This is a genomic window from Streptomyces sp. MB09-01, from assembly GCF_033794505.1.
Taxonomy (GTDB): domain Bacteria; phylum Actinomycetota; class Actinomycetes; order Streptomycetales; family Streptomycetaceae; genus Streptomyces.
This window is the reverse complement of sequence record NZ_JARAYQ010000015.1, coordinates 1-57,671: the sequence shown is the minus strand read 5'-3', so window position 1 is coordinate 57,671 and position 57,671 is coordinate 1. Positions and strand designations below refer to the sequence as shown.

The following is a 57,671-nucleotide window of genomic DNA, read 5'->3' as shown; positions in this document are numbered from 1 at the left end:
CAGGTGGCGGACGGCCCGGGCCCGGCCGTGATCCACCGGCTGTCCCTGGTCGCGCCGGCGCTAGTCGCGGCGGCGGGCGATCTGCACGTTCTCGAGCACGCCGAGCGCGTCGGGCACCAGGATGGCGGCGGAGTAGTAGGCGGTGACCAGGTAGGAGATGATCGACTTCTCGTCGATGCCCATGAAACGCACCGACAGCCCGGGCTCGTACTCCTCCGGCAGACCGGTCTGGCGCAGACCGATGACGCCCTGGTTGTCCTCGCCGGTTCGCATGACCAGGACCGAGCTGGTGTTCTCCTTGCTGATGGGGATCTTGTTGCAGGGCAGGATCGGGACCCCGCGCCAGGCCGGGACCTGCTGCCCGCCCACGTCGACGTGGTCCGGGTAGAGGCCGCGGGAGTTGAACTCGCGTCCGATCGCCGCGATCGTCCTGGGGTGGGCGAGGAAGAACTTGGAGCCACGGCGGCGGCAGAGCAGCTCGTCGAGGTCGTCCGGGGTGGGCGGGCCGGAGTGGGTCTGGATCCGCTGCTTGAATGCGGCGTTGTGGAGCAGGCCGAACTCCCGGTTGTTGACCAGCTCGTGCTCCTGGCGCTCGCGCAGCGCCTCGATGGTGAGCCTGAGCTGCTCCTCGGTCTGGTTGTGCGGCCCGTTGTAGAGGTCGGCGACCCTCGTGTGGATCCGCAGGACGGTCTGCGCGATGGAGAGCTCGTACTCGCGGGGCTTGAGCTCGTAGTCGACGAAGGCGCCGGGCAGTTCGGCCTCGCCCGTGTGGCCGGCCGACATGGCGATCTCGGCCTCGCCGTGCTTGTTCTGCCGCTGGTGGGGAAGCGAGCTGAACCGCTGGACGTGGGCCTGGAGACTCGGCGCCGCGGACAGCACGGCGGCGAACTCGGCGCGGGACAGGGTGAGCAGGGTGCCGGGCGTCTCGGCGGTGGCGGTGTAGTCCCAGGCGGCGTCGGCGTCCAGCAGGGCGTTCTCGCCGAACTGCTCGCCGTCGGCGAGTACGGCGACGGCGACCGCGCCACCGTACTTCCCGACGGAGGTCTGGCTGATCCGGCCGTGGGCGATCAGGTGGATCTGGTCGGCGGGGGTGCCGCGTTCGACCAGCACCTCGCCCGCCTGGAAGTCGCGCTGGACGCAACGGCCGGCGAGCGCGGCCAGCACCTCCTCGTCCTCGAAGCCGCGCAGCAGGGCGAGTTCGCCGAGCTCGCGGGGGATCACCCGGACGTCGCCGCCGTCCTGGATGAACTCGATGCGCCCGTCGCCGACTGTGTAGCTGAGCCGGCGGTTCACCCGGTAGGTGCCGCCCTTGGTCTCCACCCAGGGGAGCATGCGCAGCAGCCACCGGGAGGTGATCTCCTGCATCTGCGGGGCGGACTTGGTCGTGCTGGCAAGGTTGCGGGCGGCGGCCGTACTCAGGCTGGACTGCTGGGTGGGTTCCAGCTGCGTTTGCGGGCTCGTGTCAACAGTCATCGGTCGAGCTCTCCTTCGTAAGGGCGGTGTTCGGCATGGGTGCACGTCACCGGTGAAAGAGGAAAAAGAGGGTGAATATTCGGGAATCCGTCCAGATCCCGGGGAACAGTAACGGGGCGTGCCGCCGACGGGCCCTGACACTCCGTCCTCATTACCTCGATGCAGTGATCTCGAGCCGCTGTACGTTTGCCCAGGCGACCGGCAGTATTCGGCCTGGTCCGCACCGCCGTCGCCGTCCGGGCCGACGGCCTCCCGGGCATGACGTGGTCTCCGGGCGCGGTCCGCGCCCCCACCGGGGGCGAATCCGGCCACCGTGCCGTCACGCCGCATGACGAGGCCCGCCGCGCCCGTGGGGGCGCGGCGGGCCATCACACCGGCGAACTACTTTCCGCTCTCGCGTCCGTCCACGTACGTGGCCACCACCTCGATGTCGCCGATGCGCGCGACGTCGACGCGCCGCGGGTCGTCGCCGAGCACGACCAGGTCGGCCCGCTTGCCCGGGGTGAGACTGCCCGCACTGTCCTCCCAGTGGCAGGCGTGGGCGCCGGCGACGGTGTAGGCGTGCAGGGCCTCGTCGACGGTGATGCCCTCGTCCGGGCCGATCAGCCGGCCGGACCCGGAGGCCCGCTCGACCATGAACTGGATGGCGCGCAGCGGGGAGCCGTCCGTCACGGGCCGGTCGGAGCTGCCGACCAGGGTGATGCCGTGGTCCAGGAATCCCCTGCCCCGGTACAGCCAGGGCGCCCGCTCCGCGCCCATGATCGCCGCGTAGTCGTCGCCGAAGTGGCGGAGGAAGCCGGGCTGGACGACAGCGCTGACGCCCAGCCGCGCGATGCGCGGGAGCTGGTCGGGGCGGATCAGGCCGGCGTGCTCGATGCGGTGCCGGGCGCCGGGGCGGGGCCGCAGCCGCTGGGCCCGTTCCAGGGCGTCCAGGGCCACGTCGGCCGCGCGGTCGCCGATGGCGTGCACGGCGAGCTGCCAGCCAGCGAGGTGGCCGTCCACGATCGACTGGGCGAGGACCTCGGGGTCGTCCTGCAACTGGCCCGCGTGGTCGAGCCCTTCGTACGGGGCGCTGAGGGCGGCGGTACGGGCCATCATGCCGCCGTCGGTGAAGATCTTCAGGGCGCCCACCGAGAGCCAGTCGTCGCCGAACCCGGTGCGCAGGCCGAGGTCGATGGCTTTGGGGATGCCGTCGGCCTCGTGCGCGCCGACCGGCCGCAGCAGGTCGGCGGAGACCATCAGCTGGACCCGGAGCGGCAGCAGGCCCTTCTCCCGGGCGAGTTGGTAGGCGCCCAGCTCGACCGGGGTGTGGCCGAAGAGGGCGCCGCCGATGCCCGCCTCGGCGCAGGCGGTGATGCCCTCGGCCAGGCAGGTGCGGGCGGCGCGTCCGATGGACTCGGCCACCTCCTCCTGGGAGTACGGCAGTCGCAGGGCGCGGGCGGCGCCCATCGCGCCCTCGGCGAGGAAGCCGTTCTCGTGCGGGACGTCCGCGGCGAGCAGTTCCAGGACGGCGGTGTTGACGAGGCAGCCGTGCCCGGAGTCGTGCAGCAGGTACAGCTTGTGCCCCTGGCTGACCGTGTCCAGTTCGGCGGCCGTCAGGTGGCGTCCCAGCACCCGCTGGTCGTAGCCGACGATGCTCACCCAGGATCCGGGCGCGTTCTTCCGGGCGACGGCTTCCGCCACGACGGCGAGCGCCTCGTCGATCCGCGTGCAGCCCGCGATGCTCGGGGTGTTCTGCGTGAAGCCGGTCCAGGGCAGGTGCACGTGCGCGTCGATGAACCCCGGGAGCACGGTGGCGCCCTGAAGGTCGATCACCTCGCGTGCCGGCAGGGAGGCCACGACGTCGTCCAGGCCGACGATCCGACCGTGCCAGATGCCCAGTTCGCGGGCGACCGGATGGTCCGGGTCCATGGTGAGGAAGCGGGCGTTGATCAGCTTGGTGCACAGCATGGGCGGTGTCGTCCCCCTGTCGGTGTCGTCCGGAGCAGGTCAGGCGTCCATCGACCGGGCGAGGGAACGGGGGCGCAGGTCGGTCCAGTTGGCCTCGATGTACTCCAGGCACGCCCCTCGGGTGCTCTCGTCGAAGACGATCGTCCACCCGCCGGGCACCTCGGCGAAGGACGGCCACAGCGAGTGCTGTCCCTCGTGGTTCACCAGCACGAGGAAGCGGCCCTCGGCGTCGTCGAAGGGGTTGGTGCTCACGGTCGGTACCTCCCGGGAACGTCATGATTAGGTTAGGCTCGCCTAATTCGGAAGAGCTTAGTCTTTCCCCTTGCCGCTCACAAGGAGATCCGCATGCGCCTGACCGATCCCGTCTCCGGCCGCGGCGCCGGCACGGACGGCTCCTTCGCCGCGTACGGACTGCCCGGTGAACCGGGCACCGAGGCGTTCTGGGCGGCCGTCGGCGCACCCGCGTCCGTCCGTGCCCACGACGGGAGTTGGGTGACCCTGTTCCTGTGGCGCGGCGCTCCGGCGCGCATCGGGTTCGAGAGCTGGTCGGAGCCGGTGCCCCTGCGCCGGTGGACCGGCTCGGACTGCTGGTACGCCGAGGTCCCGATGCCCGCGCGGCTGCGCGTGACCTACCAGTTCCTCGTCGACGGCACGGCGCACGCCGACCCGTTCAACCCGGCCGGTGCGGGCGGCGACCGGTCCATCGCCGCGACCCCCGACGCTCCCGCCCAGCCGCACTGGCCCCTCGTCGACCCCGGCGGTGACGACGTACTGCCCCTCCCGCGCACCCGGGTCCGGTGGGCCGGCGGACGGCTCGGCGGGCGGCGCACCGTGCGGGTCCACGCGGCGGGCGGTGGCGGTCCGGTGGTCCTGCTGCTCGACGGGGACGACTGGCTGTACCTGCACCCGGCCGTGACCGCCTTCGACTCGGCCGTCGCCGGTGGCGAGATGCCCCCCGTGACCCTCGTCTTCCTGCCGGTCCGGGACCGGGAGGCCGAGTTCGGGTGCCGGCCCCAGCTGTGGGAGGGGATCCGGGACGAGCTGCTGCCGCTGGTGGCGGAGACCGGCCTGCATGCGGACCTGGGCCGTCTGGTGGTCGCCGGGCAGAGCCTCGGCGGGCTGAGCGCGCTGTACGCGGCGCTGGAGTTCCCGGAACTGGTGTCCCGGGTCGCCTGCCAGTCTCCGTCGTTCTGGTGGACGCCCGGCGCCCCGGATCCGGCGGACCCCTTGGGCGGCCCGGTCGGCGGGGCCCTCGCCGACCGCCTGCGGGAGCGCCCCGACCTGTCCGGTCTGCGGATCGCCTTCGACGTGGGGGAACACGAAACGCGGATGCTGCCCCACTGCGAGCTGGTCGAGACCCTGACCGAACGGGCCGGTGCGACCGTACGGGTGTCCCGCTCGGCGTCCGGCCACGACCGGGCGGGCTGGCGCCACGCCCTGCTCAGGGATGTCGCCTGGGCGCTCGGCTAGACGGCCCGGTACGTCAGCGGGTCACCGCCAGGCAGTACTCCTCGTCGGTGGCCAGGAGGTTGCGGTGGGTGCCCTCGGCGGTGATGACCCCTTCGTCCAGGACGAGGACACGGTCGGCGGCGTCCAGGAGGGCCGGGCTGCCGGTGATCACGACGGTGGTGCGGCCCCGGCGCAGCTCCGCGATGTTGCGCGCGATGAGCTGTTCCGTGACCGCGTCGACGGCCGTCGTCGGGTCGTGCAGGACGAGGATGTCGCTGTCGGCGGCGAGGGCGCGGGCCAGGGACAGCCGCTGCCGCTGTCCGCCGGAGAGGTTCGCCCCGCGGTCGCGGACCCCGTAGTCGAGCCCTTCGCGGTGCAGGGTGACGACGTCGGTGAGCATGGAGGCCTCGACCGCCTCGGCGAGCGTGCGGCTGGTGCCCGACGGGTCGATGTTCGTGCGGAGGGTGCCCGCGAAGATCTCCCCCTCGTACGGGTTCACGAGCATGTGCTCGCGGACCGCTTCGACCGACAGGCCGGCGATGTCCTCCCCGCTGACCCGCACCACTCCCTCGTACGCGTCCGGCGGGATCCTGACGGCCAGGATGGCGGCGAGGTCGGCCGCGGAGCGCGGCTGGTAGACGGCGATCGCCACGAACTCGCCGGCCGGAACCTGGAACTTCAGCTCGCGCAGGGACCCGTACCGGACGCAGTCGATCTCCAGGCCCCCGCCCGCGGCCGGGCGCTCCGGACCCGGGGCCGTCACCGGTGGCGCGGCCAGCACCAGCGCCATCCGCTCGGCCGAAGCGCGGGCCATCATCACGTACTTGGGCATGTCCGAGAACATCTTGAGCGGTTCCATGATGAATTGGGCCAGCCCGACGGCCATGACGAGTTCGCCGATGGTGATCCGGCCGTCGAAGGCCAGCCAGCCCGCCGTCAGGGTCACGGAGACGGCGAGGACGGCGTTCAGGGCCATGGCGGTGCCCGCGTACGCGCCGTTGGCCAGGGCCACGGTGACCGCCTGCTGCTTCGCCTCCGTGCTGACCTTCCGGTAGGAGCGGAACGCGGCGTGGTTGCCGCCGAACCCGTGCAGCGGGCGCAGGCCGGTGATCAGGTCGGCGACCTTCGCGCCCGCCCGCGCGACCCGGGCCTGCTGCTCGCGGGTGCTGGAGCCGATCCGTTTGGACATCACGCTGAGGATCGACAGGATCGCGACGGTTCCCACGATCACCAGCAGGCCGAGCCGCAGGTCGGCGAGCCCCAGTGCGACCGCCGCGACCAGCACCGCGACCAGCGAGCTGATCAGCAGCGGCACCACCTCGATGATGTCGGCGGTCTGGTCGGCGTCCTCGGTGGCGATGGTCAGCACCTCGCCCGACTTGAGGTCGACGTCCCTGGCCACCGGCTGGAGTCCGCAGTCCGCGACGCGCACCCGCCAGCGGTGCGCCTCGGTCGTGTTGGCCTTCTGCAGGATGCGCATGCCGAACCGCCACGACAGCGACACGGTCGTGATGATCACGGCGAGCGCGGCGATGGACGCGGCGAGCGCGCCGAGGCTGCGTTCCCCCCGCATCGTGTGCTCGACGATCAGGCCGAGCGCGATGGGGAAGGCCGTCTCACCGGCCTGGTAGAGGCCCATGAGGACGGTGCCCCAGGCCATGGAGCCGACGTTGCGGCGCAGTGCGGTACGGAGGATGTCGGACCCCGCACGGGGCCGCTGCGTGTCAGGAGTCTTCATCGAGGTGGCGGGCAATCGCTTCCGGGGTGCGCAGGGTGAACAGATCACGGATCGTGATCACAGGACCGTACTCGCGGCGGAGCAGCCCGATCAGCCGCACCGCCAGCATGGAGTGTCCTCCGAGGGACACGAAGTCGCTCACCGCGCTCACCTCGTCATCGTCCAGGTCCAGTGCCTCTGCGAAGAACTCGCACACGGCGGTCTCGGTCTCGGTCTCGGGACCGCGCTCCCCCGCCGTCGTCAGCGCGCCGAGCGGCTTGGCCTCGGGCAACGCCTTGGTGTCGGCCTTCCCGTTCACCGTCAGCGGGATGCGGTCGACCTGGGCGTAGTGGGTCGGGCGCAGGAAGTCCGGCAGGGCGGAGCCCACTTGCGCGGCAACCGCCGCCAACTCGGCCCCGTCCAGCACGAGGTAGGCGGCCAGCCGGTACGCGCCGTCGACCTGCGGGTCGGGTTGGGCGACCGCGGCCACGAACCGGACCGCCGGGTGCGCGGCGAACGCGGCCTCGACCTCGCCCAGTTCGACACGGTGCCCACGGATCTTGACCTGCTGGTCCGTGCGGCCGAGGTACGTCAGGTTCCCGTCGGGCCGCCGCAGCACGAGGTCTCCGGTGCGGTACATCCGCTCGCCCGGCGCGCCGAACGGGCAGGCGACGAACCGGTCCGCGGTCTGGCCGGGCCGGCCGAGGTAGCCGCGGGCGATGCCGATGCCCGCGACGTACAGCTCGCCGGGGACTCCGTCCGGCAGCGGGCGCAGCCACGGGTCCAGTACGTACACGTCGGTGTTGTCGATCGGCACGCCCACCACCGGGTCCTGGCATTCGAAGGTGCCGACGCCGAGGGTGTTGATGGTGTACTCGGTGGGTCCGTACAGGTTGTAGCCGGCCGTCCCCCCGGTCTCGGCGAGCCGCTGCCACAGCGTCGGGGTGACGGCCTCGCCGCCCAGCAGCACCAGGGCCGGCCGCCGCGCCGGATTGTCGAGCAGGCCCTCGGCCACCAGCTGCTGCGCGTAGGTCGGGGTCACGTTGATGACGTCGATCCCGTGCTCGAGGCAGTACTCGACGAGCCGGGGGGCGTCGCGGCGCAGTTCCTCGTCGCAGACGTGCACCTCGTGGCCGTCGGCGAGCCACAGCAGTTCCTCCCACGACATGTCGAAGGCGAAGGACACGGTGTGCGCGATGCGGAAGACCCGGTGGCCGTGTTCGGCCAGCACCGGCTCGAAGATCCGGCGCTGGTGGTTGATCAGCATGTTGGTCAGCCCGGCGTACTCGGTCACCACGCCCTTGGGGCGCCCGGTGGATCCGGAGGTGTAGATCGTGTACGCGGGGTGCCGCAGGCGGTCGGGGTCGTCCGGGCCGAACGTCACGAACGGTTCGGCCTCGGGGAGGGGCCGGTCCAGTTCGATCAGGTCGCCGGTCAGCCGGGGGGACACGGCGCTCACGGTGAGGATCACGTCGGGGCGGGCGTCCTCGACGATCGCCGCGATCCGTTCGTCCGGGTGGTCCAGCTCCAGCGGCACGTACGCGGCGCCGGTGCGCAGCACGGCGAACAGCGCCACGATCGAGTCGAGGGAGCGCGGGACGGCGAGGGCCACGGTCTTCTCGGGGCCGATGCCGCGCCGGGCGAGCACGCCCGCCAGGGCGCGGCTGCGGTCCCGGAGGCCGGCGAAGGTCATGGTCCGGCCGTGGGCGACGAGGGCGACCCGCTGCGGGTCGCGGTCCGCCGCCCGGTCGAAGCGGTCGACCACGGTGTCGAGGCCGATGTCCGTGCGGCCTGCCGGCCGGGGGCGCGGTTCCAGGCCCGGCAGCGCGCCCACGGGCCCGGTGGACCGGGCCAGGTCGTCCAGGACGCGCAGGTAGTCGTCGAGGAGCCGGCGGGCGGCCTCCGTGTCGTGGTCGCGGTACTCCAGTTTGACCGTGAGCCGGTCGCCGGGCGTGACGACCCAGGTGAACGGGTAGTGCGTGGAGTCGTCGGCGCGCACGGCGGTGATGCCGTGCCGGGTGTTCATCTCGGCGAACGCGTCCATGTCCAGGAAGTTCTGGAGCACGAACAGGTTGTCGAACAGGGCGTCGTGGCCGCTGGCGCGCTGGATCTCGCCGAGCCCGAGGTGCTCGTGCTCCATCGCCGCGACCCTTGCCGCCTGTACGGCCGACAGGTAGCCCCCGGCCGTGTCGCCGGGCCGTGCCCGCGTCCACATGGGCACGGTGTTGAGGAGTACGCCGACGATGCCGGACAGGCCCTCGCCCTCGCGGCCGGAGACGGTCACGCCGAACACGGCGTCGCTGCGGCCCGTGCGTGCGCCCAGGAGGAGACCGAACGCGCCGGTCAGCACCGAGTTCAGCGTGACGCCGTGCGCCCTGGCCGCTTCCCGCAGCAGTTCCGACCGGTCGGCGGGGAGCGTGTGCACGAGGGTGCGCGGCAGGTCGTCCACGAGGGCCGGGGCCGGTCCGGCGAGGAGCGTCGGGCCCGGGAGGCCCGTCAGGTGCTCGGCCCAGAACCGCTCCGATGCGGCCGGGTCCTTGACGTCGAGCGCCCGGGCGTAGTCCTCGAAGCTCGGCGTCGCCGGGGCCGGGACGGTCAACTCGCCCGCGACGGCGGCCTCGTAGGCGGCGAAGAGGTCCCGCAGCACGATCTCGCGGGACCAGCCGTCCCACAGCAGCAGGTGGTAGCTCAGCAGCAGGCCGTCGCGGTCGTCGGGCAGCCGCACCACGGTCAGCCGGATCAACGGCGGCTCACCCGGGTCGAATCCGGTGTCGCGGTCCCGGGCGAGCAGGGCGTCGACTTCCGCTTCCGTCGAGAGGGTGAGCGTACGGACGCCGACCCGTCGGCCCGCGGCGAGGACCTGTACGGCGTTCCCGTCGTCGTCGGTGGCGAAGCCGGCGCCCACCACCGGGTGCCTCGCGATCACCCACGCCATCGCCTCGGCCAGCGCGTCGGTGTCCAGCCGCCGGTCGAAGGTGAACCAGCTCTGCGCGACGTAGTGTCCGGCCGGTCCGGCCAGCTGGGCCTGGAAGAACAGGCCCCGCTGGAGCGGGGTGACCGGCGCCGTGCGCTCGGCGGCCGTGGAGGCGTCCGCGACGCGTTCCAGGGCCCGCCGCCAGTGCCCGGTGATCTCGTCGGGCACGCCGTCGGCGAGGGTGAAGACCGCGTGCAGGCTGCCGGTGGCCGCGTCGCTCCACGCGTTGACCTCTACGGCGTACGGACTGCCCTGGTCGCCGCCGATCAGGTGCGGAGCCTGGGACTCGCCGCCCCGGCCGAGGTAGTTGAACAGCACCTGCGGGCGGGCGTCCAGCAGCGGAGCCGTCTGCGGGTTGAGGTACCTGAGCTGGCCGTAGGCGACGTGCGCCCGCTCGTCCGGCTGCCGTTCGGCCACCTCGCGGGCGGCCGCCACGGGGTCGGTGTGCGCGGTGAGGCGCACGGGCGCGATGGAGGTGAACCAGCCGACCGTACGGGTGTAGTCGTGGTGGGCCAGCACGGGGACCCGGCCGTGCCGCTCGAGGTCGATGGCGAGATCGGCGGGCGAGGGCTGTACGTGGGTCAGTGCGGTGCGCAGCGCGCCGCACAGCAGCTCGGTGAGCCCGACGCCGAGGGCGGCGGGTGCGGTACGCGTCACGAGGTCGCTGACGTCGGGCGGGAGCACGACCGTGGTCTCGCGCAGCCCCTCGACGGCGGGCAGCAGCGGGGGCGCCTGGAGGGTGGTGATCCAGTGCCCGAGGCCGTCGGTCACGTGGGCCGACCCGTGCGCCAGTGCCTGCGCGTACTCGGCGTAGGAGGTGGTGGGCGGCGCCGGGGCCGTGCCGCGCAGGGCGGCGGCCAGGTCGTCCAGCAGGACCAGCCAGGACACCGAGTCGACGGCCAGGTGGTGCACGGTGACCACCAGGGTCCGGCTCGCCTCCAGCCAGGTGAACGCGATGACGTCCCCGGCCTCGGGATCGAGCCGTCCGGCGGCTTCGTTCGCGGCGGTCGTCGCATCGGTGGCGTCGGTGGCGTCCACGCGTGCGACGGTGACCGTGCGGGCGGGTTCGGTGTGCAGGGCCCACACCCCGTGCTCGGTGCGCAGCCGCAGCCGCAGGGCCGGGTGGGCCGCCACGACGGCGTTCGCGGCGCGCTCGGCGTCGGCGAAGCCGGTGCCCTCGGCGGCCACGAACGTCCTGGCCTGGGCGAACCGGGCGAGGGAGCCGCCCAGTTCCCGCTGGCGCAGGATGATCGGGGTGGGTGTCAGGGGGCCGTCCTCGCGGGCGGCGGGGGCGAGTGCGGGCGCCGTGTCCTGCGGGGTGGTCGTCGCCAGGTGTTCGGCGAGGGCGCGCGGGGTTTTGAGCAGGAACACGTCCCGGGGCGCGAGGGTGAGCCCGAGCGCCCGGGCCCGGTTGACCACGGTGATGGCCAGGATGCTGTCGCCCCCGGCGCGGAAGAAGTCGGTGTCGCCGTCCACGGCGACGCCGGGCAGGGTGTCGGTGAAGATGCCGGCCAGCGCGGTGAGCGCGGAGCCGGTCGCGGCCACCGGGGTGTCGTGGTGTGCGGCCCGCTCGGCGAGGGCCTTGCGGTCCAGTTTGCCGTTGACCGTCAGCGGCAGGGCGTCGACGGGGAGGACCAGGCCTGGCACCATGTGCGCGGGCAGCTTCGCGGACAGCAGGCGGGTGAGGGCGGTGGGGTCCTCGGGGACCCGGCCCACGACGTGCGCGACGAGGTGGTCGCCGCTGTCCGCGACGGTCACGGCCACGTCGACCACGCCGTCGAGCTCCCTGATCGCGGATTCCACCTCGCCGAGCTCGATGCGGAAGCCCTTGAGCTGCACCTGGTCGTCGGCGCGGCCGGTGAACTCCAGCTCGCCGTCGAGGGTGCGGCGGGCGAGGTCGCCCGTGTGGTACATGCGGGAGCCGCCGCCCGCGAACGGGTCGGCCACGAACCGGCCCGCGGTGAGCCCGGGCCGGCCCAGGTAGCCGAGCGACACCTGGTCGCCGGCCACGTAGATGGCTCCCACCCGGCCGGGCGGCACGGGCCGGAGCCGGTCGTCGAGCAGGTAGGTGACCAGGCCGGGAATCGGGGCGCCGATCGGGCTGGCGTCGTCGCCCTGGTCGAAGTCCCCTTCGGTCAGCACCCGGTGGGTGACGTGGACGGTGGTCTCGGTGATGCCGTACATGTTGACGAGCTCGGGCGAAACGGCGCCGTGCCGCTCGACCCAGCCGCGCAGCCGGCCGAGGTCCAGGGCCTCTCCTCCGAAGACGACCCGGCGCAGTGCGGGGAGCGGCTCGCCGGCCTGCCGGTCGGCCTCGATGAACTGGTAGAAGGCCGAGGGGGTCTGGTTGAGCACGGTCACTCCGCGCTCGCGCACCAGCCGGTGGAAGTCGACCGGGGAGCGGGTCAGCCCGTACTCGGGCACCAGCAGTTCGGCGCCGTGCGTGAGCGCACCCCACAGCTCCCAGACCGCGAAGTCGAAGGAGTACGAGTGGAACTGGACCCACACGTCGTGCGGGCCGAAATCCATGTCGGGCCGGGTGTTCGCGAGCAGGGTCACCACGCTGGAGTGCGGGACGACGACGCCCTTGGGCCGGCCGGTCGATCCGGACGTGTAGATCACGTACGCGGGATCGTGCCAGTGCGCCGCGGCCCCCGCCGGCGGCGGGGCGGTGTCCCGCGGAGCCTCGTCCCCCTGTACGAGGACGCGGGCGGGCACGCCGGCCCGGTCCAGCAACCGTGTGAAGCGGTCCCGCTGTTCACGGTCCACGAGCACGACCTGCGGAGCGGCGTCGGCGAGGACGTACTCCAGCCGTTCGTCCGGGTACGCGAGGTCGAGCGGCACGTACGCGCCGCCCGCGGTGACGATGGCGACCAGGGCGACGACCTGCTCCAGGGAGCGGGGCACGGCGACGGCGACCCGTTCGCCCGGCCGGACACCGGCCGCGCGCAGGACCGAGGCCAGCTCGTCCTTGGCCCGGGCCAGTTCCCCGTAGGTCAGTGAGCGGCCGACGCCGTCGAGGGCGCACTGGGTGACGGCGGTGGCGGCCGGGTGGCGCTGCGCGGCCGCGTCGAAGAGCTCGCCCAGGGTCGTCGGGCCGATCGGCGCGGGCCGCCGGGCGTCCTCGCGGGCCAGGTCGTCGACCAGGGCGTCCGGCCGGGTGAGCAGAGCGGTGAGGGTGCGGGTGAAGGTGTGCAGGATCGCCTGCGCGCCCGCTTCCCGCAGCAGAGCGCCGTCGTAGATGAGGTTGAAGCGCGGACGGCCGTCGCGTGCGCGTTCCACCACCAGCGTCAACGGGTAGTGCGGGGCGCCTTCGTTCACGATGCCGGTGACGACGAGCGTGTCGTCCGGTCCTCGCAGGCCCGCGACGTCGGTCGCGACGTCGAAGACCACCAGGGTGTCGAAGAGCGGTCCGGCGCCGGCCTGGCGGCCTATGCGTGCCAGCGAGACGTGCTGGTGCGGCAGCACCGCGCTCTGGTGTTCCCGTACCGAGGCGAGCAGATCGCGCGCCGTGGTGCCCGCGGCCCACCGGGCGCGTACCGGGATCGTGTTGATGAACAGACCCACCATGTCGGCGATGCCGGGGACGTCCGCGTCGCGCCCGGAGACCGTGGAGCCGAACACGACGTCCCTGCCGTGCAGGACGCCGCCGAGCGTCACCGCCCAGGCGGTGTGCACGGCCACGCTCAGCGGGACACCGGCCGACCGGGCGGCCTCGTCGATGTCGTCCCGCGGCTCCACGGCCGTGTCGGCGAACCGGTCGGACGGCGTGTGCCCCTCGGCGACCAGCGAAGGGCCGGACAGCTCGGCGAGCTGTTCGCGCCACACCCGGTCGCTCTCGTCCTCGTCGCGCTCGGCGAGCCAGCGCACGTAGTCGGCGAAGCCGCCGAGCGGGTACACGGTGCCCGGTGCGTGGTACTCGGCGAGCAGCGCGCGGAGCATCGGCGGCACCGACCAGCCGTCCGCGATGATGTGGTGCACGGTCTGCACCAGGACGTCGCGGCCGGAGCCCGCGCGGATGAGCGTGTACCGCATGAGCGGGCCGGTGGCCAGGTCGAACCCCGCGCGACGGTCCCGCTCGGCGTGGTCTCGGATCTCCTCGTCGGTGATGCCGGGGCGGTCCAGTGTGGTGAACGGGGCCTCCGCTCCACTTTCCAGTACGGAGACCACGCGGCCGTCGGCGAGGGCCGTGAACCGGGCGGCGAGGTTGGGGAAGAGCGAGAGCAGCCTGGTGGCCGCCGCCGCGAGCCGGCCGGGGTCCACCTCCCCGTCCAGTCTCAGCAGCTGCTGCTCCACGTAGTTGCCCGCGGAGTCGTCGTCGAAGACCGAGTGGAAGTACAGGCCCTCCTGCAGCGGGGTCAACGGCAGGACGTCCCGCAGTGCGGGGCCGTCCAGGTCGTCGACGTCGGCCTGGGTGAGCGCCACCAGGCCGAAGTCACTGGGAGAGTGGCCGCCGTGGTCGAGGGCGGCCAGCCCGGCCAGGGCCTCCCGGAAGTACCCGCCGATGGTCGCGATGTCCTCGTCGGTGAACATCCCCTCGGGCCAGGAGATGGTGGTGGTCAGCTCGTACGCGCCGGCCGTCGAGGCCGGTTCGGCGATGGCGTTGAACTCCAGGGCGCGCGGAAGTCGCATCCGCGGGTCGCGCCGTTCCCCCAACTGATCGGTGCTGCCGCAGAGTTCCCAGTCTCCGGGTGCTCCCGCCTCGAAGCGGCCCAGATAGTTGAACAGGACCTGGGGCGCGGGCGCGTCGGACCCGGTGCCGCCGCTCAGGTAGCGCAGGACGCCGTAGGAGAGGCCGTTGCCCGGAACCCGGGCGAGGTCTTCCTTCACCGCCTTGAGGGCGGCGGCCAGGTACGCGGGCGCGGTGAGGTCGGCCGCCGGTCCGGGGTCCACGGTCACAGGGAAGAGGGTGGTGAACCAGCCCACCGTCCGGGAGAGTTCGGGGTCGAACCCGGCCGTGTCCGCCAAGAGGTGCCCTTCGCGGCCGTGGCCCTCCAGTTCGATGTGCGCGAACGTCTGGTCCTGCCCGAGGTCGCGGCGCCACCGGGCGAGGGTGACGGCGAGGGCGGTCAGCAGTATGTCGTTCACGCCCGCGTGGAACTTGGCGGGAACCTCGCCGAGCAGCGCGGCCGTGACCTCGGCGCCGACCGAGACGGTGGTCGCCCGCTCCCGCTCGACGGTGTCGGTCGCGGCCGGCGCGCGCCGGCCCACCGGGGCGTCCGCCCCCGGCAGGGGTCGCTGGTAGTGGGCGCGGTCCTCGTCGAAGGCCGCGCGCTCCAGCAATTGCGTCCAGCGCCGGAACGACGTTCCCACCGCCGGCAGTTCGACCGGTGCGCCCGAGGCGAACCGCTGCCATGCCGTGGCGAGGTCCTCCCGCAGGATCCGCCAGGACACGCCGTCGATCACCACGTGGTGGACGACCACGACCAGCTGCCGTGCCGTGCGGCGCCACACGGCGCGCAGCATCACCCCGTTGTCCGGGTCCAGTCCGGCGGTGGCGAGCTTGACGCACGCGTCGAGCGGCAGGTCGCCGCCCTCCTGCCACTCCGGTGCGGTCCCGTCGGCCTCCGGGATGTCGAAACTCCAGCGGTCGCCGCGCACCAGCCGGGCGCGCAGCATGTCGTGCCGTGCGACCACGGCGGCGAGGATCTCGTCGAGGGCCTCGGCGGTCAGGTCCGCCGGCGTGTTCAGCACCACCGACTGGACGAAGCCGTCGATGGCGTCCGTGGTCTCGCCGAGCCACCGCACGACGGGCGATCCCGCGACGGAACCGGTCGCGACGTCGCCGTGGTCCACGGCGGCCGCGCCCTCGCGGCTCGCCACGGCTGCGAGCGCGCCGATGACGCTGTTGGTGAAGATCTGCCGCGGTGTGACGTGGAGGCCCACGGTGCGCAGGGAGCTCAGCAGCGAGATGGCCAGGAGGCTGTCTCCGCCGAGCTGGAAGAAGTCCTGGTCGACGCCGACCTCGTCCAGGCGCAGCAGCGCCGCGACGGCCGCGCACACCAGGCGTTCCTTCTCGGTGGCGGGTGCGACGAACGAGCCCGTGCCCAGCTCGGGTTCCGGCAGTGCGCCGCGGTCGAGCTTGCCGTTCGCGGTGAGCGGGAATTCCTTCATCACTACGATGTGGGCGGGCACCATGTAGTCCACCATGTGCCCGGCGGCCCACGCCTTGACCTCGTCCGCCCGCAGGTCCTCGCTCCCGGCGGCCGGGATCACGTACCCCACGAGGTAGGTGCCGCCGGCCGTGTTCTTCTTCGCGAGGACGCAGGTGTGCCGTAGGGCGGGGTGTTCCGCGAGGCCCGCCTCGACTTCCTCGATCTCCAGGCGCATGCCGCGGATCTTGACCTGGTTGTCGGCCCGGCCGAGGAAGTCCAGCGACCCGTCCGGGGCGAACCGTGCGAGGTCGCCGGTCCGGTACAGCCGGGACCCGTCCCCGGCGAAGGGGTTGGCGACGAAGCGGGAGGCGGTCAGGCCGGGCGCGCCCACGTATCCGCGCCCCAGGAGGAACCCACCGACGTACAGCTCGCCGCCGACCCCGACCGGCACCGGGCGCAGTTCTTCGTCCAGGACGTACAGCTGGGTGTTGGGGTTGGCCTTGCCGATCGATGTCGACAGGCGTTCCGCCGCGCCCCGGTAAATGACGTGCGAGACGCCGATCGTCGTCTCGGCCGGGCCGTAGCCGTGGTACATGGGTATGTCGAGCCGGGTGCGGAACCGTTCGTACAGCTCCGGGGTCAGCACCTCGCCGCCGCACCACACGTGCCGCAGGCTGTCCAGCCGCCCGGAGTCCCCCGCGATCTCCAGCAGCACGTCCAGCATGGACGACACCAGGTAGGTGAAGGTGACGCGCTGCTCGGCGATCACGCCGAGCAGGTGGTGCGGGTCGCGTTCGCCACCGGGGCGCAGGACCACCAGCCGGCCGCCGGACACCAGGGGCAGGAAGATCTCGTTGATGGAGATGTCGAAGGACAGCGGCGCCTTGAACAGCGACGCGTCGTCGTGGCCGAAGCGCAGGATCTCGTCGACCTGCCACAGCAGGCGCTCGCTGATCGCTTCGTGCCGGATCATCGCACCCTTGGGGCGGCCCGTGGAACCGGACGTGAAGATCACGTAGGCGAGCGCGTCGCCGGGGGCGGTGATCCCGGTCCCGCCTCCCGGATAGGAGCCGTACCGCCAGTCTCCGAGGTCGACGACCACGGTCGGTGGTTCACCCGGGTCGTGCTCGCCCGGGCCGCCCAGCTGCAGGACGACGCGGGCGTCGTCGATGACGACGGCCCGGCGCGCGGCCGGCCACTGCGGGTCGAGCGGGACGAAGGCGGCCCCCGCCTGGAGTACGCCGAGCAGTCCGATCACCATGTCGGCGGAGCGGCTCAGGGAGATGCCGACGACCTGTTCGGCGGTGATGCCGCGTTCGATCAGATGGTGGGCCAACTGGCTCGATAAATCAGCTGCTTGACGGTACGTCAGCGAGCGGTGCTCGTCGACGACGGCGACGGCGTCGGGCCTGGTCCGGGCCTGCTCGCGGAACATCTCCACGATGGTCGGGCGGACCCGGTCCGCCCCGGTGTCATTCCATTCGGCCAGGCGCGCGAGCCGCGCCGCGACGCTGGACGGGCCGATGCTGCCGAGGGGCCGGTCCGGGAAGTCGGCCAGGTCGTCCAGCGCGAGCTGGGCGTCGGCCGGCAGGACGTCTTCGGGGACGGCGATGCTCCGGCCGTCCTCGCCGACCTCCCAACCGGGCGTCCCGGAGCCGTCGTTGCCGGCCCACCCGAGGACGTCGGCGAACAGGGTGCCGGAGGTGAGCTCCATGCCGTACGGACTCCGGCCCGTCGCCCAGTACGACAGCCCGATGGCGCACGCGTGGGCGATGGTCCTGTCGGAGTAGTCGCCTGTTCGTCGGCGCACGCCGGCCAGGCGCGTGGGAGAAAGCCGCACGAGACGAGCGGTCGGTTCCGTCATCGAAGACTCAACGCCCCTTCACAGTCTGTCAGTGGCCCACCCGGATCAGGGTGGGCTAGCTACCCTCGCGCCAGGCCCGCCACAGGCGCGCGTACCGGCCGCCCAGAGCCACCAGCTCGTTGTGCGTGCCGTGCTCCACGACGCGCCCCGCGTCCAGCACGGCGATCCGGTCCGCCGCCATCGCCTGCGTCAGCCGGTGCGCCACGAACAGCGTGGTCCGGCCCGCGCACGCGGCGAGCACCGCCCGTTCCAGCTCGGCCGCGCCCTCGCTGCCCGCTTCCGCCGTCGACTCGTCGAGCACCACCACCGGGGACCGCGCCAGTACCAGCCGGGCCAGGGCGATCTGGGCGACCTTGGTGACGTCCAGGCGCTCGCCGCCCTCGCCGACCGGGGTGGCCGTGCCGCCCGGCAGCGCCTCGACCCACCCGTCGGCGCCGACCGTGCGCAGGGCGTCCATCAGCTCGGCGTCGGTGGCTTCCGGCGCGGCGAGCCGCAGGTCGTCGGCGAGCGGGCCGGAGAACACGTGCGTCTCCTGCGTCAGGATGCTCACCAGGGCCCGCGCCCCGGCCTCGTCCAGACCGGCGAGGTCGGTCGGCCCGATGCGCACCGACCCCGCCTGCGGGGTCCCGATGCCCGCGATCAGCGCGGCCAGGGTGGACTTGCCCGCGCCCGTCGCCCCCACCAGCGCGAGCGAACCCCCGGCCGGGATCGTCAGGTTGACGTCCCGCAGGACCGGCTCCTCGGTGTCGGGGTAGCGGAACGTGAGCCCCTCCACCGTCACCGCGTAGGGCACGTCGGCCGCCGGTGCGACGCCCGGGGCGCCGACCAGCCGGTCCTCCGCGTCCTCCCCCAGCACGCCGACCAGCCGGGTCAGGCTCGCGCCCGACTTCTGCGCCTCGTCGAAGGTGAACATGATGGAGCCCAGCGGGGTGAACAGCCGGTGGAACAGCAGCGGTGCCGCCGACACCTCGCCCAGGGTGGCGGCATCGGCCTCCAGCAGGGCGTACCCCACCACGAGGATCAGGACCAGTCCGATGAACTCGGCGCGGTTCTCCCGGCCGACGAACCGGCCGAAGAGCCGGAACACCTCGATGCCGAGTTCGCGCACCCGCCACGACTCGTCGGTGACCTTCTCCCGGACGGCCCCCTCCAGGCGGTACGCCCGGACCGTGTCGATCCCGTTGAGCCCGCTGATCAACGCCTGCGCGCGGTCGGCCTGGACCGCCCGCTGCTTGCGGTAGAGCGGCGCGGAGCGGGGCAGGTACCAGCGCAGGGCGAGCCCGTACGCGGGCAGCGCGCCGGCGCCGGCCAGGCCGAGCCGCCAGTCCAGGCCGAACATGCCGAGCGTGGCGATGACGACGAGCACGCCCGCCGAGAACACCGTGGGGACGGCCGTGCGGATGCCCCTGGAGAGCACGGCGACGTCGTCACCGACCCTGGACAGCACGTCTCCCCGGCCGACCTGCTCGATGCGTGCGCTCGGCATCCCCAGCACCGCCCGTACGGCGCCTTCCCGAAGCCGCGCGAGGAGGTCCGCGCCCAGCCGCCCGACCAGGTAGGTCGACAGGGCCGTGGCCGCCGCACCGAGCAGCGCGGCGACCACCATCAGTACCCCCGTCGTGACCAGGATGGAGCGCGATGCGCCCGCGACCACCCCGTCCACGACCCGGCCGAGCAGGAGCAGGGGGAGTACTTGGAGCGCCGCCCCGGCCACCGTGGTGAGCACGGTGGCGGCCGTCAGCCAGGGCACTTCGCGGCAGTGCGCCGTGACCCAGCGGGTGGCCTCGCGTCCGGTCGTCGTGCGCAGGGTCGACGGGGCGACGCGCGTATCAGTGGTGCTCACACCTGGCCGACCGACTTGACGAGTTCGTCGATCGCGTACGGCAGGGACAGCAGGGTGCCCTGGGACATGGCCGCGCCGACCGCCGGGCCCTCGCTGTCCAGCAGGTACGACACCTTGCCGTTCTTGACCGCGGCCAGGTTGGCGAACAGCTCGAACTTCTTGAGCGCCTCCGTGTCGGCCTTGTCGTTGATGACGAAGATGCGGTCGACGTCGATCAGGTCCATGCGCTCGGGGGACAGCGTGGTGTAGAACTTGCCGTCAGCGATCTTGTCGATCTCGGTCTGGTACGTGAAGCCGGTGCCCGTCACCAGGCGCCCGCGGACGTCGCTGGAGGTGAAGGGGGCCGCCGAGTCCTTGTACCAGGACAGCGCGACGGCGGTCTGGTTCGCGAACTCGGGGTGGGCCTTCTTGGCCGCGTCGAGCTTGTCCTGGATGCCCTTCACCAGTTCGGTGCCCTTGGCCTCCTGGCCCAGCGCCTTGGCGATGTGGACGGCATTGTCCTGCCAGGGGGCGCTGAACGGCTCCTTCTCGGCCTTGGTGCGGCCCACGGTCGGGGCGATCTTGGAGAGCTTGTCGTAGGCGGCCTGGTCGATCTCGGAGTAGACCGCGATGATCAGGTCCGGCCGTAGGGCGGCGATCTTCTCGTAGTTCGGTCCGGTGTCGCCGTTGTTCATGACGACCTCGGGGCGGGTGTCGCCCCACTTGTCCTTGACCCAGGGCCACTGGGTGTTGATGTCCGGGCTGGTGCCCGGCGGGTTCGGGTACTGGTCGACCATGCCGACCGGCTTGATGCCGAACGCCAGGATGGCCTGGTCGTCGGTGTAGCCCACGGAGACGACCCGCCGAGGCGTCTTGGCGACCTTCGTGGACCCGAACGCGTGCTCCACGGTGACCGGGAAAGTGCCGGCCGCGGCAGCCGGGGCGCCGTCGCCCTTCGTGTCGGACCGGTCCTTCGCGTCGGAACCGCATCCGGCCAGGAGGCCGACGCCGAGGGCCGCGGCGGACAGTACCGCCGTCAGCCGCCCCCAGGAATTCGTACGAGTCGTTCGATGGAGAAGCATCCGCAATCCCTTGCTTTCGGGCCGTCCACTGCACCCCCGCCCGAGGGCAGGCAAACCGTATCGCGCTCAAGTGAGGCTAGCCTAGCCTTACTTGAACCGGATTTTTGTCCAATCTAGTCGCGCCGCCCGAGCCGGACGTGGGTGCGGCCGATCGGCACGATCAGCGGCCGGTCACCCACCGGATCGTCGATCACCTCGGCCCGCAGCCCGAACGCCTCGTGCAGCAGTTCGGCGGTGATCACGTCCCGCGGGTGCCCCTGCGCCAGGATCGACCCGGCCTTCATCACGATGAGGTTGTCGCTGTAGCGCGTGGCCAGGTTGAGGTCGTGCAGCACCATGACCACGGTGCAGCCCGACTCGTGCAGGTCGTCCACGAGGTCGAGCACGTCGATCGCGTGCGCCAGGTCCAGGAAGGTGGTCGGCTCGTCCAGGAGGAGCAGGTCGGTGCCCTGGGCCAGCGTCATCGAGATCCAGACGCGCTGGCGCTGTCCCCCGGACAGCGCGTCGACCGGGCGGTCGGCCAGGTCGGACACCCCGGTCATGGCCAGCGCCCGCTCCACGACGGCGGCGTCGTCCGAGGACCACTGGCGCAGCCAGCTCTGGTGCGGATGGCGCCCCCTGGCGACCAGATCGGCCACCGTGAGCCCGTCCGGCGCGACCGGCGCCTGCGGCAGCAGGCCGAGCTTCTTCGCCACGTCCCGGGTCCTGAGCGTGGCGATGTCCTCGCCGTCCAGTACGACCGACCCCTTCGTCGGCTTGAGCAGCCGCGAGAGGGTCCGCAGCAGGGTCGACTTCCCGCAGCCGTTGGAGCCGATGATCGTGGAGATCACCCCGGGCGGGATCGCCACGTGGAGGTCGTCGATGACGCTCCGGCCGCCGTACCCGACCGTGACCCCCCTGGCCGCCAGCCGTGAGGTCTCCTCACTTCCGGACTGGATCCCGGCGATGTGCGATACGGCCACGAGTCCCCCTGAACTAGACGTGCCTGCATACGAGTCGGTCAACGGAGGTTCGCCCGCACCAGGAGGTGGACCAGGAAGGGGCCGCCGATCGCGGCGGTGACCACGCCCACCGGGAGGGTGATCGGCAGCGCCGTACGGGCGACCAGGTCCGCGCCGGTCAGCAACAGGGCCCCCACGATGCCGGAGGCCACCATCGGCGGCGTCGGACACCTCAGCAGACGCATCGCCACCTGCGGCGCGACCAGCGCGACGAACGGAACCGGGCCGGCCGCGCTCACCGCCACGCCGGCGAGCAGGACCGCGCACAGCAGCAGGACCGCCCGGACGGCCGAGTACCGCACGCCCAGGCCCGCGGCCACCTCGTCGCCCAGGTGCATCGGTTTGAACTGGAACGCGGCGCACGCCACGACGACCATCAGCGCGAGCGTGCACCAGATCGCCACCCGGATGTCGTCCCACGACCGGTTGTCCAGCGAGCCGATCAGCCACGCCTGGGCCCGGGCCACGTCCCTGATGTCGGCCCGGACCAGCAGCCAGGTCGTGACGGCCTCCATCACGGCGCTGACCGAGATGCCGATGAGGATGAGCCGGAAGCCGTCGATCCCGCGCCGCCACGCCAGGAAGTACACGAGGAGCCCCGTGCCGAGACCGCCCGCGAGCGCCGCCCCCGACAGGCCGACGGAGCTGACGACCGCCGCGGCGGTCCCGCCCGACACCGTCACCAGGAACACCGCGACCGCGCCGGCGCCCCCGGTGATTCCCAGGATGTCGGGGCTGGCCAGCGGATTGCGCGCGACGGACTGGGTGATCGCCCCGGACACCCCCAGCGCGATGCCCACGACGCACCCGGCCAGGGCCCGTGGCATCCGCAAGTCCATGATCACGAACTCGTCCACCTGCTCGCCGCGGCCGAGGATCGTGGCGATCACCTGGGGCAGGCCGATGGGGAACTCCCCGACGCCGATGGACAGGCAGAACACCAGGAACGTCGCCGCCGCCAGCAACAGGGTGGCGAGCACCATCCACGGCCGCCACACGAACGAGACCCGGCCGAGCCGGACGCCCGGCGCCACCGGCGCCTTCACTGCTTCCACGACTCTTACGACTTCCACGTCGGCCCCGTTCACGCGCTCTTGAACTTTCCGCGCCACACCAGCACCGCGAAGAAGGGGGCGCCCAGGAGCGCCACCACGACACCGGCGTCCAACTCGCCCGGCCGCACCAGCAGTCGCCCCGCGATGTCGCAGACCAGGAGGACGACGGCGCCGAGCAGACCCGCGTAGGGCACCAGCCAGCGGTAGTCCGGCCCGGTCAGGTACCTGGCCACGTGGGCCACCATGAGACCGAGGAAGGCGATGGGTCCGCACGCCGCCGTCGCCGCTCCCGCCAGCAGGGTGATGGCGATGATGCCGACGGTCCGGCTCAGCGCGATGTTCACGCCCAGCCCGCGCGCCACGTCGTCGCCCAGGTTGAGCAGGTTCACGGCCGGCAGCGTGGTCAGGGCCAGCACCAGCCCGACGGCGATGAACGCCGTCACCGGCCAGATGACGTCGAATCCGACCCCGGCCACGGAGCCCGCGTTCCAGAAGCGCAGAGCGTTCAGCGAGGCCTTGTCCGACAGCGCGACCGCCGTGGTCATCGCCGCCAGGAACACGGTGATCCCCTGCCCGGCCAGGGCGAGCGTCAGGGGGTTGCCGGCCCCCCGGCCGATGCTCGCCAGTCCGAACACGACCACACCGGCGACCGCCGCCCCCAGGAAGGCGAACCAGACGTACTGGAACGGGTCGGCGAACCCGAACGCGGCGATCACCGTCACCACCGCGAACGAGGCGCCCGCGTTCACCCCGAGCAGGCCCGCGTCGGCGATCGGGTTGCGCGTGTACCCCTGGATCAACGCCCCGCCGACGCCGAGGGCCACGCCCGCCACGACCGCCAGGACCGTCCTGGGCACGCGTACGGTCTGCACGATGAGCCTGATCTCGGTGAGCCGCCGGTCCGGATCCGGCTCCGCCGTCAGCCCGTACCACACGTCGGCCGGACCGAGCGCGCGGGCGCCGACGGCCAAAGACACCACCACGGCGGTCAGGAGGATCAACAGGAGGGCCAAGGACCCCACAACCCGGCGTCGGCGGGCCTCCGTTGCGCCCCTGGGCGCGGGGCGCTGCACTGTAGTCGTGCCCATGTCGCTGTACGTTATCCCTTCGCTCCACCGGCGAAACGTCGCCGGTGGCACGGGCCACCAGGCGGCAGTGCACGGACCGCACAGGTCCGCGCCTAGCGGGCTGTGCTGCCCGTTCCGTCGGCCACGGTCCGCACCTCGTCGGCATCGGACTTGAGGCCCCGGTCGAGGAGCGAGTCGAGGATCTCACCGACCCTGATGCTGGTGTTGGACAGCAGGGACGACGTGATGCCGTGCGTGTGCTCCGTACCGCCCTGCACGTAGATGCCGCAGCGCAGTCCCGGGTCGGTCGCGATGCGGTAGTCGCGCTCGACGCGGACGCGGTCCTCGTCGTCGCGCAGGCAGTGGTCGGCGACCTCGCCGAGGAGGCCGAGCGGGTCGGCGGGACGGTAGCCGGTGGCGAAGACCACGACGTCCGCGTCGAGGAGCGTCTCCTCGCCGGTGACCAAGGACTGCACGGTGGCGTGGACCCTGGCCGGCGTCTCCGTGACGCCCGTCAGCCGCGAGACGTTGAGGAAGCGCAGGCGCTCGGTGCCGAGGACCTTCTCCTGGTACATCTGCCGGTACAGCTCGTCGATCAGGTCGATGTCCACCACGGAGTAGTTCGTGTTGCGGTGGTAGTCCATCAGCTTGCGCTTGACGTTCTCGGGCGCGGTGAAGAACTCGCCGACCGCCTCCGGGTCGAAGATCCGGTTGGCGAAGCCGCTGTCGTCGGCGGGGCTGTAGCCGTACCGGGAGAAGACGGCGCAGACCTCGGCCTGCGGGAAGCGGCGGTGCAGGTAGGCGACGTTCTCGGCGGCGCTCTGCCCCGCGCCCACGACGACGAACCGGGAGGGGTCGGCGCCCTTCAGGGCGTCGACCTTCGTCAGGAGATCGGAGTTGTGCCAGATGCGGTCGGTGCGTTCCACGCCCTCCGGCATCAGGGGACGCAGGCCGGTGCCGATGACGAGGTTGCGGGCCCGGTGGAGCGCGAGCCCCTCCCCCGACCGGACCGTCACGTCCAGGTGGTCCACCACTCCTTCGCGGACGACCGGCGTGACCCCCACGACCTCGTGACCGTAGGAGACCATGTCGTCGACCTTGGCCGCGGACCACTCCAGGTAGTCGTGGAACTCCACCCGCAGCGGGAAGAGGTTCTTGTGGTTGATGAAGTCGATCAGCCGCCCCCTGCTCTTGAGGTAACACAGGAAGCTGAACTCGCTGGCCGGGTTCCGGAGCGTCACCAGGTCCTTCAGGAAGGACACCTGCATGGTGGCGTCGTCGATGAGCATGCCCCGGTGCCAGCCGAAGCGCGGCTGCTGCTCGAAGAAGTGAGTGGTGATCACTTCCTCCCTGCCGACGCGTGCGTTGTGCTCGCCGACCGCGATCGCCATGGCCACGTTGGACGGGCCGAAGCCGATTCCTATGAGGTCGTGGATCAGCGGGGGGTCGCCAGGACGAGCCTGTGCCATGTCACTCCCATCGTGCGAGGGCAGCCGCCGTGCCGGGCGGGCAAGGCGGTCGGTCGGGCATCGGGAAGGCGGGAAAACCGGGCATGCCGACGGAGACGCGACCGAAACTTAGGTAAGGCTAAGCTGATCACCACGGAGCTGTCGATAGGCAGATCGCACGGATGTGAGCGGAGTGATCGTCAACTCCCGGAAAAGCAGGCGCCGTTGTCAACTTAGGCAAGCCTTGCTTTACTCAACCTCAATCAGTCCCTGTCCTGAGGAGGAACCCATGCGGGTCGTCATGTTCGGTTACCAGACCTGGGGGCACCGCACCCTGCAAGCCCTCCTGGACTCCGAGCACGACGTGGTGCTGGTGGTGACGCACCCGAAGAGCGAGCACGCCTACGAGAAGATCTGGAGCGACTCCGTCGCCGACCTCGCCGAAGAGCACGGCGTCCCGGTCCTGCTCCGCAACCGTCCGGACGACGACGAGCTGTTCCAGCGCCTCAAGGAGGCCGACCCGGACGTCATCGTCGCCAACAACTGGCGGACGTGGCTGCCCCCGCGGGTCTTCGGGCTCCCCCGCCACGGCACGCTGAACGTGCACGACTCGCTGCTGCCGAAGTACGCCGGCTTCTCGCCCCTCATCTGGGCGCTGATCAACGGCGAGACCGAAGTGGGCGTCACCGCGCACATGATGAACGACGAACTCGACGCCGGGGACATCGTGCGGCAGGAATCGGTACCGGTGGGGCCGACGGACACCGCCACCGACCTCTTCCACCGGACCGTCGACCTCATCGCCCCGGTCACCGTCGGCGCCCTCGACCTCATCGCCTCCGGGCGGACGGAGTTCACCCGGCAGGACCGGTCCCGGGCGAGCTTCTTCCACAAGCGGTCCCTCGAGGACAGCCGCATCGACTGGTCCTGGCCCGCGGAGGACCTGGACCGGCTGGTCCGGGCCCAGTCCGAGCCGTACCCGAGCGCCTTCACCTTCCACAAGGGCAAGCGCCTCGAGGTCCTGTCCGCCTGCGTGTCCGAGGGCCGGTACGGCGGCACGCCCGGCCGGATCTTCTACCGCGAGGGCGAGGGCGTGGTGATCGTCGCGGGCGCCGACGCCCGGACCGGCCGCAACCACGGGCTGGCCATCACGCGCGTACGGACCGAGGACGGCCGCGAGTTGCCCGCGGCCGAGTACTTCACCTCGATGGGCGGATATCTGACCGGGCGGGCCTGACCCGTCGGTCCCGACCGGGCGCCGGTGACCGGTCGGCCGAGTTCGGGAGGCCCTTCAGGAGAGCCCGTTCACAGCGACGTGCGGGGTGCCGGAAGGGTGAGCCGGGTGCCGGGGTCGGCGGCCGGGAGGGCGATGGGGTTGGCGCCGTCGTGATCGCGCGTGACGTCCGCGAGCGGGCGGGTGTGTTCGGCCGCCCGGGCCATCCACTGCCAGATCCGGAACGGGGTGCCGGGAGTCGCCGGCGCGGACTCGGGGCCGCTGATCCACGTCGTGAGCGTGAACCGGTGGTCTTCGAACCGGCCGCTGGGGCAGGTGGACGGCACCACCTCGTGGAAGGCGCTGGCCGGGAAGAACACGATGGTGTCGTGCTCGGGTTCGATGGTGCGGTAGGTCTCCCCCGGCTGCGGTCCGCTCTCGTGGAACTGGGTGTCGTACAAGCGGAGTTGGCCGCCGTCGAATCCACGGGGCCTGCGGTGGAGGTAGTACACGGCCGAGACGGCCGTGCTGACGTCGCGGACCCGAGAGGCGTCGGTGTGGATGCCGTAGTGCCCTCCTTCCCCGTGCGCCGTCAGGACCGTCAGGGTCTGCGCGAGCGCGGCCTGGTGGCCGAGGACCTCCTGGACCAGGGGCAGGCAGTCGGCGAGGTGCCGGCTGAAGACGGAGCTGGTCACGGGGAGGACGAGGGAGCTGCGACCTTTGTGGGAGACCTGGCCCGACAGGGGGTCCAGGACCGTTCCCGCGTTGAATTCGGGCTGCCGGGAGATCGCGTACGCCAGCAGGCCGGCGGCGCGTTCCTCGCCGAGGAAGTTCTCGAAGCGGCAGACCGGGGCCGGTATGACGGGGGTCGTGGACCACCGGTCGGAGGGAGGCAAGTCCCGGGTGCTGATTTCTGTCTGGGTGGCCGGTTCCTTCGCGTATCCACTCATGGCCCGGAACCGTAAGCGGAGCGGCCCGCACCGTCGAAGGAGCACAGGGGGGCGCACAGGAGTACACCGTTCCCGCCCGATGTGCTCGCCCTCGGGGTCCGCCCGAGTGGAGGGCGGTGCGCGCAGCCGGGATGACGGAAGGGGCGAGCGGCGTCCTGGGCACCGACCGGTACCCGCCGTTCGGCCTCGGACCCGAACCCGGCTACCCGGCCCGGCTGGACATCGCCTACCCCGAGCGCCTCTCACGGGGCCTGGTCCTGGTGAAGTGGTGGCTGCTCGCCATCCCGCACTACCTCGTGATCGGCTTCTTCACGGGTGCGCACGGCGGCTGGTGGAGCGCAGGCCTGATCGGCCTGGTGATCGGGCTCAGGCGGGTGCCGTAGCCGCCGGGATGTCGACGCGGGCGGCCCTGCGGGCCGGCCAGAGCGAGGCGGCCAGCGCGCCCGCCAGGGCGACGAGCACGCCGAGGGCGAGCCGGCCCCAGGGAAGGACCAGGGCGTAGCCCGCGACGCTTTCCTGGAGGGTGCGGCCGAGCGCCCAGCCCAGGAAGACGCCCAGGATCGTGCCGAGCGTCGCGCCGAGCCCGCCGAGGACCAGGGCCTCGAGGCGGATCATCCGGCTCACACCGGCGCGGTCCACACCGAGGGCGCGCAAGGTGCCGATCTCCTTGCGGCGTTCGAGGACGGACATCGCGAGGGTGTTGGCGATGCCCAGCGCGGCGATCGCCAGGGCCATGCTCAGCAGGGCGTAGAAGACGTTGAGCTGGTCGCCGATGGACCCGCTGTCCTGGGCCCGGATGCCCGCCTGGTCGAGGACGGCCAGGGCGGGGTTGTCGCCGAGGGCGCGGGCGACGTCGGCGCGTGCGGTCCGGCCGGGTCCGCCGGCCGTGCCGACGAGGATTCCCGCGGTGTGCGGGGTGGAGTCGTAGCGGGCGACGAGGGAGTCGGGGGCGGTGATGCTGGGCAGCAGGTTGCTCTGCTCGTCCGCCCGGTAGACGGCGCCGATGGTGACGCTGCCCCGCGCGTCGTCCTCACGCTGCAGGGGCAGGGTCTGACCGACGCGCCAGCCGGCCTGCCTCGCCTTGAACTCGGCCACGGCGATCTGGCCGTCGGCGAGGCGGTCGAGGGAGCCCTCGACCACGTCGTAGCGCAGCAGCCGGCCGATGGTGGTGGGGTCGACGCCGGTCAGCACGGAGGGGGTTCCTGCCAGCCGGTATGCGGTGGACTGGTTGAGCGGGCTGACCGCGGCGCCGGGCACCTTCCTCAGAGCCGCAGCGGTGTCGGGGGTCATCCGCATGCCGCCCTCGGCGGGCTTCACCAGGTAGTCGGCGGTGAAGTCGTGGGTGGTCGCCCGGTCGAGGTACTGGGCGGCGGAGGCCCCGAGGACGGACAGCCCCGAGGCGAGGGTGAGGGCGATGGCGAGCGCGGCCGCCGTGGCGCCCGTACGGCGCGGGTCGCGCACGGTGTTGCGGGCGGCGAGGCTGCCGTACACCGGGTGGAGGCGGGTCAGCAGCGGCCGGACCAGGGCGACGAACGGCCGGGCCAGCAGCGGGATCAGGACGATCGTCCCGGTCAGGGTGAGGGCCGCGCCGAGGCCGATGACGGTCCGGGAGTCCCGGCCCGTGGTGAGGGCCCCGTACACGGCCGCGGCGATACCGGTGACCAGCAGCGCGGCGCCGAAACCGGTGCGCAGGGAGCCGGTGCGCGCGGGCGCCGCGGGCTCGGCCGCGCTGAGCGCGGCGACCGGCGGGATGGCCATGGCCCGGCGGATCGGCAGCCAGGCGGCGACCGTGGGCAGGGCGGTGCCGACCAGCAGGGACGTGACCACGGTGCCCGGGGTGAGCACCAGCGGGCCGGCCGGGGCGTCGGCCGGGGCGAAGAGGGTCTGCAGCAGGGCCGCGGCCCCGGTGCCCGCGGCGAGGCCGGCCGCGGAGGCGACCGCGCCGACGAGCAGGGACTCGGTCAGCAGGATGCGGCGCACCTGCTTGCGCGAGGCCCCGACGGCCCGCATCAGGGCCAGCTCCCGGGTGCGCCGGGCGACGAGCATGGTGAAGGTGTTGGAGATGAGGAAGGTGGCGACGAACAGGGCGACCGCGGCGAAACCGAGCAGGATCTGGCTCATGGTGTCGCTGTCGTTGGTGGCGAGGTTCGCCTGGATCCGGGCGAGCTGGGCCCCGGTGGCCGCGCCGGTGCCCTGGGGCAGCACCGATTCGATCCGGCCGAGGAGCTGCTGCGCGTCGGTGCCGGGTGCGGCCGTGATGTCCACGCTCTGGTAGCGGCCGGGCTGGAGGAAGAGCCGCTGCGCGGTGGCGTCGTCGAACAGCGTCAGGCTGCCCCCGGCGGGCAGCGTGGTCCCGTCGGTGCGGAAGATCCCCCTCAGGGTGTAGGAGGCGGCGCCCTGGTTCGTGCCGACGCGTACGGTGTCGCCCACGCGGAAGCCGCCCTTCGCGGCGGTGGTCTCGTCGAGGGCGATGGTGCCGGCGCCGGCCGGGCCGGAACCCTGGACGAAGCGGTGGGCGGGGTCCGTGCCGGCCGCTCGCGGGGCGAAGTTGCCTCCCTTGTGGGACGGGCCGTGACCGAGCAGCCGGCCCTCCCGGTCGGCGACGGCCGCGAAACCCGTGAGGCGGCCCGCGGCGACGGCGACGCCGGGGACCTCGGCCAGGGTGTTCACGGTGCCGGCGTCGATGCCGGCCGGCCCGCCGCGGTGGTTCGGGGAGTCCCGGGAGTCGTCGGGGAAGACGCTGACGGCTATGCGGTCGTAGCCGTCGGTCGCCCGGGCGGTGGCGGCGCGGTGGAGGCTGTCGCCGTAGACGAGGCTGCCGGATACGAAGGTGACCCCGAGCATGACCGCGAACACGGTCATCAGGAGACGGGCCTTGTGCGCGAACACGTTGCGCAGGGCGGTACGGAGCATGGGGATGCGGATCCTGGAGGAGGCGGGCTCGGCTGGGGCGAGCGGGCGGAAGGGCGGCTGGTGCACGGGGCTCGTGCTGGTCCCGGGGGTCAGCTGGTGCGCGAGCGGGTGTCGAATTCCTTCATCCGGTCCAGCACCCGGTCCGGGGTGGGACGGCTCATCTCGTCGACCAGGCGCCCGTCGGAGAGGAAGACCACGCGGTCCGCGTAGCCTGCGGCGACGGGGTCGTGAGTGACCATGACCACGGTCTGGCCCAGCTCGCGCACCGAGTCGCGCAGGAAGCCGAGGACTTCGGCCCCGGACCGGGAGTCGAGATTGCCGGTGGGCTCGTCGCCGAAGATGATCGAGGGACGGGACACGAGGGCGCGGGCCACCGCGACGCGCTGCTGCTGCCCGCCGGACAGCTGTCCCGGTCGGTGGCCGAGGCGCTGGGCCAGTCCGACCATGGAGACCACGCGGTCCAGCCACTGCCGGTCGGGCCGGCGGCCGGCGATGGTCAGCGGCAGCGTGATGTTCTCCAGCGCGGTCAGCGTCGGCATCAGGTTGAAGGCCTGGAAGATGAACCCGATCCGGTCGCGGCGCAGCCGGGTGAGCTGCCGGTCGTCGAGGGTGCCCAGTTCGGTGGTGCCGATGCGGACGGACCCGGAGCTGAAGGAGTCGAGACCGGCGGCGCAGTGCATCAGGGTGGACTTGCCGCAGCCGGAGGGGCCCATGATGGCGGTGAACTCGCCCTCCCCGAAGGCGATGCTGACCCGGTCCAGGGCGACGACGCGGGTGTCACCGCTGCCGTAGACCTTCGACAGCTCGGTGGTGGCGGCCGCGGCCCCGGTCGTCGTGTGCAGCGGGTGCGGGGCAAAGGGGTCGGCGGTCACGAAGGACTCCTCCTCGGGTGCGGAAAGGTGCACTTCGAAGGGTGTCCGGGGAACGTATCGGGGTCCGGGCCGCCGCGTATCGGCGTCCGCTCCGCTTCGTATCGGTCGTGTAGGGGGCCGGTGGTCAGGCCGGCAGACGGAGGGTGGCGACCGCGCCGCCCTCCGGGGCGTTCTCGAAACGCAGTTCGGCGCCGAGGAGCCGGGCCTGGCCGAGGGCGATGGTCAGGCCCAGGCCGTGGCCCGAGCCGCGGCCCGTGCCGCCCGTGTGGAAGCGGCGCGGGCCGTCGAGGAGCAGGTCCCGGGGGAAGCCGGGGCCGTGGTCGCGCACGACGACCGTCCGGCTCTCTACGGTGACCCGCACCGGGGTGTCTCCGTGCCGGTGGGCGTTGACGACGAGGTTGCCGACGATCCGTTCGAGGCGGCGCGGATCGGTCTCCACCGTCTCCCCGGCCCGGGCGGCCCGGGGGCCCTGGGGGGTGGGGTCGGCGGCAGCGGTGACGGTGACCTCCGTGTCGAGGCCGGTGCGCGCCACCGCTTCGGAGACGACCGCGCCGAGCGGGACACGGTCGCGCACCGGCCGTTCGGCGCCGGCGTCGAGCCGGGAGATCTCCAGGAGGTCCTCGACCAGCCCGCGCAGGTCCCGCACCCGGGCCCGCAGCAGATCCTCCGTCTCACCGCGGGGCAGCAGGTCGGCGGCGGCCAGCAGACCGCCGACGGGGGTGCGCAGCTCGTGGGCCACATCCGCGGTGAACTGGCGCTCGGTGCGCAGCCGTCGGCTGAGGCTGTCGGCCATCAGGTCGACGGTGGCGGCGATGTCGGCCACCTCGTCGCCGCCTTCGGTGGGCCCGGTCCGGGCGTCCAGGTCCCCGGCGGAGATCCGGCCCGCGGTTTCGGAGACCCGCCGCAGCCTGCGGGCGAGCAGCCCGGCTCCGTAGACCGCGAGGGGCGCGGCCGCCGCGAGCGCGACCATCGAGGCCAGCGCCATGCTGACGTCGAGCTGCTGCAGCTCGTGGAGTTCCGAGCTCATGTTGACCCGGACGGCGAGCACCGGGCTGTCCGGCCCGCCGGTGCGCTGGGCGGCCCAGGCGCTGGGCCCCACGTTGCCTTCGACGTGCCCGTCGTGGGCGACGTGCCGGACGCCGTCGGCGGGCCGGCGCAGTGTGGCGGGCAGCTCGGCAGGATCGAGCTCGGCGCCGTCGATCAGCGTGCCGGTGCGCCGGTACGTGGCCATGGCGGAGTACACGGTGTTGAAGGCCTGGGCTTCGGCCCGGCTGCGGATGTCCTGTGCGGTCCACACGTGCACGAGGACGCCCACGGCCGCCACGACCAGGAACGCCGTGGCCGCGGCCAGTGCGGCGATCTTCCAGCGCAGGGACACGCGGGCCGGCCGGAGCCGGTGGAACGGGCGCACCGGCCTCATCGCCTGAGCTTGTAGCCGAAGCCGCGGACCGTTTCGATCCTGTCGCGGCCGAGTTTCCTACGCAGTCGCTGCACGCACAGGTCCACGACGCGGCTGTCGCCGTCCCATCCGTAGTCCCACACGTCCCGCAGCAGGGTGTGGCGCTCCAGCACGATGCCCGGGTGGGCGGCGAACGCCAGCAGCAGCTTCAGTTCCGTCGGGGTCAGCGCCACCGGGCTTCCGGCGACGAAGACCTCCAGGCCGCCGGTGTCGATGGTCAGGTCCCCGAAGACCAGCGTCTCCCCCGCGGACGGTGGCGGCCCGTCGTCGCCGGTCGCCCGGCCGGGTTCCGGGGCGGGTGCGGGCGCGGGCGCGTAGGTCGCCCGCCGCAGCAGCGAACGGATGCGGGCCACGAGCACGTAGGTGTCCACGGGTTTGACCACGTAGTCGTCCGCGCCGGCTTCCAGACCGGCGACGACGTCGAGCCCGTCGCCGCGGGCCGACATCATGAGGACCGGCACCAGACTGGTCTCCCGGACCCTGCGGCACAGGCCGATCCCGTCGAGGCCGGGCAGCATCACGTCCAGGATGAGCAGGTCGAAGCTCTCCTCGCGGAAGAGCTCCAGCCCCGCCAGCCCGTCGGCCGCCGTCTTCATCCGGTAGCCGTAGCGCTCGAGGGCGACGGTGAAGGAGCGGCGCATCAGGTCGTCGTCCTCCACCAGCAGCACGCGAACGGGCGGCGCAGGAGCCGGTGCCGGGGGCGGGACGGACGAGGACACGGGCGGAGGGCTCCTGTTCGGACGGTCGTGGGAAACGGGCAGGTCCCGTCCGCGCCCAGGCGCGGGCGGGACCTGAAAGGAACGATATGGCAGGCATCGGGCGTGGCCGTCCGCCACGGCCCCGGCGCACTCATTCGATGGACGACCAAGCGTTCCCTGATACCCGCCCGATACAAAAGCCGCCCGGGGCGGTGCGCCGCGCCGGGATCGCGGCGTGGATCAGCCGGCGGCGTCGAGCAGCAGTTTCGCGGCGACCGTCGCCCCGTCGGTACGGAGCCCGGCGGCCACGGCCGTCGCCCGTGCGCCGGTCTCGGGCGTCAGGGCGGCCTCGAGGGCGAGCGACAGGGACCCGGTGGTCGGGGACGGGCCGTCGTGGGCGGTCCCGATGCCCAGGTCGGCGACCCGGCTGCCCCAGTACGGTGCGTCTCCTCCCTGGGGTACGACCACCTGGGGCGTGCCGGACCGGGTGGCGGTGGTCGTGGTGCCCGCGCTGCCGTGGTGCACGACGGCGGCCGCCCGGCGGAACAGCGCCTGCTGGTTGACCTCGCCGACGACGAAGCAGTCGTCCCGGTCGTCGACCCGGTCCAGGCCGGCCCAGCCGCGGGAGAGGACCACGCGGCGGCCCTGCGCGCGCACCGCGTCGACGGCCGTCCGCGCGAACTCCTCCGGGGCGCCGACGGGCGTGCTGCCCAGGCCGACGTAGACCGGTGGTGCGCCGGCGTCCAGGAACGCCTCCAGGCCGGCGGGGAGCGGGCGTTCGTCGGGCCGGATCCAGGCGCCGGTCTGCACCACGTCGAGGTCCGTCGTCTGCCAGGGGTCCAGGACCGGGTCCGTGGCCAGCCACGGCCGGTCGGTGAAGGCGTAGTCGCGGACGTTGTCCACCGGCGGCAGGCCGAACGAAGCCCGTCGGCCGTTCAGCTCCTCGGCGAACATCTCGTTCGCGATCCGCGCGTCCAGCTCCCAGAGCGCCCGGTTGTCGCTCACCCCCGGCGGCAACGGCCGGCCCCGCCGCGCGGGCGGCCGCCGGTGGGGCGACGGCAGGGCGACCGGCTGGTGGCTCGCGTGCACGTAGCGGATGCCCAGCTTCTCGGCCACCGACCGCGCGCCGGTCACGGCCGGCAACGGGCCCGTCGCCACCAGCGCGTCGCACCCCACGGCCGCCGCGGCGACCGTCTCGAACTGCGCGCCCATCAGGTCGGCCACGCGCTGCGCCAGCCCCACCGCCGAACCCGGCGTCACCGAGTGCACCATCGGACCGACCGGCTGCCCGGCCGGCACCATCTCCACACCGACCCCGGCCAGCCGCTCGACGAACTCCGCATCCGGCGGCGCACACACCCGCACCTCCGCGCCGAGCTCCCGCAAGGCGACCGCGAGACCCGCCATCGGCTCGACACTTCCGCGCGACCCGTACGTCGACAACAACACACGCAACGTGAACAACCCCAACTTCCGCAGATTCCAGGTTCGATGGGCGATTCTGCGGCACGAGCGGGGTCTTGCCGCAAGGCCCCCGGTGCGCTATATGTTGAGCGTGGCAAGGAGTCGGTGACCTCCTTGCCCTTCCTTTTGCCGTCCGCTGCCTCACCGCGCGCAGGGAACGCAAAGGTGACTGGACCCGCCCGGACACGGTACGAAGTCCCTCGTGAACGAAAAGATCCAGGCCGAGACGGTCCGCGTGTTCATAGCGCTCGCCCCGCCCGACGACGCGAAGGAAGAGCTGGCCGAGCGGCTGCGGCCCGCCTACGCCGCGTACCCGGACATGCGCTGGAACCGCATCGAGGACTGGCACATCACCCTGGCCTTCCTCGGCGAGCTCCCCGTCGCCGCCGTTCCGCTCCTCAAGGAGCCGCTCGCGGACCTCGCGGCGGCCCGGCGGCCCCTGAAGCTGTCACTGCGCGGCGGCGGACACTTCGACGAACGGGTCCTGTGGACCGGAATCGACGGAGAGCTCGACGCACTGCACCTCCTCGCCACCGACGTGCGCGCGACGGTCCGCGCGTGCGGCATCGACTTCCAGGAGCGGCCCCTGCGCCCCCATCTGACGCTGGCCCGCTCCCGCCGCAACGACCGCACCAGCGCGGTGGAGGCGGCGGCCGGGCTCGCCTCGTTCACCGGCCGCCCGTGGCAGACCCAGCGGCTCCACCTCGTCGGCAGCAACACGGGCCGCGGCCCGGGACCCATCCACTACCGCGACATCCAGGCCTGGCGCTTCGACGGTACGGACTGAAACGGGCGGCCGGACGGAACCGGATTGATCATCTTTGGCGTCTTCGTCGCCACGTGATCGTCAAGGGAAGAGGAGAGCCGACGTGGAACGGACCCGTCGAGCAGTACTGACTCTGGGAGCGGGGGCGGCGCTGACCGCGGCCCTGCCCGCGGGCGCGGCGCGTGCGGCGTCACGCGGCGGGAACAGCGGGGACGGCAGGGACGGCGAGGTCGTCCGGCAGCTGCGCGGGCTCGAGCGCGAGTACGGCGCGCGGCTGGGGGCGTACGCGCGAGACACGGCCACCGGCAGGACGGTGCTGTACCGCGCGGACGAGCTGTTCCCCCTGTGCTCGCTGTTCAAGACCCCCGCCGTGGCTGCCGTGATGCGGGACCTGGACCGCGACGGCCAGTTCCTCGCCCGGCGCATCCACTACACGCAGGAGGACGTCACGTCCGCGGGCGGCGGCACGGTGACGGAGCGGCCCGAGAACATCGCCGGCGGGCTGACGGTGGCCGAGCTGTGCTCCGCGGCCATCGCCCAGAGCGACAACGCCGCCGCCAACCTTCTGCTGCGCGAGCTGGGCGGCCCCACCGCGGTCACCGCCTTCTGCCGTTCCGTAGGGGACCGTACGACGCGCCTCGACCGGTGGGAGCCGGAGCTGAACTCGGCCGAGCCCTCGCGGGTGACCGACACGACCAGCCCGCGGGCGATCGGGCGGACATACGGGCGGCTCGTGCTCGGCGACGTCCTGGCCCCGCGGCACCGGGAGCTCCTGACGCGGTGGCTGCTGGCCAACACGACGAGCGCCGACCGCTTCCGGGCCGGCCTGCCCGCCGACTGGGTGATCGGGGACAAGACGGGCACCGGATCGTACGGGACCAACAACAACGTGGGGATCGCCTGGCCTCCGGGGCGGCCGCCGGTGGTGCTGGCCGTGCTGACCACCAAGCCGGAGGCTGCCGCGCCGCGTACCGACGCACTGGTCGCGAGGGCCGCCACGGCGCTGGCGGCAGCGCTCTCGTGACGGCTCGCCCGACCCGACCGGTTCACGGCACCGCACCAGGCTTGCGGCCGTGGACCTCCTCTCACGCTCCTGGGCAGCGTTGCGCACGGCGGTCGCCGGACTCCGTGACGAGGACTTCGCACGGCCGTCCGGCTGCTCCGGGTGGCTCGTGCGGGACCTGGCGTGCCATCTGGTCATCGATGCCCAGGACGTCCTGATCACACTGGTCACCCCCGCCGGTACGGAGCCGACCCGCGACGCGGCGACCTACTGGAACCTCGTCGGGGCCCCGACCGGCGAGGACCCGCTCGACGCGCTGACCGTCCGCCTCGCGGCCGCGTACGAGGAGCCGTGGCTGCTCAAGTTCCACCTGGACGACGTCGGTTCCGCCGCCGGCCGCGCCGCCGCACTCGCGGATCCCGCGTCCCGGTCAGCACGCGCGGCGAGGTGCTCACCACGGGCGACTACCTCGCCGCGTACGTCCTGGAATGGACCCTGCACCACCTCGACCTGATCGCGCACCTCCCGGACGCGGCGGACCCGCCCGCCGAGGGCCTCGCCCGGTCGCGCGAGCTGCTGGAGAGGATCGCCGGCGCGGCCTTCCCCCCGTCGTTCTCCGACAAGGACGCGCTGCTGATCGGCAACGGGCGCCGGGCCCCGACCGACGGGGAGAAGGCCGCACTGGGCGGTTCGGCCACGCCGCTCCCGCTCCCCCTCGTCCTCGGCTGACCTGGATCCGCCGCACGCCGTCCCGGGGCGCACCGATGCCCGATCCGATATTCGGTGGGATTCACAGGCGGGTGTCTGTGACAATCCGCCCTGATGATCACCACCGTCGAACAGCTGCTCTCCGCACTCGACTCCCTCCCGCACAAGGCCCGCCTGCGGCACACCGCCGTCACCGCGCACGCGCTGGCCGCCCGCGGCGAGCTCCGGCCGCTGCTCACCGCACTCGACCGGCTCGGCCCGTACGAACGGCGGCTCGCCGCGCTCGCGGCCCTGGCCGGCGCGGACACCGACCACCTCGCCGCGCGCCTGGCCGACCCCGACCCGGTCGTCCGCCGCTACGCCCTGCGCGGCGCCCGCGCTTCGGCCGTTCCCGACCGGGCCGTCCAAGCCGCCTACGACGACGCCCCCGCCCTGGTCCGCGCCGACCTCGCCCGGCTGCTGCGCGACGGCAGCCGGCCCGCCCTCGCCGAGCGCCTGCTGCTGCGGCTGCGGACCGAGCGCGGCGACCGGGACGCGGCCCTGCTCCTGCCGGGCTGCTCCCCGGAGTTCACCGCCCGGATGCTGCCCGAGCTCGCCGGCGCCGTCGCGTTCGAGGGCTGGAGCCTGCTGGCCCGACGCCATCCGGCAGCCGTGCTCGACCAGGCCGAACGGGACCTCGCCTCGCTGTCCCCGCAGCTGCGCGCGGGCTGGTGGCCGCACCACGCCAACGGGGTCGCGGCGGCCCTCCCCGCCGCCCCCGCGCGCGTACTGGACCTCCTCGAACGCCACGGCCCCGGGGACCTGCCCGACCCGCTGCACGACCGGCTCGCCGACCTGGTCGACGCGGACGCCGAGCGGACCGCCCGCTGGCTCGCCGACCCCGGCCGGCAGAGCATGCGCTGGGAACGCACCCCGAACCCGGCCGTGCTCCGCCGGCTGGTCGCGGCCGCACCGCCGTCCCTGCACCGGCTCGCCGCCCGCTGGTCCCACCGGGGTGCTTACGTCACCATGCTGCGCGCGGTGCCGCCCGCAGACCGGGCGGCCTTCCACGACGCGGTCACCGCCGCACGGCCGGGCCGCGCCTCGGGCGGCATCCCCGACTCCGTTCTGGCCCTGATGCCGGAGGCCGAACGGCACGCCAGGGTGCGGGCGGAAGTCGCGCAGGGCCGCGCCGAACGATGGGCCACGTACGATCTGTGGCCCACTCTCGCCCTGCTCCCGCCGGCCGAGGCCCGGCCGGAACTCCTCGACGCGACCGGCTCCGGAGACGCCGACGACCGGGCCTTCGCCTGGCGGCAGGTGGTGTCCAACGCCGGGTACGCGGCGGATCCGGCCGAGGTGGCCGCCGTACTGCACCTGGCCGCGCGCCGGCTGCGCAACGAGCGCGACCCCGTACGTCGGTCCGCCCTGGAGGCAGTCGCAGTCCTGCGCGCGCCGCTGCTCGCGGCAGCCCTCACCGGGACCACGGGCCGCGTCGGCCGCGACGACGTGCAGCGGCTCTGTCTGGACGCCCTGCGCGCACGCGACTGCTCGCCGGCCACCCGGACCGCCGTCCACACCCTCGCCGTCACGCTCCTCAACTCCTCGGCCGACGAGGAACTCCTCGCACTCGCCGTCCACCTGCTGGGGGCCCTCACCGCCCGCACCGGCTCGCTCGCACCCGCCGTCCGGCTGGACCGGGCGCTGCGCCACGGCCGCGAACGCGTCGTGCTCGACGCCGTACGGCCCTGGCTGGACACCGCGGCCGGGCAGGGCGACCACACACCGCTGCTCGCCCTCGTCGAGGCGTTCGGCAACCGGGCGCACGGGATCCCCGAGCTGCAGGACCGCCTCGCCGAAAGCCTGCGCGACTGTCCCGACACCGCCTTCGCCGACCTGGCCGCGGCCTGGCTGGCCGACCCTGCGACGCGGGCCGCCCGGGTCGCCGTACTCCTGGAGCGGGAGCCCTCGGCGGCGGTGCTCGGCCCCGTACTCGACGTGCTCGCCGCGGACCGCACCGACCTGCTGGACCACGCGCTGGCCGACCCTCCGCCCACCGGCCGCTTCCCTGCGCCCGGCACGCCCCGCGCGCTGCCCCGCTTCCGCCGTGCGGACCGGTGGCTGCCCCGCCAGCAGCGTGCCGCCGTGCGCCTGGCGGAGACGGCCCTCGCCGACCCGGGCCGGTCCCTGGACGAACGCGCCGCGCTGCTGCGCGAAGCGGCCGGGGTCCGAGGATACGGGTACGAGCTCGTCCAGCGGTACGGCGGCCTCGACGCAGCGGGAGCGGATCCCGCCGCGCTGGCGGCCGCCGCCCTCGGCGACGCACCGGACACGGCCCTGCGCCTGCTGCTCGACAGCGCCGGCGCGGACGACGCCGCAGCGCTCTGGGCGGTCGCCGACCAGGTGGCGCTCCGGGCCCGCCCGGACACCCTCGCCGCCGCGCTGCGCGAACTGCTCACCCGCGAAGGCGGGGTGAAGGTCACCGTCCGCAAGTCGGCGGCGCGGCTCGCCGCCCGCCACCTCCCGCCGGAGGACGCCGCGCGGCTCCTCGCCCGGACGGCGCTCGACGCCTGCGCGCACCCGGACCTGCGGAGCGCCGCCGTCGCCCTGGCCCCGGCCCTGCTCCCCGCCGAAGCGGCGTGGTCGCTGCTGGAGTCCGCCGTCGCCGACGGCCCGGAAGGCGCCCGCCGCGCCGTGCTGCGCGGCCCGGCCGAGGTGGCTCCCGCGCACCGGTCCCGTTACGGCCGGCTGGTCACCGGTCTGCTCGCCACCGCCGACGAGTTCACGACCCAGAGCGTGTTCTGGGCCCTGGAGGAATGGGCCGCTTACACGCCCGCCGTCACCGTGGCGCTCACGGACATGATCACCGACCTGACCTCACCCCTCACCTGGGAGGCCGGCAGGACCCTGCTGCGCATCGCCGGATCGGAGCAGCCCCGTCCGGCAGGCGGAGCGGCCCCCGGCAGTGCCCTCCACGAGACGGTCGCCCGGCTGCTGACGGCCATGGCCGCGGAGGACTGCGCGTCGGAAGGCGGCGCGTCGGAGGACGGCGACGCCGACGGTCCCGAGCGGCCCGCCCGCCATCGGATGCACCACCTCCTCGGCTCGACCATGGTCACGGTGCCCGGCCCGCTGTGCGCCCCGCTCGCCCGGCAGTTGGCCGCCGTAGCGGGGCTGACCGGCCTGCGCGTCTCCCTGCTCGTCCAGGCCGTCGACCCGACCGCGCCCGAAGCCGAACTGACCACGGCCTGCCGCGAGCTGAGCGCCGCCGTCGCGGACCGCCCCGCGCTGGCCGGCCGCAGCGCCCACCAGCTGCACCAGCGGCACCAGCACGCCTCCCCAACGGTGCAGCAGGCGGAAGGGGCGCTGAGGACCGTGCGCGCCCTGTCCGCCGGCACCCTGCCCGACGGACTGTTCGCCGCGGCCCTCGCCGGCGCCCTCGGCCCCGGCCTGAACTGGCCGGGGCCCTGGAGAGCCGCCGTCCGCGCCCTGCGCCGCCACCGAGAAGAGGAGGTGCGCGAGGCGGCCGATGTCATCGTCCTCCCCGCCGCATGAATACCGAGAAAGTATCCACACAAAGCATCGTGCGATAAGCCGAGCAGAAATGAAATCGACTCCATAATTCAACACACCGAATATGCAACCCTGTCGAACCCTTGACGCCACATGGTGCGGACGCGCTAACTTTCAGCATGCCGGGCGAGGGTATTCGACTCCGCTCCGAGCCGAGCTTTGCCGCTGTGTTTTTTGATTTCTTATCACACAGTTTCCCACCAGGCTGATCGGTTGCGTTCCGGAGGAGGCAGAGTGGTCGTCAGGCGTGCATTTCATTGGCTTTTCGGACATGAGCGGGGCGCACCACCACCGCAGTACCGCACAGCGCGTTTCCGGGTCGGCGCCGTCGTCATGATCGTGATCTGCGGACTGGCGACGTGGACAGGGGCGCCGTCGGCGAGCGCCGCGCCTTCGTTTCCGATTTCCCTGACCGTGACGAGTGTCGACGGAGTCGGCGACGATCTCGACGGGATCGGCCGCAGTGACGCCGATTTCTACGCCGGCGTCGAGTTCGCTACGGGCACCATCAACGCCACGCGGACCGCGGGCAACAGCTTCACGGACCATGTGGACGACGATCCCCACATCACGCCCTTTTGGGTGATGTCCGGCCTTGTCGATCCGTTCACCGTGAACGACGTCCCGACCGCGCATCTGACCCTGGCCGTCTGGGATCACGACGACTGTGACGTCCCCTTCTGCACGGACACCGGCGAGCTGGAATCGAACGACGACCGGCTCGACATCAAGTCCGGCGCCGGGGAGACGGTGACCGTGGCCGTCGACCTGCGGAACGGCAAGTGGAGCGGCGACGTCAACTGGCCGTCCAACTGCGTCACCGGGGACGGCGGCGAAGCCGTCAAGATCTGCTTCGACATCGGTGTCAACTCCTCCACCGGAGATGCCGACGCCGACGGCCTGCTCGACGGCTGGGAGCACAACGGCTACAACGACAACGGCGACACCACGATCGACGTCGACCTTCCGCGCTTCGGCGCCACGGCCGACCACAAGGACCTCTTCCTGGAGCTCGACCACTCGGACGGCGAGGCTCCCGCACGCGACGACATCCAGGCGATGAAGGACGCCTTCGCCGACGCGCCGTTCGAGAACATCGACAACAGTGACGGCATCCGGCTGCACGTCGACACGGGCAACCTCGTGGACCTCGAAGCCCGCAGGGGTCAGGTCCCCGGCACCTGTACGGACGGCATCGACAACAGCGGGGACGGCCGGACCGATGCCGCCGACGAGGACTGCGACAACGTGGACAGCGGCGATTCCGGCGAGTTCCTCGAGACGAGCGTCGAAGACCCGGCTCCCAACTGCACACCGGCGGACACCGCCAATCCTGACTGCCTCGTCGGCGATGACCTCGGCGGCGGGAACCGGCTCCCCGCGCACCTGAACAACTGCGGTCTCGACGCGGTGTTCTACAACGCCAAGAGGGGCGGGGGCGGAGCGTTCCCGACACCCAACTTCAACACGAACCGGCGGATGATCTTCCGCTACGCCATCAGCACGCGAAGCGATCAGGACACCGACGGGAGGGGGCCGGACACCGGCTGCGGAGCGGGCGGGCAGGGTGAAATCGGCGGCAACGACTTCGTCGACTACAACCACGACGGTGGGTCCGTCATGCACGAGCTCGGGCACAACCTCGCGCTCCAGCACGGCGGCAACAAGGACGAGAACTGCAAGCCGAACTACGTCAGCATCATGGACTACGACGAGCAGTTCGGCGTCAGTCGTGCCGGTGGCGGTTCGGTCATCGACTTCTCGCCACCGCGCATTCAACTGACGGGCGCACGCCCCGGACTGGCACCCGCCCACGGCAGGGCGCCACTGCCCCCGCTGGTGGAGAACGACCTCGACGAGACCGTCGTGCTGGACTCGACCGACAACGCCAACCTCGCCGTCTTCAAGGACGGGCGGGGCAACCGGCGCACCGGCCCGCTGACCGGCGGCATCGACTGGGACGGGGACTCGAACGACCCGCCGTTCGAGACGAACGTGGGGGCGACCAACATCAACACTTCGAGTCCGCCGCCGCCGCTCCCGGCCCCGCCCGCGGTTCCGACCCAGGAGCCGCTGGAATGCGCGCAGAACATCTCCAACACGGACACGATCACCGGATTCCACGACTGGCTCCGAGTCTCCCTCCCGTTCCGCCAGTTCGGCAACTCGGCGGACGGAGCGGTCAATCCCGAGACCACCAAGGCCCCGACGCTCGCCGACCGGGACGTCATGACGGCTCAGATCAACACGGCGGACGTGAGCGTCACCATCGCCGACAGTCCCGACCCGGTCGGCGCCGGTGAGCGGTTGAAGCTGACCGTGACCGCGACCAATCACGGGCCCAACCCCGCCCACTCGACCGAGGTGAAGACGACCCTCCCGGACGGCGTCGCATTCGTCGACTCGAGCGTGCCGTGCGTGCGTTCCGGGCTTCTGGTCACCTGCAACCTCGGCAGCCTGGAGGATGACGCGTCGAGGGCGTTCGACATCCGCGTGGACGTTCCGCCCGGCTTCCTGTACCCCGGCGGACAGCGGTCCGTCACCACCAGGGCCGTCGTCGACAACCTGTACGGACCCGATCCGAACCCCGGGAACGACACCACTTCGGCGGACACCCTCGTCATCACCAAGGCGGACGCCAAGGTCACGGCAGTGAGCACGTCCTCGCCGCTCGAAATCCTGGTCGGACAGTCCGCCCGGGCCACGGTCGACGTGACGGTCGAGAACGCCGGGCCGTCGAGCCCCGTGGACACCGTGCTGGCCGGCACCGCCACCGCCGGCGGTGGAGCCGGTGTGTCACCGGCGACGACCTCGGCGCAACAGATCGCGCTCACGGTCGGCTCGCCGCGCACCATCAGCCAGGCGTTCACCCTGAGCTGCCAGACACCCGGCTACAAGACGATCTCGTTCAACTACGCGATCACCTTGAAGGATCCGAACGCGATCGATCCCGACACGGCCAACAACTCCAAGGCCGCGTCGTTCCGCATCGACTGTGTCGTGCCGATCGCCGTCAACGTCCGGCCGCAGGGCTTCCCGAACACGATCAACCTCAACACCGATGCGACACTGGCCGCGCTGACGACGTCGGCCGGTGAGTACGGGCTTCCGCTCGCCTTCGACGCGACGACCATCGACGCGCTCTCGGCCCGCTGGGGCCTGCGGGGCAACGTCTTCGACACGGGCGCCGTGTCCGGCGCGAGGGAGGTTCACAACAGGGGCCACATCGAGCGTTCGTACGAACTGGACGAGACCACGCGCGACGCGGACCTCGACATGGTGATGCACTTCAAGCCCGCGGACAGCGGCTTGACGGCGCAGTCCACCGTGGCCTGCCTGAGGGCGGACTTCCGTTCCGCCGACGGCACGGTCTACCGCGCCCTCGGCTGCGATTCGGTGCGGGTCAGGCCGTAAGGACCGGCACCGCCGCAGCGGGCGATCGTACGGAGACTGCCGGGGGGCCGCGCCCCCCGGCAGTCTCGGTACTCCGGCGGTGGCCGGTTCCCCCACGAGGCGACGGCACCTCGTCTACGGTGAGCCCATGAGGCTGCTGCTGACCTCCGACACCCACGTACCCGCACGGGCCCGGCGCCTGCCCGAAGGCCTGCTGGCGGCCGTCGGCGAAGCCGACGTGGTGGTCCACGCCGGGGACTGGACCGACGAGGCCACGCTCGACCTGCTGGAGTCGAAATCGCGGCGCCTGATCGCCGTGTACGGCAACAACGACGGGCCCGCCCTGCGCGGCAGGCTGCCCGAGGTCGCCCGCGCCGAACTCGGCGGCCTGCGCTTCGCGGTCGTCCACGAGACCGGCCCGGCCGACGGGCGCGAGAAGCGCTGCGCCGCCCGCTTCCCCGACGCGGACGTCCTGGTGTTCGGCCACAGCCACATCCCCTGGGACTCCACGGCCCCGAGCGGGCTGCGGCTGCTCAACCCCGGCTCTCCCACGGACCGCCGGAGACAGCCCCACCACACCTTCCTGACCCTCACGGTCGCGGACGGCGCCCTGCACGACGTCGTTCTGCACCGGCTGCCCGGGCGGTCCTGAACCCGCGGGCCGTCGTATCCGGGCCGAGGGTGAGCTCCGCCACGCGGCAACGCGCGTGCCGGGACAGCCGAGTTGGGGCGATTGTCCGGCTCGTCCCTGTGTTGGCCCTGCGGGTTTCCTTAGGGGAACCTGAAGAACCCCTCCAGCGCGCTCTTTTCGATGGTCGGCGACCTAGGCTCAGCCGGACTCCCCTCCTCCCCTTCTCCTGTGAGGTGTAACCGTCATGAGCCGCAGCCACACTCCCGAAACGCCGTCCCGCGCCGAGGCGCGACGGAAGAGGACGGTGCGCACCCGCATCGTTCTGTCCGTCACCGCGGCGGCCGCGGCGGTGGCGGTCGGGGTCGCCGTGGCCGACTCCGACGGTGATGCCGGCAGAGACCGGCGGGCCGACGGCGCCGCCGGTCCTGCGGCCAAGTCCGCGGGGACCGGTGACGGCGTGGGGACGGCACCCTCCCCTGCCGTCCCCACTCCCACCACCGACGCCACGGCCACGGCGAGCCCCAGCCCGTCCGGCACACCGGACGCCGGCGCCTCCGAATCCGCCGCTCCGCCGGAGCCCGACACGGCGGAGAGCAGCACTCCGGCCAAGTCGGCGGCGACCCGGGCCGCCGACCCGACGCGCAAGCCCTCCACGACCACGGGCGGCGGTTCCGGGGGCTCGGGCGGTTCAGGCGGCTCGGGGGGCTCGGGCTCCGGCACCGTCAACGGCGATGCCGAGTCCGCGGTCCTCGCCCTGGTCAACAAGGAGCGGGCCGCCGCCGGGTGCGGCGCACTGACCATGAACGCCAGGCTGAGCAACGCCGCACGGACGTACAGCGACACGATGGCCCGTAGCGGCGTCATGTCGCACACCGGCCCCGACGGGTCCACCATGACCAGCCGGGTGGAGGCCGCCGGATACGGGTGGTCCCGCCTGGGCGAGAACATAGCCCGAGGCCAGGCCGACCCCGACGCGGTCATGAAGGCGTGGATGAACAGCTCCGGCCACCGGGCCAACATCCTCAACTGCGCCTTCAAGGAAATCGGCGTCGGCGTCCACAAGGGCGACGGCGGCCCGTGGTGGACGCAGAACTTCGGCACCCCGAAGTAGCGGGACCCGGACCGGCGAACCCCCGCCGCGTACCGAAACAGTCAGCCACCCCCCACACACGTCCTCCGACCCGTCCCGCGGGTCGGAGGACGTCGGCGTTCACCGACCCGCCGCGGGCCCGCCCGCCGGGGCCCCGGGGCTCTTCGGGGGAGGCGGTGCCGGGCCGGGCGGCGGGTCGGTCAGTATGGGGCCGTGCCCCGGATTCCGCGTTACCTGTTCATATGGCTGTCGTGCACGGCCACCAGCGTGACCGCCGTGCTCGCCACGGTCCAGTTCGTGGTCGGCTCGACCCGGCATACGCCCCCGGTCGCGCGGTCCGCCCCGGTGGTCATCGACACGCCTCCGGCCTGGGAGGCGGGGAGCGCGGCGCCGGTCACGCCGTCCCCGTCCGCGAGCCCCTCGCCCACCGTGACGCAGCGCCCGACCCCCTCGGCCGCGACCCCCGCCAAGGCCTCGCCCGAAACTCCCCGGACCACCGCGCCGAAGAGCGCCGTGGACTGCGAGGAGGGCGGAGCCGGCCTCCACACCGTCCCCTCGCAGGGCGGCAAGGTGACGGTGCGGTACGGCAGCCGGGGCGTCTGCCTGATCTCCGCGATCCCCAGCCGCGGCTTCAAGGCCACCACCGCGCAGACGTCGGACGACACCCTCACCGTCACGTTCTCCGGCGCCGACCACCGGTCGGTGGTCACGGCGACGATCGTCCCGGCGGCGAAGGCGAGCGTCCGCGAATCCTCGTTCTGACGTCGGTCCGTTTTGCGCGGTTCGGGGTCTTGTACGCCCTCGTGCGCCGCGCTCCGGCGAAGCGGAAGGTGAGCGCTTCCTTAGGGCAACCTCAAGATCGTGCCGAGGCGGTTCCGCAGGCCCTGACGGGGCCTATGCTCGCGTCAGCCGAGCGGCCCTCGGCGCCGGGGAACCGCACCCGGCGAACCCGCGGGCCGTCGGTTCCGCCGAGCCGGGAGGCATCGGCCCTCCCGCAGTCCGCATCGTGCCTTGGGGTGTCTTCGCCATGACTTCTCGCCTGCTCCGATCCGTTCGCGCCGACCTCCGTACGACGGCTCCCCGCTCCGCCGCGCCCCTGCGGACGCGGCTGCCGCTGGTCGCCGCCGCCGTGGTCGCGGCGGGGCTGACCGCCGCCTGCGGGCCGGCCTCCCAGCCCGTCGGTTCCGCGGCGCCCTCCACGGCCGGGCAGTCCGTGGAGGCGGCCCTCCCGTCCGCGTCGGAGTCCGCGACCGCGTCCCCCGAGGCCTCCCCGACCGCCTCGGCGTCGCCGTCCGCGTCCGCGTCCGCCACTCCGTCGCGTGCCGCGTCCGGATCGGCCTCCCCCGCCCGGACGTCGGCCAAGCCGGCCCGTACCTCCGCCGCACCCGAGCCGGCCCGGATACCCGGACCCGGATACGACAGTTCGGCCGACGCGCAGAAGCAGATCGAGGCGGCCCTGCGGGCGGCCAAGGCCGACGGGCGGGCGGTACTGCTCGACTTCGGCGCCAACTGGTGCGGCAACTGCAAGGCCGCCGACAAGGTGTTCGCCCAGCCGCAGACCGCGGGGATCCTCGGAGCCTCGTACCACCTCGTCAAGATCGACATCGGCGGCAACAGCTCCGCCAACTCGGCGCTCCTGCGCAAGTACAGCCCGTCCGGCGGGACGTACACGATGCCCGTCCTGGTCGTCGTCTCCTCCTCCGGCACGGTGCGCACCGACACCCACGTCACGGGCAACCCGTCCCTGACCGCGGACGGCATCAACTCCTTCCTGCGCAAGTGGGCGTCATGAGACGGATGGGGCGGTCCCTCCCCAGGGCCGTGGTGGTTCCGGCCGGAGCGGGCCTCGCAGTGGCGGCCGGTCTGCTCCTCGCCGGCCTCGTGACCGACGACGGCGGCGCCGGGGCGCCGGACGGGCGGGCGGGCGTCGCCCGGGCCGCCGAGGCGAAGGTCCTGGACCCCGGCGCCCGGCGGAACGCGCCCGCGCTGGCCGGCGACGACCTGGACGGGGAGCCGGTCGGCCTCGCCGCCTTCCGGGGCCACGTCGTCGTCCTCAACGTCTGGGGTTCCTGGTGCGGCCCCTGCCGGGCCGAGGCCGAGGACCTGGCGCGGCTCAGCCGGGAGACCCCGGTCGAGGAGGTCCGCTTCCTCGGCATCAACACCCGGGACCCGGACCGGACGGCGGCCCGGTCGTTCGTACGCGAGCACGGCCTGGACTTCCCGAGCCTCCACGACCCTTCCGGCGCACTCCTGCTCCGCTTCCCTCCCGAGCTGCTCAACCCGCAGGCGGTCCCCTCGACCCTCGTGATCGACCGCCGCGGACGCATCGCCGTCGCCATCGGCGGCGCCGTCACCGGCGAGCAGTTGCGGCCCCTGCTCGCGCGCGTGGTGGAGGAGGAGTCGTGACGGGGGCGGCGGTCGTGTACCGGACGCTCGCCCTCGCGGACGCACCCGCCCTGGTGAACGGCACGCTGGCGATCGCGGCCCCCGTGGCCTTCGTCGCGGGACTCGTCTCCTTCCTGTCGCCGTGCGTACTGCCGCTCGTACCGGGCTACCTCAGCTACGTGACCAGCCTGTCGGTCGCCGACCTGGCGGACGCGCGCGGCGGGCGCCGCAGCCGCATGGCAACCGGGGCGCTGCTGTTCGTCCTGGGCTTCACCGCGGTACTCGTCTCCGGCGGCGCCCTGTTCGGGTACTTCGGCCGTACCCTCCTCGCCCACCAGGAGGTGGTCACGCAGGTGCTCGGCGTCTTCACCGTGCTCATGGGGCTGTCCTTCATGGGGTTCCTGCCGGGGTTCACCCAGCGGGAGTTCCGCAGCCACCGGCGCCCCGCTCTCGGGCTCGCCGGGGCGCCCCTGCTGGGAGCCGTGTTCGCGGTCGGCTGGACCCCGTGCATCGGCCCGACGCTGGCCGCCGTCCAGGCGCTCGCGTGGACGGAGGCGAGCGCGGCCCGAGGAGCCCTGCTGATGGCGGCGTACTGCCTCGGGCTGGGCCTGCCGTTCCTCCTGGCGGCGCTGGCGTTCCGGCGCGCCCTGGGCGCGTTCGGCCTGGTCAAACGCCACTACCCGTGGGTGCTGCGGATCGGCGGCGGCATGCTCGTGCTCGTCGGCGCCCTGCTGGCCACCGGGGTGTGGAACGACCTCGTGTACCGCATGCAGTTGTGGAGCGCGAACTTCAGCACGGCCCTCTAGAGCCGTCCTGCTCCTCGAAGACGAAGAACCGATTCGATCCCGCGGTTCGATCCGATCCCGTGATCCGTGACACAGAAGTGCAGAGACAGCCATGAACCTTTCCGTGCATGTCAGGCATTCCCGGAAGGCCCGCATCGCGGCCGCCCTCGTCTGTCTGGCCGCGCTCGCGGCATGCGGCCAGCAGCCCGCCAAGGTCCCCGACGCCGGGGCCGGCGCCACCGCGCCCACGACGCGCTTCAGCGAGAACGGGGTCACCGTCACCCTCTCGGTCTCCGACTGGCACGCCTCGAAGGGCACCGTCACCGCGGTCTTCACGCCCGAGCGCAAGGGGTTCCACCTCTACAGCATCGACCTGCCGGCGACCGGCATCGAGGACGTGGGCCGCCCGACCGCGATGGCCGTCGCGGGGGTCCTCAAGGCGGAGGGCAAGCTGACGGCCGCCCAGGACGTACGGTCCATCAGCGTGCCCGGTGTCGACGCCCCGGTCCCGGTCTACCCCGACGGCCCCGTCACCACCACCCTGCCGGTCCGCGCCGACGGGGACGGGAACGCGACCCTGCTGCTCGGCTACGCGAGCTGCAGCACCCAGGACGGCTGCACCATTCCGGTCTCCGACCGCCCCGTGCAGCTGCGCGTCACCCGTGACGGCCCTACCTTCGACGCCGGCTAGGGGCGGGAGCCCCTAAGGTGTGCCCATGCCGAGCGTCCTGGTCGTCGAAGACGACCCCAGCATCCGCCAGTCACTGATCGAGGTCCTGGCGGAGCACGGGTATGCCGTGCGCAGCGCGGGCGACGGGTTCGGCGCCCTGCGCGAGGTCACCCAGGCGCCCGTCGACGCGGTGGTCCTCGACCTGGGACTGCCCGATCTGGACGGAGGAGACGCACTGCGCATGATCCGCGGCATATCCTCCGTTCCCGTGCTGGTGGCCACCGCCCGCGACGACGAGACCGAAATCATCAAGCTCCTCAACGCGGGCGCCGACGACTACCTGGTCAAGCCCTTCTCAGGGGGGCAGCTCGTCGCGCGCCTCTCCGCCGTCCTGAGGCGCACGAGCCACGTCCCGTCGACCGGTGCCGCGGCGGGGGCGCCGGTGGCGCCGGCCGCCGAACCGCTGCGCCCCACCACCGTGGGCGAACTGGCCGTCGACCCCGGCGCGCGCACCGCGTACCTGGCCGGGCGGGAGCTCCGCCTCACCCGCCGGGAGTTCGACCTGCTGGCCTTCCTCGCCCACCACACCGGTCAGGTCGTCTCCAAGCGCCGCCTGCTGACCGAGGTCTGGCGCGAGCCGTACGTGGACGACCAGACCGTCGACGTGCACCTGTCGTCCCTGCGCCGCAAACTGGGCGAACGCGCGGCGGCCCCGCGGTACCTGCTGACCGTCCGCGGCGTCGGCATCAAACTGGTGGCGCCGCGTTGAGACGCTCACTGGCCGGGGTGGCGCTCGCCGTGACCTCCATGGTCGCCCTCTCCTTCCTCATACCGCTGGCCGCACTGGTGATGTCGCTCGTCAAGGAGCAGGGCGTCACCGCGGCCGAGCAGCGTGCCGCCGCCCTGGCGCCCGTCCTCGCGCTGACCACGGACCCGGCGGCCCTGCGGGAGTCCGCCGCGAGCCTGGACGCCGCCGAGCACCTGGTCGTCCACCTGCCGGACACCGGGCCCCTCGGCCGCTCCAAGGCCCCCGCGGAACTGCTCGAACGGGCACAGCGGGGACGCGAGTCCATCTCGCAAGAGGTTCCACGCGGCTGGATCTGCCTGCAGCCCGTGGTGCTTCCGGGGGAGCAGGTGGCCGTCATCGAGAACTTCGTACCCGAGGAGGAACTGACCCGCGGCGTCAAGGAGTCCTGGGCGGTCATGCTCTTCCTCGCCGTGGGACTGATCGGCGGATCCGTGCTGGTCGCCGACCGCCTCGGCGCGAAGGTCGTCAGGTCCTCGAAGCGGCTCGCCCAGGCATCGCGCGCCCTCGGCCAGGGCGACCTGGACACCCGGGTGGACCCGATGGGCCCCAAGGAACTGCGCGAGGCGGGCGTGGCCTTCAACGCGATGGCCCACCGGATGACCGAACTGCTCGCCGTCGAACGCGAACTCGTCGCCGACCTGTCCCACCGGCTGCGCACCCCGCTGACCGCCCTGCACCTGGCATCGGAGCGGATGGCCGGCACCCCGGAATCGGCCAGGGTCGAAGCGGCGGTCGGCGAACTGGAGACGGAACTCCAGGCCATCATCGCCACGGCGCGCACTCCGCTCGCCGTGGGACCCATGGGCCAGGGCATGCTCGCCGCCGAACCCCCCACGGGCAACCGCGCCGCGGGCAAGGGGACGCCCGGCCCCCGCTGCGAGGCGGCCGAGGTCGTCCGCCGCCGCACCGCCTTCTGGGCGGTCCTGGCGGAGCAGCAGCAGCGGTGCTGTTCCCTCGACCTCACTCAGGAACCCACGGCCGTGGGCCTGTCCGAGGACGACGTCGCCGCCGTGGTGGACGCACTCATCGGCAACATCTTCCGCCACACCGCGTCCGGGACCCCCTTCGGCGTCCGCGTCGTGCGTACCGCCCACGCCGTGGAGCTGGTCGTGGAGGACGGCGGGCCGGGCATCCCGGACCCGGACCGGGCCCTCTCCCGCGGGAGCAGCACCGGTTCCACCGGGCTGGGTCTCGACATCGCGCAGCGGGCCGCGACCGCCACGGGCGGCGCGATGCGCATCACGCGCAGCCCCCTGGGCGGCGCGCACATCACCGTGACGTTCGCGCTGGCCACGCCGTCGCCGACGGGCCGCGGGCCGCGCCTCTCCCGCCGCCGTCCGACCTGGCGGGCCACCCGCCGACCGCGGACCTGAGGCCGGGGAGCGCCGTCCCCACGGCCTCCCCAATGGCTTACAGCCCACCGGAGCCCGGGCCCACCTGACGCTCCCTGCACCGTGACGCCGGCTCCCTGCCCGATCCCCGCGGGCAGGGCGCCGGCGCGTCCGCGGTGCTACGCCCGTCTGCCGGTACGTTCCGGCCTGCGGGCGGACAGCACCCGGCCCAGGTCCAGCATGCTCAGGCCGAACATCAGGATGCCCAGGGGGACATGGAGCGACGGCATGTGCGCGATGCCCAGCACCACCTGCACCGATGCGAGGACGAGGAAGCCGGACGAGTACAGGATCGGGCGGGGCGAGCCGCCGCCCGGCCGCCACGCCAGGACCGCGGCGAGCACGTACAGCATCGATGCGCCGTACATCACGCGTGAGCCGACGTCGTGCAGTGTCGCGCCGAACGACGAGGTCAGCAGGAGTCCGGCGGTTGCCGCCTGGAAGAAGATGGCCAAGGTCTGCAGGGCGATCGAGACCTGCAGGAACGTGATCCTGCCCCGTACTGCTGTCGTCTGTGTGGCCATGACGCGGTCCCCTCATCTGCCTCGCGGCGGTGGATCGGTAGTGTCTCGTCGGTCCGACGACACAGGGCCGTGAAATGTGAGGCGGGACGTGGAACTCACATTCCGGCGCGGTGTTTCGTCGACGTGTGGAGAGCCGAAGCGGACGAGAAAGAACCAGGGAGCGGTCACGACCATGAGCACCCCATCCGAGGCAGGGCGCGACCGGTCCGAGCCGGACCTGAGCGCGGTCGTCGACGAGCGGCGCCAGCTGATCAACCTCGCCTACCGGCTGCTCGGTTCACTGGCCGAGGCCGAGGACGCCGTACAGGAGACCTACACCCGCTGGTACGCGATGTCGCGGCAACAGCAGCAGGCCATCGAGTCACCGGGCGCCTGGCTGACCACGGTGGCCAGCCGCATCTGCCTGGACGTGCTCGGCTCGGCGCGGGCCCGGCGCGAGCGCTACGTCGGCGCGTGGATACCCGAGCCGCTCCCCGACCGCACGGAATGGATCAGCAGTCGGACCGGCGGTGCGAGCGCCGAACCGGCGGACCCCGCCGACCGGATCACCCTCGACGAGTCGGTGAACATGGCCTTCCTCGTCGTCCTCGAGTCGATGACACCGGCCGAACGCGTGGCGTTCATCCTCCACGACGTGTTCCGCTACCCCTTCGCCGAAGTCGCCGAGATCGTCGGCCGGACGCCCGCGGCCTGCCGCCAACTGGCATCCTCGGCCCGCCGCCGCATTCAGGCCGCACGGACCCCGGCCGTTCCCTCGGCCGGACAGGCCGGCCTGGTACGGGACTTCAAGGAGGCCTGGGAGGCCAAGGACATCAAGGCCCTCGTCGGCCTCCTCGACCGCGACGCCACGATGACCGCCGACGGCGGCGGCATGGTGGGCACCGTCCTGCGCCCGGTCGAAGGCAGCGAACGCATCGCCCAGTACCTGATCCACATCTCGGACAAGGCCCCCGGGCTGACCCTCCTGGAACGGACGGTCAACGGCCGGCCCGGCCTCGTCGCCCAGCACTCCGGCCTCACCGTCACCGTGGCGGCCTTCAGCCTCACCGGCAACCGCATCACCCGCATCTGGGCAGTCCGCAACCCGGAAAAACTCCGCCCGTGGACCGAGAACGCACGGAGCTGACCCACTCCCTCAGCCGCGCCGCGAAGGTGGTCCGGCGGGTGGCCGGTGGTGCGGCAAAAGGTCGGTTGACAGGCCGCCCCGTCGCCGGGTCAGGGCATCTCGTCCGGGTCGCAGCTGGCCCGGCGCAGCCCGATCGTGCGCAGGGCCCGCATCAGGGCGTCGGCGTCCCCCTCGCGCACGACGTGGACGGCTCCCTCGACCGTGAGGCCCGATACCGCACGGGGCACCTGGGCGGCGGCCGTCCGCAGCACCACACCGCTCGGCGGGTCCAGGGTGCGCACCCCGTGGAAGACGCGGAGGACGTCCGGGTCCGCGTCTAGCAGGTCGAGCCCGGCCGGCAGGGACATGACCGTGATGTCGGGCAGCAGGACGCGGGCGTGCGCGAGGGCGACGGCGGGGTCGTGGGCATGCGACACGACCCGGAAGTGTGGGTTGCGCTGGATGCCCGAGCGCAGCAGTTCCAGCTGCTCGCCGTCGGGCATGCCGACCACCAACACGGTCATCACCTGTTCCATCCTGCGCTCCGGCACGCTGCGGGGCGACCCGGGGCGCGCGACCGTCCTCCGGCGGGGGCCGGAGCCGATCGCGGTCCGGGTCGCCCCGCAGCAGGTTCCAGCCGATTGGGGATCCCCGACGGCGGCGCAGAGCGACGGAAGATCGACGCCGCGGAACGCGAAGCCTGGTCCTCGCGTGACCCTCGCGGGTCAGGTGTTGAGGAGGCGGTTGAAGAACGACCGGTAGTGCTGCAGTGCCAGCCGCAGTTCCTCGGTCGCCACCTGCTCGCCCTGGCCCCACTGGCCTTCGAGCCCCTGCTTGTGGGCGGAGAAGGTACGGGCGAGGGTTTGCATCACCTCGGCGACGAGGGCGTCCGCCGACGTGACCGCCTCCTGCGGGTCGTCGACGAACCGGCCCTGGATCTCGTTCCACGCCTTGCGGTAGTCCGCGGTGTCCTCGGCACCGAGCAGCGGCTCGTCGACGCCGTCGGCCGCGTCCGCGGGGCCGGTCCCCGCCGTGCGATCCGTAGCTTCCGTGCGATCCGTCGGGCGTTCGTCGCCGTTCTCGAAGTTCCCCGGCTCGTCGGCGCCCGCGTCCGCGGTGGCCTCCCCCGGGTACGTGGGCGGCGTCCGCCCGTCGGCCGGCGCGCCACCGCCGTCGTCGAACTCGCGGTTCGTGCCCGGGTCCGAAGCCGGCACCGGACGGGCGATGTCCTCCGTCGTGATGCCGGCGTCGCCGACCCGTTCTTCGTTGCTTTCGTGGTTACGCATCTCACCGGCTCCTCTGGTCAGTCAGCAGGTCGTCGAACAGGGCGCGGTAGTGCACCATCGCTCCGCGGAGTTCCTCGGTGGTCGTCCGCTGGTCGGCGCTGCGCACCTTGACGTCGTGGGCGGCCCGGTAGTGCTCCAGGGTCCGGCCGTGTTCGACCGAGAGGTCGCGCAGCTGGCCGCTGTAGTCGTCCGTGGGATAGCCCCGCTCGCGCATCAGTCGCGACACCAGTTCGTCGGCCTCCTCCACGGAGCCCTCCGGCCGGTCGACGAAATGTTCCTGGACGGTGCTCCATTCGGTGGCGTACAGGTCTCGCCGTTCGGCGGGCAGTTCCTTGATCTCCAGCTTGTCGTGGCGCTGCTCGCGGGCGCGCAGCTCGCGCTCGGCGGCCATCCGGCCGCCCTCCGCCTCGACCGTGCGGTCATACTCGGGTCCGAACTGGTGCTGCAGGTGCCGTCGGCGCGCCATCGCCCACAGTGCGACCGTGAGCGCGATCACGACGACCGCTGCGACGGCGATGACGGCGATGAGTGTGCTGGATGACATGTTCGGCCTCCATTCCGGGGCCTCGTCGGATTCATTCACGCGGCTGCCCCTGTCTCTGCGGGGCAAACCCGCGCGGCCCGGCGGCCAACCGGCGATGATCTCGTAGAGGATGTCGTGCACGGCTGTCGTGCACCGATCTCGTCCACGCTGCGCCTACCCGGCGGATCACGGCTCAAGCGGCGCGGTTCGAAGGCGTCGGGCCGGGTAGCCGCTCACCGGTGAGAGGAGTGGTCATGCCCGAGACCGGGCTCGATGGCTTCACCGGCGTGCTGGACGGGCCGATGTACGTGGTCACGGTCGCGGCCGGCGAGGAGCGCTCGGGGTGCTTGGTGGGGTTCGCCTCCCAGTGCTCGATCCGTCCGCCGCGCTTCGTCGTGTGGCTGTCCACGGCCAATCACACCTACCGCGTGGCGCGCGGAGCCCCGTACCTCACCGTGCACGTACTGCGCCGGGACCAGCACGGGCTGGCAGAGCTGTTCGGCGGCGAGAGCGGCGACCGGGTGGACAAGCTCGCGCGGGTCTCCTGGCGGCCCAGCAGGCACGGCAGTCCCGTGCTGACGGACGTGCGCACCTGGTTCGTCGGCAAGGTCGAAGGGCGGATCGAGGGCGGCGACCACGTGGGCTTCCTGCTGGCACCGGTCGAGGAGGGCCCGCCCGGGGACGACGGGGCGGACGGGTCCGCCGTCGAGCTGCTGCGCTACAGCGATGCCGATGACATCACGCCGGGTCACCCCGCGTGAGGCCCGCCCTCGGCGAACGGGCTGCTGTCGATGTGTGCGAGCAGGTCGGCGGGGTGCCGGTAGACGGCCCGCGCCCCGGCCTCTTCCAGGTCGCGCCGCGCGATGCCTCCGCAGAGCAGCCCCACGCACGCGACGCCGGCCCGGGAGGCCGCCCGCATGTCCCACACGGTGTCGCCGACGAACACGGCGTCGCGCGCGGCGGCATCGGCGAGGCCGAGGGCGAGGAGCACCGGATCGGCTGCGGGCTTGCCCTCGCTCACGTCGTCGGAGCTCGCCGTCGCGGTGATGGCGTCGTCGGCGCCGACGGCCCGCCTGAGCGCGTCGAGCTCGGCGTCCTTCGCCGAGGTCACGAGCACGACCCGCCAACCCCGGCGGTCCAGCTCGCGCAGCAGCTCGGCTGCCGAGTCCAGGGCGGGCAGCCGGTCGAAGTACGTGCCGTAGAGGGTGGTGTGCGCGGCGCTGAGCGCGTCGTCCCCGCTCGCGTCCCGGTCCTCGCCCAGCAGGTGCGCGAGGAGGTCCTCCCCCGGCAGTCCGATCGCGCGGTGGATGTCGTGCATCGCGACGTCGTGACCTGCCTGGCGCAGGGCCTCCCACCAGCAGACCACATGCAGGTGATTGGTGTCGGCGAGGGTGCCGTCGACATCGAACAGGGCGGCACGGTTCATGTCCGCCTCCCTCCGGGCTCGGTGGGCGAGGTGGCTGGTGCCGGCAGGGGCGACCGGAGCGCGCTGCGCCCCTGGTCCCAGGCCTCGCCGATGTGGGCCGCGAGGCGGTCCTCCAGCAGGACCGTCGCCGCGCACCCGAAGGCGATGTCGGCCTCGAGCCCGGGCTCGTCGGCCAGGAGGCCTGCGATGACCTCGTGCCGTACGACCTGTTCGTGGACGGCGTCGGCCTCCACGTGCTCGGCGTAGAAGTGCTCGGCGGCGGGTCCCGCCCCGCAGCGCCGCATGGCCTTGGCCAGGCGCCTGGACCCGGGTGACGAGGTGACCTCGACGCACGCGAAGTGGCCGACGAGAGCGCCTCGCAACGCCCGGTGGAGACCGAAGAGGGACATGAGGTTCACGGTCGCGAGCAGGGGCGCCGGTGCGCGGTCCAGGTAGCGGCCGTACGCCGGATCCAGCCCGAGGTCGGTCATGAGGTCCGCGAAGAGCTGGGCGTGGATGCGGTCGGCGCGGCCGGCTCCGAACTCGTCGTACTCGATGGCGACCATGGCGGCCTTGGCCCGTCCGGTGAGCCGGGGGATGACCCAGGCGTGCGGGTCCGCCTCCTTGAGGTGGTAGAGGGAGCGCAGGGCCGCGTACTCGCGCAAATGCCAGAGCTCTCCCTCGGTTTCGAGACGGTGACTGAGGCTGCCTGAGAGGTCGACGGGCTCGACGAGCAGCGGGGCGAAGGCCTCCTCGACCGATCGTGCTCGGGGAGCGTCGGACAGCTCGGTGCGCAGGGCGTGCAGGAGGCGGGTTTCGAGGGCCTGGCGCAGCCGCAGCAGGTCCGGATCCCATTCGCGCTCGTCGCCCACGCCGTCGAAGCCGCGGTAGTGCAGTTCGTAGAGGAGGTAGAGCGCGAGCTGGAGGTCCTCACCCCACGGGTCTGCCTTCAGTACGGACCCGGTGGCGTACGCGGGCGGGCCGCCGGACCGCAGGGCCTCGGCCACGGCCGTGGACAGGGGGCCCCGACCCTCGGTCAGGCGGGGGCCGGCGGCGGTCGCCGTCGCGCCGGGGCTGGGA

General features: G+C 72.7%; 40 protein-coding genes and 2 pseudogenes. 19 read left to right on the top strand and 23 right to left on the bottom strand.

The window, feature by feature from the left end; all coding sequences use genetic code 11:
• Positions 1 to 60: 60 nt before the first annotated feature.
• The 3 genes from PV721_RS05590 to PV721_RS05580 all read right to left on the bottom strand — a co-directional run bounded on the left by PV721_RS05590 (position 61) and on the right by PV721_RS05580 (position 3,675).
• Positions 61 to 1,473, bottom strand: a complete 1,413-nt coding sequence (locus PV721_RS05590; RefSeq protein ID WP_319721692.1) for a family 2B encapsulin nanocompartment shell protein — start codon at positions 1,471 to 1,473, stop codon at positions 61 to 63.
• Between the two features lie 381 nt (positions 1,474 to 1,854).
• A complete protein-coding gene (locus PV721_RS05585) occupies positions 1,855 to 3,423 on the bottom strand; it encodes an amidohydrolase (RefSeq protein ID WP_319721691.1) in 1,569 nt (522 codons plus the stop codon).
• A gap of 39 nt (positions 3,424 to 3,462) precedes the next feature.
• Positions 3,463 to 3,675: an MbtH family protein gene (locus tag PV721_RS05580; RefSeq protein ID WP_319721690.1), complete on the bottom strand. Its 213-nt coding sequence runs from the start codon at positions 3,673 to 3,675 to the stop codon at positions 3,463 to 3,465.
• A gap of 93 nt (positions 3,676 to 3,768) precedes the next feature.
• Between PV721_RS05580 and PV721_RS05575 the strand changes: the two genes are divergently transcribed.
• Entirely contained in the window at positions 3,769 to 4,893 is a 1,125-nt protein-coding gene (locus PV721_RS05575; protein WP_319721689.1) for an alpha/beta hydrolase-fold protein, read from the top strand.
• Positions 4,894 to 4,906: 13 nt separating this feature from the next.
• Here the strand turns inward: PV721_RS05575 and PV721_RS05570 are convergent, their stop codons facing one another.
• From PV721_RS05570 to PV721_RS05535, 8 genes are all read right to left on the bottom strand, one after another.
• Positions 4,907 to 6,610, bottom strand: a complete 1,704-nt coding sequence (locus tag PV721_RS05570) for an ABC transporter ATP-binding protein (RefSeq protein WP_319721688.1) — start codon at positions 6,608 to 6,610, stop codon at positions 4,907 to 4,909.
• Positions 6,597 to 17,522: a non-ribosomal peptide synthetase gene (locus PV721_RS05565; protein ID WP_319721687.1), complete on the bottom strand. Its 10,926-nt coding sequence runs from the start codon at positions 17,520 to 17,522 to the stop codon at positions 6,597 to 6,599. Before PV721_RS05565 ends, PV721_RS05570 begins: the two co-directional genes overlap by 14 nt.
• A 55-nt stretch (positions 17,523 to 17,577) precedes the next feature.
• Entirely contained in the window at positions 17,578 to 19,365 is a 1,788-nt protein-coding gene (locus tag PV721_RS05560; protein ID WP_319721686.1) for an ABC transporter ATP-binding protein, read from the bottom strand.
• Positions 19,362 to 20,426: an iron-siderophore ABC transporter substrate-binding protein gene (locus PV721_RS05555; RefSeq protein ID WP_319721685.1), complete on the bottom strand. Its 1,065-nt coding sequence runs from the start codon at positions 20,424 to 20,426 to the stop codon at positions 19,362 to 19,364. Before PV721_RS05555 ends, PV721_RS05560 begins: the two co-directional genes overlap by 4 nt.
• Positions 20,427 to 20,539: 113 nt before the next feature.
• Positions 20,540 to 21,388, bottom strand: coding sequence for an ABC transporter ATP-binding protein (locus tag PV721_RS05550; RefSeq protein WP_319721684.1), 849 nt, complete (start codon positions 21,386 to 21,388; stop codon positions 20,540 to 20,542).
• A 38-nt stretch (positions 21,389 to 21,426) separates the two neighbouring features.
• Positions 21,427 to 22,410: a FecCD family ABC transporter permease gene (locus PV721_RS05545; protein WP_416371031.1), complete on the bottom strand. Its 984-nt coding sequence runs from the start codon at positions 22,408 to 22,410 to the stop codon at positions 21,427 to 21,429.
• Positions 22,411 to 22,511: 101 nt separating this feature from the next.
• Positions 22,512 to 23,570, bottom strand: coding sequence for an iron ABC transporter permease (locus PV721_RS05540; RefSeq protein ID WP_319721682.1), 1,059 nt, complete (start codon positions 23,568 to 23,570; stop codon positions 22,512 to 22,514).
• A gap of 92 nt (positions 23,571 to 23,662) precedes the next feature.
• The gene (locus tag PV721_RS05535; RefSeq protein ID WP_319721681.1) at positions 23,663 to 25,018 is read right to left on the bottom strand and encodes a lysine N(6)-hydroxylase/L-ornithine N(5)-oxygenase family protein; all 1,356 of its coding nucleotides are present in this window, start codon (positions 25,016 to 25,018) and stop codon (positions 23,663 to 23,665) included.
• Positions 25,019 to 25,286: 268 nt separating this feature from the next.
• Between PV721_RS05535 and PV721_RS05530 the strand changes: the two genes are divergently transcribed.
• Positions 25,287 to 26,234, top strand: coding sequence for a methionyl-tRNA formyltransferase (locus PV721_RS05530; RefSeq protein WP_319721680.1), 948 nt, complete (start codon positions 25,287 to 25,289; stop codon positions 26,232 to 26,234).
• A gap of 68 nt (positions 26,235 to 26,302) precedes the next feature.
• On the opposite strand, the gene PV721_RS05525 is transcribed toward PV721_RS05530, so the two are convergent.
• Positions 26,303 to 27,160 (bottom strand): 2OG-Fe(II) oxygenase, encoded by an 858-nt coding sequence (locus PV721_RS05525; RefSeq protein ID WP_319721679.1) that lies wholly within the window; start codon positions 27,158 to 27,160, stop codon positions 26,303 to 26,305.
• 143 nt (positions 27,161 to 27,303) lie between these two features.
• Here PV721_RS05525 and PV721_RS05520 point away from each other — a divergent pair.
• Positions 27,304 to 27,519: pseudogene (locus PV721_RS05520) on the top strand (DUF4389 domain-containing protein); the annotation flags it as partial.
• 7 nt (positions 27,520 to 27,526) lie between these two features.
• On the opposite strand, the gene PV721_RS05515 reads toward PV721_RS05520, so the two are convergent.
• The 5 genes from PV721_RS05515 to PV721_RS05495 form a co-directional block, all read right to left on the bottom strand.
• On the bottom strand, positions 27,527 to 30,073 hold the full coding sequence (locus PV721_RS05515) for an FtsX-like permease family protein (protein ID WP_319721678.1): 2,547 nt from the start codon (positions 30,071 to 30,073) through the stop codon (positions 27,527 to 27,529).
• 89 nt (positions 30,074 to 30,162) lie between these two features.
• Positions 30,163 to 30,915: an ABC transporter ATP-binding protein gene (locus PV721_RS05510; protein WP_319721706.1), complete on the bottom strand. Its 753-nt coding sequence runs from the start codon at positions 30,913 to 30,915 to the stop codon at positions 30,163 to 30,165.
• Between the two features lie 154 nt (positions 30,916 to 31,069).
• The gene (locus PV721_RS05505) at positions 31,070 to 32,365 is read right to left on the bottom strand and encodes a HAMP domain-containing sensor histidine kinase (protein ID WP_319721677.1); all 1,296 of its coding nucleotides are present in this window, start codon (positions 32,363 to 32,365) and stop codon (positions 31,070 to 31,072) included.
• Positions 32,362 to 33,123 carry a two-component system response regulator CseB gene (gene cseB / locus PV721_RS05500; protein ID WP_319721676.1) on the bottom strand — a complete coding sequence of 254 codons (762 nt, stop codon included), beginning with the start codon at positions 33,121 to 33,123 and terminating at the stop codon, positions 32,362 to 32,364. Before cseB ends, PV721_RS05505 begins: the two co-directional genes overlap by 4 nt.
• Positions 33,124 to 33,342: 219 nt before the next feature.
• Complete coding sequence (locus PV721_RS05495) at positions 33,343 to 34,509, bottom strand: glycosyltransferase (protein ID WP_416371030.1); 1,167 nt, start codon at positions 34,507 to 34,509, stop codon at positions 33,343 to 33,345.
• Positions 34,510 to 34,768: 259 nt separating this feature from the next.
• Between PV721_RS05495 and thpR the strand changes: the two genes are divergently transcribed.
• The 14 genes and pseudogenes from thpR to PV721_RS05425 all read left to right on the top strand — a co-directional run bounded on the left by thpR (position 34,769) and on the right by PV721_RS05425 (position 51,730).
• The gene (gene thpR / locus PV721_RS05490; protein ID WP_319721675.1) at positions 34,769 to 35,353 is read left to right on the top strand and encodes an RNA 2',3'-cyclic phosphodiesterase; all 585 of its coding nucleotides are present in this window, start codon (positions 34,769 to 34,771) and stop codon (positions 35,351 to 35,353) included.
• An 82-nt stretch (positions 35,354 to 35,435) separates the two neighbouring features.
• Positions 35,436 to 36,356 carry a class A beta-lactamase gene (bla, locus tag PV721_RS05485; RefSeq protein WP_319721674.1) on the top strand — a complete coding sequence of 307 codons (921 nt, stop codon included), beginning with the start codon at positions 35,436 to 35,438 and terminating at the stop codon, positions 36,354 to 36,356.
• Positions 36,357 to 36,405: 49 nt separating this feature from the next.
• Positions 36,406 to 37,064 (top strand): annotated as a pseudogene (locus PV721_RS05480) (maleylpyruvate isomerase N-terminal domain-containing protein).
• A gap of 93 nt (positions 37,065 to 37,157) precedes the next feature.
• Positions 37,158 to 40,577: a hypothetical protein gene (locus PV721_RS05475; RefSeq protein ID WP_319721673.1), complete on the top strand. Its 3,420-nt coding sequence runs from the start codon at positions 37,158 to 37,160 to the stop codon at positions 40,575 to 40,577.
• A 432-nt stretch (positions 40,578 to 41,009) separates the two neighbouring features.
• A complete protein-coding gene (locus PV721_RS05470) occupies positions 41,010 to 44,009 on the top strand; it encodes a hypothetical protein (protein WP_319721672.1) in 3,000 nt (999 codons plus the stop codon).
• A 127-nt stretch (positions 44,010 to 44,136) separates the two neighbouring features.
• A complete protein-coding gene (locus PV721_RS05465; protein WP_319721671.1) occupies positions 44,137 to 44,640 on the top strand; it encodes a metallophosphoesterase in 504 nt (167 codons plus the stop codon).
• Positions 44,641 to 44,863: 223 nt separating this feature from the next.
• Positions 44,864 to 45,730, top strand: coding sequence for a CAP domain-containing protein (locus PV721_RS05460; protein ID WP_319721670.1), 867 nt, complete (start codon positions 44,864 to 44,866; stop codon positions 45,728 to 45,730).
• Positions 45,731 to 45,922: 192 nt separating this feature from the next.
• A complete protein-coding gene (locus PV721_RS05455; protein WP_319721669.1) occupies positions 45,923 to 46,471 on the top strand; it encodes a hypothetical protein in 549 nt (182 codons plus the stop codon).
• A gap of 265 nt (positions 46,472 to 46,736) precedes the next feature.
• A complete protein-coding gene (locus PV721_RS05450) occupies positions 46,737 to 47,501 on the top strand; it encodes a thioredoxin family protein (protein WP_319721668.1) in 765 nt (254 codons plus the stop codon).
• Entirely contained in the window at positions 47,498 to 48,115 is a 618-nt protein-coding gene (locus PV721_RS05445) for a TlpA disulfide reductase family protein (protein WP_319721667.1), read from the top strand. Before PV721_RS05450 ends, PV721_RS05445 begins: the two co-directional genes overlap by 4 nt.
• Positions 48,112 to 48,900 (top strand): cytochrome c biogenesis CcdA family protein, encoded by a 789-nt coding sequence (locus tag PV721_RS05440; protein WP_319721666.1) that lies wholly within the window; start codon positions 48,112 to 48,114, stop codon positions 48,898 to 48,900. Before PV721_RS05445 ends, PV721_RS05440 begins: the two co-directional genes overlap by 4 nt.
• 103 nt (positions 48,901 to 49,003) lie before the next feature.
• Positions 49,004 to 49,570 carry a hypothetical protein gene (locus PV721_RS05435; RefSeq protein WP_319721665.1) on the top strand — a complete coding sequence of 189 codons (567 nt, stop codon included), beginning with the start codon at positions 49,004 to 49,006 and terminating at the stop codon, positions 49,568 to 49,570.
• 25 nt (positions 49,571 to 49,595) lie between these two features.
• Positions 49,596 to 50,318 carry a response regulator transcription factor gene (locus tag PV721_RS05430; RefSeq protein WP_319721664.1) on the top strand — a complete coding sequence of 241 codons (723 nt, stop codon included), beginning with the start codon at positions 49,596 to 49,598 and terminating at the stop codon, positions 50,316 to 50,318.
• Positions 50,315 to 51,730: a HAMP domain-containing sensor histidine kinase gene (locus PV721_RS05425; protein WP_319721663.1), complete on the top strand. Its 1,416-nt coding sequence runs from the start codon at positions 50,315 to 50,317 to the stop codon at positions 51,728 to 51,730. Before PV721_RS05430 ends, PV721_RS05425 begins: the two co-directional genes overlap by 4 nt.
• Positions 51,731 to 51,867: 137 nt before the next feature.
• On the opposite strand, the gene PV721_RS05420 is transcribed toward PV721_RS05425, so the two are convergent.
• A complete protein-coding gene (locus tag PV721_RS05420; protein ID WP_319721662.1) occupies positions 51,868 to 52,272 on the bottom strand; it encodes a hypothetical protein in 405 nt (134 codons plus the stop codon).
• A 172-nt stretch (positions 52,273 to 52,444) separates the two neighbouring features.
• Here PV721_RS05420 and sigJ point away from each other — a divergent pair, with 172 nt between their 5' ends.
• Entirely contained in the window at positions 52,445 to 53,398 is a 954-nt protein-coding gene (sigJ, locus tag PV721_RS05415) for an RNA polymerase sigma factor SigJ (protein WP_319721661.1), read from the top strand.
• An 89-nt stretch (positions 53,399 to 53,487) separates the two neighbouring features.
• Here the strand turns inward: sigJ and PV721_RS05410 are convergent, their stop codons facing one another.
• From PV721_RS05410 to PV721_RS05400, 3 genes are all read right to left on the bottom strand, one after another.
• The gene (locus tag PV721_RS05410) at positions 53,488 to 53,901 is read right to left on the bottom strand and encodes a hypothetical protein (protein WP_319721660.1); all 414 of its coding nucleotides are present in this window, start codon (positions 53,899 to 53,901) and stop codon (positions 53,488 to 53,490) included.
• Positions 53,902 to 54,102: 201 nt separating this feature from the next.
• Entirely contained in the window at positions 54,103 to 54,663 is a 561-nt protein-coding gene (locus PV721_RS05405) for a hypothetical protein (RefSeq protein WP_319721659.1), read from the bottom strand.
• A gap of 1 nt (position 54,664) precedes the next feature.
• Positions 54,665 to 55,207, bottom strand: coding sequence for a hypothetical protein (locus PV721_RS05400; protein ID WP_319721658.1), 543 nt, complete (start codon positions 55,205 to 55,207; stop codon positions 54,665 to 54,667).
• Between the two features lie 233 nt (positions 55,208 to 55,440).
• On the opposite strand from PV721_RS05400, the gene PV721_RS05395 reads away from it, so the two are divergent.
• Entirely contained in the window at positions 55,441 to 55,947 is a 507-nt protein-coding gene (locus tag PV721_RS05395; protein ID WP_319721657.1) for a flavin reductase family protein, read from the top strand.
• Here the strand turns inward: PV721_RS05395 and PV721_RS05390 are convergent.
• Positions 55,935 to 56,612, bottom strand: coding sequence for an HAD family hydrolase (locus PV721_RS05390; RefSeq protein ID WP_319721656.1), 678 nt, complete (start codon positions 56,610 to 56,612; stop codon positions 55,935 to 55,937). The two genes, PV721_RS05395 and PV721_RS05390, sit on opposite strands and share 13 nt — an antisense overlap.
• On the bottom strand, positions 56,609 to 57,631 hold the full coding sequence (locus PV721_RS05385; RefSeq protein ID WP_319721704.1) for an iron-containing redox enzyme family protein: 1,023 nt from the start codon (positions 57,629 to 57,631) through the stop codon (positions 56,609 to 56,611). Before PV721_RS05385 ends, PV721_RS05390 begins: the two co-directional genes overlap by 4 nt.
• Between the last annotated feature and the right edge of the window lie 40 nt (positions 57,632 to 57,671).

Excerpts from the sequence above, each read along its gene's own strand:
- PV721_RS05430 (WP_319721664.1), top strand. The coding sequence starts at position 49,596 with ATGCCGAGCGTCCTGGTCGTCGAAGACGACCCCAGCATCCGCCAGTCA.
- PV721_RS05420 (WP_319721662.1), bottom strand. The coding sequence starts at position 52,272 with ATGGCCACACAGACGACAGCAGTACGGGGCAGGATCACGTTCCTGCAG.
- PV721_RS05535 (WP_319721681.1), bottom strand. The coding sequence starts at position 25,018 with ATGGCACAGGCTCGTCCTGGCGACCCCCCGCTGATCCACGACCTCATA.
- PV721_RS05590 (WP_319721692.1), bottom strand. The coding sequence starts at position 1,473 with ATGACTGTTGACACGAGCCCGCAAACGCAGCTGGAACCCACCCAGCAG.
- PV721_RS05405 (WP_319721659.1), bottom strand. The coding sequence starts at position 54,663 with ATGCGTAACCACGAAAGCAACGAAGAACGGGTCGGCGACGCCGGCATC.
- PV721_RS05585 (WP_319721691.1), bottom strand. The coding sequence starts at position 3,423 with ATGCTGTGCACCAAGCTGATCAACGCCCGCTTCCTCACCATGGACCCG.
- PV721_RS05540 (WP_319721682.1), bottom strand. The coding sequence starts at position 23,570 with ATGGGCACGACTACAGTGCAGCGCCCCGCGCCCAGGGGCGCAACGGAG.
- PV721_RS05505 (WP_319721677.1), bottom strand. The coding sequence starts at position 32,365 with ATGAGGCCGGTGCGCCCGTTCCACCGGCTCCGGCCGGCCCGCGTGTCC.
- PV721_RS05410 (WP_319721660.1), bottom strand. The coding sequence starts at position 53,901 with ATGACCGTGTTGGTGGTCGGCATGCCCGACGGCGAGCAGCTGGAACTG.
- PV721_RS05575 (WP_319721689.1), top strand. The coding sequence starts at position 3,769 with ATGCGCCTGACCGATCCCGTCTCCGGCCGCGGCGCCGGCACGGACGGC.
- PV721_RS05400 (WP_319721658.1), bottom strand. The coding sequence starts at position 55,207 with ATGTCATCCAGCACACTCATCGCCGTCATCGCCGTCGCAGCGGTCGTC.
- PV721_RS05570 (WP_319721688.1), bottom strand. The coding sequence starts at position 6,610 with ATGAAGACTCCTGACACGCAGCGGCCCCGTGCGGGGTCCGACATCCTC.
- PV721_RS05565 (WP_319721687.1), bottom strand. The coding sequence starts at position 17,522 with ATGACGGAACCGACCGCTCGTCTCGTGCGGCTTTCTCCCACGCGCCTG.
- PV721_RS05530 (WP_319721680.1), top strand. The coding sequence starts at position 25,287 with ATGCGGGTCGTCATGTTCGGTTACCAGACCTGGGGGCACCGCACCCTG.
- sigJ (WP_319721661.1), top strand. The coding sequence starts at position 52,445 with ATGAGCACCCCATCCGAGGCAGGGCGCGACCGGTCCGAGCCGGACCTG.
- PV721_RS05460 (WP_319721670.1), top strand. The coding sequence starts at position 44,864 with ATGAGCCGCAGCCACACTCCCGAAACGCCGTCCCGCGCCGAGGCGCGA.
- PV721_RS05390 (WP_319721656.1), bottom strand. The coding sequence starts at position 56,612 with ATGAACCGTGCCGCCCTGTTCGATGTCGACGGCACCCTCGCCGACACC.
- PV721_RS05475 (WP_319721673.1), top strand. The coding sequence starts at position 37,158 with ATGATCACCACCGTCGAACAGCTGCTCTCCGCACTCGACTCCCTCCCG.
- PV721_RS05555 (WP_319721685.1), bottom strand. The coding sequence starts at position 20,426 with ATGCTTCTCCATCGAACGACTCGTACGAATTCCTGGGGGCGGCTGACG.
- PV721_RS05515 (WP_319721678.1), bottom strand. The coding sequence starts at position 30,073 with ATGCTCCGTACCGCCCTGCGCAACGTGTTCGCGCACAAGGCCCGTCTC.
- PV721_RS05545 (WP_416371031.1), bottom strand. The coding sequence starts at position 22,410 with ATGGTGCTCGCCACCCTGTTGCTGGCGGCGGCGACGTTCCTGGTGTTC.
- PV721_RS05525 (WP_319721679.1), bottom strand. The coding sequence starts at position 27,160 with ATGAGTGGATACGCGAAGGAACCGGCCACCCAGACAGAAATCAGCACC.
- PV721_RS05395 (WP_319721657.1), top strand. The coding sequence starts at position 55,441 with ATGCCCGAGACCGGGCTCGATGGCTTCACCGGCGTGCTGGACGGGCCG.
- PV721_RS05450 (WP_319721668.1), top strand. The coding sequence starts at position 46,737 with ATGACTTCTCGCCTGCTCCGATCCGTTCGCGCCGACCTCCGTACGACG.
- PV721_RS05465 (WP_319721671.1), top strand. The coding sequence starts at position 44,137 with ATGAGGCTGCTGCTGACCTCCGACACCCACGTACCCGCACGGGCCCGG.
- PV721_RS05445 (WP_319721667.1), top strand. The coding sequence starts at position 47,498 with ATGAGACGGATGGGGCGGTCCCTCCCCAGGGCCGTGGTGGTTCCGGCC.
- PV721_RS05495 (WP_416371030.1), bottom strand. The coding sequence starts at position 34,509 with ATGGCGGGTCTCGCGGTCGCCTTGCGGGAGCTCGGCGCGGAGGTGCGG.